The 57,671-nt window shown below is 64.6% G+C and carries 46 protein-coding genes and 1 pseudogene (1 of these 47 running past the window's edge); 25 read left to right on the top strand and 22 right to left on the bottom strand.

The window, feature by feature from the left end; all coding sequences use genetic code 11:
• The 3 genes from FXB38_RS00240 to FXB38_RS00230 form a co-directional block, all read right to left on the bottom strand.
• Positions 1 to 477: the start of an ABC transporter substrate-binding protein gene (locus FXB38_RS00240; RefSeq protein ID WP_148748777.1), read on the bottom strand. It extends 759 nt beyond the left edge of the window; 477 of the gene's 1,236 nt are visible here — the first part of the coding sequence; its start codon is at positions 475 to 477; its stop codon lies off the left edge, out of view.
• A gap of 103 nt (positions 478 to 580) precedes the next feature.
• Complete coding sequence (locus tag FXB38_RS00235; RefSeq protein ID WP_148748776.1) at positions 581 to 1,492, bottom strand: DMT family transporter; 912 nt, start codon at positions 1,490 to 1,492, stop codon at positions 581 to 583.
• A 79-nt stretch (positions 1,493 to 1,571) separates the two neighbouring features.
• On the bottom strand, positions 1,572 to 2,414 hold the full coding sequence (locus tag FXB38_RS00230; RefSeq protein ID WP_246229560.1) for a DMT family transporter: 843 nt from the start codon (positions 2,412 to 2,414) through the stop codon (positions 1,572 to 1,574).
• A gap of 191 nt (positions 2,415 to 2,605) precedes the next feature.
• On the opposite strand from FXB38_RS00230, the gene FXB38_RS00225 reads away from it, so the two are divergent.
• Positions 2,606 to 3,013 carry a hypothetical protein gene (locus FXB38_RS00225; RefSeq protein WP_148748774.1) on the top strand — a complete coding sequence of 136 codons (408 nt, stop codon included), beginning with the start codon at positions 2,606 to 2,608 and terminating at the stop codon, positions 3,011 to 3,013.
• Between the two features lie 65 nt (positions 3,014 to 3,078).
• On the opposite strand, the gene FXB38_RS00220 is transcribed toward FXB38_RS00225, so the two are convergent.
• The 5 genes from FXB38_RS00220 to FXB38_RS44555 form a co-directional block, all read right to left on the bottom strand.
• Positions 3,079 to 3,960 (bottom strand): NAD(P)-dependent oxidoreductase, encoded by an 882-nt coding sequence (locus FXB38_RS00220; protein WP_148748773.1) that lies wholly within the window; start codon positions 3,958 to 3,960, stop codon positions 3,079 to 3,081.
• Between the two features lie 2 nt (positions 3,961 to 3,962).
• Positions 3,963 to 5,094, bottom strand: a protein-coding gene (gene prfB, locus FXB38_RS00215; protein ID WP_148748772.1) for a peptide chain release factor 2 whose coding sequence is annotated in 2 segments (ribosomal slippage) — positions 3,963 to 5,024 and positions 5,026 to 5,094 — 1,131 coding nt in all. Because the reading frame shifts where the segments join, the coding sequence is not laid out codon by codon here.
• 105 nt (positions 5,095 to 5,199) lie between these two features.
• The gene (locus tag FXB38_RS00210) at positions 5,200 to 7,707 is read right to left on the bottom strand and encodes a penicillin-binding protein 1A (RefSeq protein WP_148748771.1); all 2,508 of its coding nucleotides are present in this window, start codon (positions 7,705 to 7,707) and stop codon (positions 5,200 to 5,202) included.
• 243 nt (positions 7,708 to 7,950) lie between these two features.
• On the bottom strand, positions 7,951 to 9,249 hold the full coding sequence (locus FXB38_RS00205) for an N-acetylmuramoyl-L-alanine amidase (RefSeq protein ID WP_148748770.1): 1,299 nt from the start codon (positions 9,247 to 9,249) through the stop codon (positions 7,951 to 7,953).
• 613 nt (positions 9,250 to 9,862) lie between these two features.
• Positions 9,863 to 10,717: a hypothetical protein gene (locus FXB38_RS44555; RefSeq protein ID WP_283812694.1), complete on the bottom strand. Its 855-nt coding sequence runs from the start codon at positions 10,715 to 10,717 to the stop codon at positions 9,863 to 9,865.
• Positions 10,718 to 10,738: 21 nt separating this feature from the next.
• Between FXB38_RS44555 and FXB38_RS00200 the strand changes: the two genes are divergently transcribed.
• Positions 10,739 to 13,030, top strand: a complete 2,292-nt coding sequence (locus FXB38_RS00200; RefSeq protein ID WP_283812693.1) for an Rne/Rng family ribonuclease — start codon at positions 10,739 to 10,741, stop codon at positions 13,028 to 13,030.
• Between the two features lie 67 nt (positions 13,031 to 13,097).
• On the opposite strand, the gene FXB38_RS00195 is transcribed toward FXB38_RS00200, so the two are convergent.
• Positions 13,098 to 13,781: a helix-turn-helix domain-containing protein gene (locus tag FXB38_RS00195; protein ID WP_148748768.1), complete on the bottom strand. Its 684-nt coding sequence runs from the start codon at positions 13,779 to 13,781 to the stop codon at positions 13,098 to 13,100.
• Positions 13,782 to 13,991: 210 nt separating this feature from the next.
• Here FXB38_RS00195 and FXB38_RS00190 point away from each other — a divergent pair, with 210 nt between their 5' ends.
• Genes FXB38_RS00190 through FXB38_RS00180 form a run of 3 tightly spaced genes read left to right on the top strand, consistent with a single transcriptional unit; the run spans position 13,992 to position 18,014 of the window.
• Positions 13,992 to 15,488 (top strand): amidase, encoded by a 1,497-nt coding sequence (locus FXB38_RS00190; protein ID WP_148748767.1) that lies wholly within the window; start codon positions 13,992 to 13,994, stop codon positions 15,486 to 15,488.
• A gap of 50 nt (positions 15,489 to 15,538) precedes the next feature.
• Positions 15,539 to 16,765, top strand: a complete 1,227-nt coding sequence (locus FXB38_RS00185) for an MFS transporter (RefSeq protein WP_148748766.1) — start codon at positions 15,539 to 15,541, stop codon at positions 16,763 to 16,765.
• 16 nt (positions 16,766 to 16,781) lie between these two features.
• Entirely contained in the window at positions 16,782 to 18,014 is a 1,233-nt protein-coding gene (locus FXB38_RS00180) for an NAD(P)/FAD-dependent oxidoreductase (RefSeq protein ID WP_148748765.1), read from the top strand.
• Positions 18,015 to 18,357: 343 nt separating this feature from the next.
• Here the strand turns inward: FXB38_RS00180 and FXB38_RS00175 are convergent.
• A pseudogene (locus tag FXB38_RS00175) lies at positions 18,358 to 20,406 on the bottom strand (tetratricopeptide repeat protein).
• Between the two features lie 88 nt (positions 20,407 to 20,494).
• Positions 20,495 to 21,328, bottom strand: coding sequence for a helix-turn-helix transcriptional regulator (locus FXB38_RS00170; protein ID WP_148748764.1), 834 nt, complete (start codon positions 21,326 to 21,328; stop codon positions 20,495 to 20,497).
• Positions 21,329 to 21,433: 105 nt separating this feature from the next.
• On the opposite strand from FXB38_RS00170, the gene FXB38_RS00165 reads away from it, so the two are divergent.
• On the top strand, positions 21,434 to 22,312 hold the full coding sequence (locus FXB38_RS00165; RefSeq protein ID WP_148748763.1) for an SDR family oxidoreductase: 879 nt from the start codon (positions 21,434 to 21,436) through the stop codon (positions 22,310 to 22,312).
• Positions 22,313 to 22,343: 31 nt separating this feature from the next.
• Here the strand turns inward: FXB38_RS00165 and FXB38_RS00160 are convergent, their stop codons facing one another.
• From FXB38_RS00160 to FXB38_RS00150, 3 genes are all read right to left on the bottom strand, one after another.
• Positions 22,344 to 23,678, bottom strand: coding sequence for a dicarboxylate/amino acid:cation symporter (locus tag FXB38_RS00160; protein WP_148748762.1), 1,335 nt, complete (start codon positions 23,676 to 23,678; stop codon positions 22,344 to 22,346).
• 84 nt (positions 23,679 to 23,762) lie between these two features.
• Positions 23,763 to 24,320 (bottom strand): biotin transporter BioY, encoded by a 558-nt coding sequence (locus FXB38_RS00155; protein ID WP_148748850.1) that lies wholly within the window; start codon positions 24,318 to 24,320, stop codon positions 23,763 to 23,765.
• Between the two features lie 90 nt (positions 24,321 to 24,410).
• Positions 24,411 to 25,598 carry a pyridoxal phosphate-dependent aminotransferase gene (locus tag FXB38_RS00150; protein ID WP_148748761.1) on the bottom strand — a complete coding sequence of 396 codons (1,188 nt, stop codon included), beginning with the start codon at positions 25,596 to 25,598 and terminating at the stop codon, positions 24,411 to 24,413.
• A gap of 202 nt (positions 25,599 to 25,800) precedes the next feature.
• Here FXB38_RS00150 and FXB38_RS00145 point away from each other — a divergent pair, with 202 nt between their 5' ends.
• From FXB38_RS00145 to aat, 10 genes are all read left to right on the top strand, one after another.
• Positions 25,801 to 27,207 (top strand): M48 family metalloprotease, encoded by a 1,407-nt coding sequence (locus FXB38_RS00145; RefSeq protein ID WP_148748760.1) that lies wholly within the window; start codon positions 25,801 to 25,803, stop codon positions 27,205 to 27,207.
• A 96-nt stretch (positions 27,208 to 27,303) separates the two neighbouring features.
• Complete coding sequence (locus FXB38_RS00140) at positions 27,304 to 28,071, top strand: DsbA family protein (protein ID WP_148748759.1); 768 nt, start codon at positions 27,304 to 27,306, stop codon at positions 28,069 to 28,071.
• A gap of 251 nt (positions 28,072 to 28,322) precedes the next feature.
• The gene (locus tag FXB38_RS00135; RefSeq protein WP_148748758.1) at positions 28,323 to 29,135 is read left to right on the top strand and encodes a DUF1236 domain-containing protein; all 813 of its coding nucleotides are present in this window, start codon (positions 28,323 to 28,325) and stop codon (positions 29,133 to 29,135) included.
• 255 nt (positions 29,136 to 29,390) lie between these two features.
• Positions 29,391 to 29,858: a type II 3-dehydroquinate dehydratase gene (gene aroQ / locus FXB38_RS00130; RefSeq protein WP_148748757.1), complete on the top strand. Its 468-nt coding sequence runs from the start codon at positions 29,391 to 29,393 to the stop codon at positions 29,856 to 29,858.
• Between the two features lie 37 nt (positions 29,859 to 29,895).
• Positions 29,896 to 30,381 carry an acetyl-CoA carboxylase biotin carboxyl carrier protein gene (gene accB, locus FXB38_RS00125; protein ID WP_148748756.1) on the top strand — a complete coding sequence of 162 codons (486 nt, stop codon included), beginning with the start codon at positions 29,896 to 29,898 and terminating at the stop codon, positions 30,379 to 30,381.
• An 82-nt stretch (positions 30,382 to 30,463) separates the two neighbouring features.
• Positions 30,464 to 31,822, top strand: a complete 1,359-nt coding sequence (gene accC / locus FXB38_RS00120; RefSeq protein WP_148748755.1) for an acetyl-CoA carboxylase biotin carboxylase subunit — start codon at positions 30,464 to 30,466, stop codon at positions 31,820 to 31,822.
• Positions 31,823 to 31,924: 102 nt separating this feature from the next.
• The gene (locus tag FXB38_RS00115; protein WP_148748754.1) at positions 31,925 to 33,442 is read left to right on the top strand and encodes a sensor histidine kinase; all 1,518 of its coding nucleotides are present in this window, start codon (positions 31,925 to 31,927) and stop codon (positions 33,440 to 33,442) included.
• Positions 33,439 to 33,879 carry a response regulator gene (locus FXB38_RS00110; protein ID WP_148748753.1) on the top strand — a complete coding sequence of 147 codons (441 nt, stop codon included), beginning with the start codon at positions 33,439 to 33,441 and terminating at the stop codon, positions 33,877 to 33,879. The genes FXB38_RS00115 and FXB38_RS00110 overlap by 4 nt, the downstream gene beginning before the upstream one ends.
• Positions 33,876 to 34,991, top strand: coding sequence for a sensor histidine kinase (locus FXB38_RS00105; RefSeq protein ID WP_148748752.1), 1,116 nt, complete (start codon positions 33,876 to 33,878; stop codon positions 34,989 to 34,991). Before FXB38_RS00110 ends, FXB38_RS00105 begins: the two co-directional genes overlap by 4 nt.
• 61 nt (positions 34,992 to 35,052) lie before the next feature.
• The gene (aat, locus tag FXB38_RS00100; RefSeq protein ID WP_148748751.1) at positions 35,053 to 35,733 is read left to right on the top strand and encodes a leucyl/phenylalanyl-tRNA--protein transferase; all 681 of its coding nucleotides are present in this window, start codon (positions 35,053 to 35,055) and stop codon (positions 35,731 to 35,733) included.
• Between the two features lie 6 nt (positions 35,734 to 35,739).
• On the opposite strand, the gene FXB38_RS00095 is transcribed toward aat, so the two are convergent.
• Positions 35,740 to 36,789, bottom strand: a complete 1,050-nt coding sequence (locus FXB38_RS00095) for a DUF2155 domain-containing protein (RefSeq protein WP_187434574.1) — start codon at positions 36,787 to 36,789, stop codon at positions 35,740 to 35,742.
• A 246-nt stretch (positions 36,790 to 37,035) separates the two neighbouring features.
• Here FXB38_RS00095 and FXB38_RS00090 point away from each other — a divergent pair, with 246 nt between their 5' ends.
• Positions 37,036 to 38,052: a Na+-dependent transporter gene (locus tag FXB38_RS00090; RefSeq protein ID WP_148748749.1), complete on the top strand. Its 1,017-nt coding sequence runs from the start codon at positions 37,036 to 37,038 to the stop codon at positions 38,050 to 38,052.
• A gap of 490 nt (positions 38,053 to 38,542) precedes the next feature.
• On the opposite strand, the gene FXB38_RS00080 is transcribed toward FXB38_RS00090, so the two are convergent.
• The gene (locus tag FXB38_RS00080; RefSeq protein ID WP_148748747.1) at positions 38,543 to 39,481 is read right to left on the bottom strand and encodes a GlxA family transcriptional regulator; all 939 of its coding nucleotides are present in this window, start codon (positions 39,479 to 39,481) and stop codon (positions 38,543 to 38,545) included.
• Between the two features lie 91 nt (positions 39,482 to 39,572).
• Here FXB38_RS00080 and FXB38_RS00075 point away from each other — a divergent pair, with 91 nt between their 5' ends.
• Positions 39,573 to 40,259 (top strand): DJ-1/PfpI family protein, encoded by a 687-nt coding sequence (locus tag FXB38_RS00075; protein WP_148748746.1) that lies wholly within the window; start codon positions 39,573 to 39,575, stop codon positions 40,257 to 40,259.
• A gap of 335 nt (positions 40,260 to 40,594) precedes the next feature.
• Here FXB38_RS00075 and FXB38_RS00070 read toward each other — a convergent pair whose 3' ends face one another.
• Positions 40,595 to 41,002, bottom strand: coding sequence for an NADH:ubiquinone oxidoreductase subunit NDUFA12 (locus tag FXB38_RS00070; RefSeq protein ID WP_148748745.1), 408 nt, complete (start codon positions 41,000 to 41,002; stop codon positions 40,595 to 40,597).
• A gap of 270 nt (positions 41,003 to 41,272) precedes the next feature.
• On the opposite strand from FXB38_RS00070, the gene FXB38_RS00065 reads away from it, so the two are divergent.
• The 3 genes from FXB38_RS00065 to FXB38_RS00055 all read left to right on the top strand — a co-directional run bounded on the left by FXB38_RS00065 (position 41,273) and on the right by FXB38_RS00055 (position 44,878).
• The gene (locus FXB38_RS00065; RefSeq protein ID WP_187434573.1) at positions 41,273 to 41,893 is read left to right on the top strand and encodes a BA14K family protein; all 621 of its coding nucleotides are present in this window, start codon (positions 41,273 to 41,275) and stop codon (positions 41,891 to 41,893) included.
• A 316-nt stretch (positions 41,894 to 42,209) separates the two neighbouring features.
• The gene (locus tag FXB38_RS00060) at positions 42,210 to 42,623 is read left to right on the top strand and encodes a response regulator (RefSeq protein ID WP_148748743.1); all 414 of its coding nucleotides are present in this window, start codon (positions 42,210 to 42,212) and stop codon (positions 42,621 to 42,623) included.
• On the top strand, positions 42,620 to 44,878 hold the full coding sequence (locus tag FXB38_RS00055; RefSeq protein ID WP_148748742.1) for a CHASE3 domain-containing protein: 2,259 nt from the start codon (positions 42,620 to 42,622) through the stop codon (positions 44,876 to 44,878). Before FXB38_RS00060 ends, FXB38_RS00055 begins: the two co-directional genes overlap by 4 nt.
• Before the next feature lie 22 nt (positions 44,879 to 44,900).
• Here FXB38_RS00055 and FXB38_RS00050 read toward each other — a convergent pair whose 3' ends face one another.
• The 4 genes from FXB38_RS00050 to FXB38_RS00035 are packed head-to-tail and all read right to left on the bottom strand — an operon-like array spanning position 44,901 to position 49,948.
• A complete protein-coding gene (locus FXB38_RS00050; protein ID WP_148748741.1) occupies positions 44,901 to 46,901 on the bottom strand; it encodes a 3-hydroxybutyrate oligomer hydrolase family protein in 2,001 nt (666 codons plus the stop codon).
• Positions 46,902 to 46,904: 3 nt separating this feature from the next.
• Positions 46,905 to 47,234: an AtuA-related protein gene (locus tag FXB38_RS00045; RefSeq protein ID WP_148748740.1), complete on the bottom strand. Its 330-nt coding sequence runs from the start codon at positions 47,232 to 47,234 to the stop codon at positions 46,905 to 46,907.
• Between the two features lie 57 nt (positions 47,235 to 47,291).
• Positions 47,292 to 48,626, bottom strand: coding sequence for an acyclic terpene utilization AtuA family protein (locus tag FXB38_RS00040; protein ID WP_148748739.1), 1,335 nt, complete (start codon positions 48,624 to 48,626; stop codon positions 47,292 to 47,294).
• Positions 48,627 to 48,637: 11 nt separating this feature from the next.
• A complete protein-coding gene (locus FXB38_RS00035) occupies positions 48,638 to 49,948 on the bottom strand; it encodes a CitMHS family transporter (protein ID WP_148748849.1) in 1,311 nt (436 codons plus the stop codon).
• Between the two features lie 162 nt (positions 49,949 to 50,110).
• On the opposite strand from FXB38_RS00035, the gene FXB38_RS00030 reads away from it, so the two are divergent.
• Positions 50,111 to 50,974 carry a LysR family transcriptional regulator gene (locus tag FXB38_RS00030; RefSeq protein WP_246229557.1) on the top strand — a complete coding sequence of 288 codons (864 nt, stop codon included), beginning with the start codon at positions 50,111 to 50,113 and terminating at the stop codon, positions 50,972 to 50,974.
• A gap of 49 nt (positions 50,975 to 51,023) precedes the next feature.
• Here the strand turns inward: FXB38_RS00030 and FXB38_RS00025 are convergent, their stop codons facing one another.
• A complete protein-coding gene (locus tag FXB38_RS00025; protein ID WP_148748737.1) occupies positions 51,024 to 51,920 on the bottom strand; it encodes a DMT family transporter in 897 nt (298 codons plus the stop codon).
• Between the two features lie 766 nt (positions 51,921 to 52,686).
• Here FXB38_RS00025 and FXB38_RS00015 point away from each other — a divergent pair.
• The 3 genes from FXB38_RS00015 to FXB38_RS00005 form a co-directional block, all read left to right on the top strand.
• Complete coding sequence (locus FXB38_RS00015; RefSeq protein WP_148748736.1) at positions 52,687 to 56,454, top strand: vitamin B12-dependent ribonucleotide reductase; 3,768 nt, start codon at positions 52,687 to 52,689, stop codon at positions 56,452 to 56,454.
• Between the two features lie 54 nt (positions 56,455 to 56,508).
• Entirely contained in the window at positions 56,509 to 56,835 is a 327-nt protein-coding gene (locus FXB38_RS00010; RefSeq protein WP_148748735.1) for a hypothetical protein, read from the top strand.
• Between the two features lie 182 nt (positions 56,836 to 57,017).
• Positions 57,018 to 57,671: hypothetical protein (locus FXB38_RS00005; RefSeq protein ID WP_148748734.1), on the top strand; the 654-nt coding region annotated here is incomplete at its 3' end.

Here is a 57,671-nt window from a genome sequence, read left to right as displayed (position 1 = left end):
CTGGTAGTTGGGCTGGAAGCCCATGGTCCACGGAAAGTTCTTCGGGTCCCCGAACTTGGTGCCGCCGGAGGCGACGAAGAGCTGCGGCACTCTCTTGGCGTTCATGTATTTCATGATCGCAGAGTTCGAGGGCGTGCCAAGCGCCTGGAAGATCAGCAGCACCTCATCGCTCTCGACCAGCTTGCGCGCCTGCTCGATCGCCTTCGGCGGCGAGTAGGCATCGTCATAGCTGACGAAGTTGATCTTGCGGCCGTTGATGCCACCCTGATCGTTGATCATTTTGAAGAACGCGGCCTCAGTCTTGCCGATCACGCCATAGGACGACGCCGGTCCGCTATAGGGCATGATGTTGCCGATCTTGATTTCGGTGTCGCTGGCGCCGGGATCGTATTTCTTCTCTGCCAAGGCCGGGGTCGTGACGAGCACTCCGGCAGCAAGCATGGCGAGGGCAGCAAGGCTTTTGCGACGACCCGGCATCGTTCTCTCCCCTATATAGTCTTGTTTTGAGAAGAGTGTCGCAAGGTGGCAAGCGACTGGCAAGCGGCAGGATTTTCCGCGGAGTGAAACGCTGGCTCGGAACTTAACCCACGCGCTGCAGCATTCTCACAGCCCGTCCGTCGATCACGATCAATGCGCTGCCGATGACGACCGCACCGGCGATCTCTCGCATGGAGATCGGCTCGCGCAGCACCAGCCATCCCAGAAGAATGGCGGTCACGGGAATGAGCAGCGTCACTAGCATCACATTGCTCGCGCCTGAGCGTCGTATGATCTGAAAGAAGACGATGTAGGCGAGCGCCGTCGAGAGCGCCGCGAGGCCCAGCACGGCAAGCCAGGTCGCCAGACCCGGAACAGGAAGACGCCACGGCTGCTCCACTGCACCGGCGACGATCGCCATCATCACAGTCGACGCCATCAGCTGAAACGTGGCCGTTCCCAGTGGCGGTGAGTCCTTCAGCAGCCGACGCGCGGCGAGCGCCGCAAAACCATAACTGAGCGCGCCGCCAAGGCAGAGTAGGATGCCGAACCCCTGCCCGGCGCGCGACTCGACACCCCACCCACGCAGGATGACCACGCCGGCGAGGCCCAGCGCCACGCCGGCCACCCGCCGCGCCTGCAACGCCTCTTCACCCGCCGCCGCCATCACCAGCACAGTGAACAGCGGCGTGGTCGCGTTCAGGATCGACGCCAGTCCGCTCGGAATGAAAGTCTGGCCGGCCACGATCAGCGAGAACGGAATGACGTTGTTGAGCAGCCCGATCACGACAAAGGCTCGCCAGCCCCTCACGCCCTTGGGAAAGCTGATCCCCTGCACACGCAGCAACGGCAGCAGAATGGCCGCGCCAAGGGCAACGCGCAAAAACACCAAGGTTAGCGGCGGCAGCTCCCGCAGCGCCGCGCCATTGAAGAAGAACGACCCGCCCCAGAGGATCGAGAGCACAGCAAGCAGCGACCAGTCTCGCGCGTCGATCCGGTTTTCATTCAAAGGCATGCGTCTTACCTCGGCGGTCGGGCCTGCCGCCTAGGCCAGCGCGACGCATCTCGCCACCCGATTTCCGACGAGACGAGGCTCATGACGATCGGCGAAAGCGGGCGTCGCCTGCAATATCAGTGATCACTGCCCCGATCACCAGTGCCCCGCCAATGAGCGCATGCACGGCCGGCACCTCGCTAAATCCCACCCAGATCCAGAACGCCATCAGCGGCGTCTCCAGCGTTGCGATCAGGGAGGCTTGGCCCGAAGGCAGCAGGCGCGAGCCGAGCATGTAGAAGGTCAGGCCGAGCGCGACCTGGAGGCAGCCGAACATCGCAAGGATCGCAAGGCTGTTGCCGCCGACATGGGCGATGTCGTGGGCGAACGGCAGGCTGACGAGGCTGCCGATGAAGTTCGACAGTGCTGCCGTCGCAACCATCGAGGTCTCCTTGTGGCGCCGAACGACGACCGTCATGGCCGAGATCGCGAGGACCATCAGGCAGCTCAGGGCCACGCCGCCGATATCGGCGCCGGATCTGATGCCGCCGACGGTGATGGCGACGCCGGCAAAGGCAACGAGGCTCGCGATCAGGGTGCGCCATGTCGCGGCTTCGCCGAGCCACAGCCATGCCAGCGCCGCCGCCACGAACGGCTGGGTCGCGATCAGCACCGCGACATTCATGACATCGGTCATCTGGAGCGCGGGAATGAACGAGATCATGCCGAGCGCAGATAACGACGCCACGAGCAATCCGCCGCGTCCCGGCACCACCAATTGCCACAACGCGCCCGGCCCCTGCATCAGGACGAGAAGCACCGAGATCAGACCGCCGCCGAACAGGCCGCGCCAGAACAGGATGGTCCAGGGATCGAACGGCAAAAGCCGCGTGAAAAACGGCGCCGTGCTCCAGGCAATCGCCGCCGCGGTAACGAGGGCCATGCCGAGACCGCGCTCCGATCGAGGCTGCCCCCATGTCATATGGCTCCGATTAGGAGGTTTTCGTTTTTGGTTGAGAGAGGAACTCGAGCACGCTCTCAGCCAGCGTCACACTCCTGAGTAGCACGAGTTCTCCTTTCTGCCGCAATCTTGGCGTGTAGTTCCACCGCCGATACGGTATGGAGGGCGAAGCGATGAAATTAAGTCTCACAAGCGGCATAATGGGCGCAAGTCTGATGTTGGGGTGTTCTTTGCTGATCGGCCCAATGGCTCACGGAGCACCGCAGACGTGCTCGGTCGAGAAGCTCCAGGGCCGCTACGTATTTACTGGCCAGGGCACGAACTATCATTACGGTGCGTTCGACTTTGACGGGTCGGGAAAGTTTTCAGGCAAACAGACCTCGCTGCGCCATGCGATCGTTCAACGCGAAGCTCTGAATGGTACGTACACGATTGATCAGGACTGCACCGGCGTGATGACCCTCGAAGGTCAACCAGGTGGCACGGCGCACTGGGACGTCTTTTTGACCGACGATGGGAAGAAGGGACGCATGATCCGAACGGATTCCGGTGTGGCGGGCCTGCGCAACTTCGAGCAATAGAGCAGCTCAAATCAACGGACCGTCCCCGGCGGTCGGGCCGCGTTCGTGCTTGGAAGCGTCGGCGATCAGACAGCGCCTTTCGGCCGCGACACCAGCTCGATCATCCTGCCTTCGTCGTCGTCGGGCATCGCGGCCTTGGCCTGCGCGTAGGACTCGACGGCGGCGCGCGAGACCAGCGGCTTGTCGGCCAGCAGGCTCTCGGCGAGCTTGACGGCGTAGGCGGCATCCTTGTGCCGGAGCGCGGCCGTGAACGTGGCACCGCTGAAGTCGCGGGCGACCATGCGCTTGGAATGGCGCTGCACCTGCGGGCTGGCGGCGACGCCCGCCTGGATCGACTCCAGCACCAGCTTCATGTCGAGCCCGGCCTGCTCGGCGATCGCGAGGCCCTCGGCGAGGCCCGCGATCTGGATCGCGCCCAGGAGATTGTTGATGAGCTTGTAGACCGTGCCGGATCCGACCGCGCCGAAATGGCGGATGGTCGAGCCGATCGGTTCGAGGAACGGGCGCGCCCGCTCGAGGTCGGCCGCGTCAGCGCCGGCAAGCAACGTCAGCTTTCCGGCCGCGGCCGCATCCGGCAATCCCGTCACGGGGCAGTCGATGTAGATCAGCCCGCGCGCATTGAGCTCGCGGCCCATCTCGCGCGCATGATCATAGGAAACGGTGGAGCACTCGATCGCAATGGTGCCGGCCTTGGCCGTCTTGGCCGCGCCGTTGAGCCCGAGCCAGACGGCGCGCGAGGCCTCGTCATCGGCGACCATGGTCACGACCGCGTCGGCATCGATCGCGGCATCCTCGGGCGAAGTCGCCCAATGCGCGCCGCGCGCGATCAGGTCTTCTGCTTTTGCCCTGCTGCGATTCCACAGCGTCACCGTAAAACCGGCATCGAGATAGCGGCCGGCCATGCCATGGCCCATCCGCCCCAATCCGATGAAGGCAACGCGGGGCATGATCAGTCCACGTCCTCGATGTCGGCGCCGGTGGTGCCGAAGGCGCGCTGCGCCAGGGTCGCGGCCATGAAGTCGTCGAGCTCGCCGTTGAGCACGCCCGAGGTGTCGGAGGTCTGCACGCCGGTGCGCAGGTCCTTCACCATCTGATAGGGCTGCAGCACGTAGGAGCGGATCTGGTGGCCCCAGCCGATTTCGGTCCTGGCGGCCTGGTCGGCGGCGGCCTTCTCCTCGCGCTTCTTCAGCTCGATCTCGTAAAGCCGCGCGCGCAGCATATCCCAGGCCTGCGCCCGGTTCTTGTGCTGGGAGCGGCCGGCCTGGCAGACCACCGCGACGCCGGTCGGGATATGCGTCAGGCGCACCGCGGATTCGGTCTTGTTGACGTGCTGACCGCCGGCGCCGCCCGACCGCATGGTGTCGACGCGGACGTCGGCTTCCTTGATGTCGATCTTGATGCTGTCGTCAATGACGGGGAATACCTGCACGCTGGAGAAAGACGTATGCCGCCGCGCGTTGGAATCGAACGGCGAGATGCGCACCAACCGGTGCACGCCGGCCTCGGTCTTCAGCCAGCCATAGGCATTGTGGCCGGAGACCTGGATGGTCGCGGACTTGATGCCGGCTTCTTCGCCCTCGGACTCTTCGAGGAATTCGACCTTGAAGCCGTGCGTCTCGGCCCAGCGCGTGTACATGCGCAACAGCATCTGCGCCCAGTCCTGGCTCTCGGTGCCGCCGGCGCCGGCATGGACTTCGAGATAGGAGTCGAAGCGATCGGCCTCGCCCGACAGCAGCGCCTCAAGCTCGCGCCGGGCGACTTCCTTCTTGAGGCTCTTGAGTGCGGCTTCAGCTTCGGCCACGACACCGGCGTCGCCCTCGGCCTCGCCGAGCTCGATCATCCCGATATCGTCCTCGAGCTCCTGCTCGACCTTGCCGATGCCCGAGAGCGAATCCTCCAGCGAGGTTCGCTCCTGCATCAGCTTTTGGGCTTTCTGGGGATCGTTCCAGAGATTGGGATCTTCTGCGAGCTTGTTCAGCTCAGCGAGGCGCGCCGTCGATTTCTCGACGTCAAAGATGCCTCCTCAGCAGCCCGACCGACTGCTTGATCTCTTCTACCAACCGTTCGATTTCGGCGCGCATGTCGTTCTCTGGTCTCGCGGAATCCCGCGTGCAATTGAAAAGGGGATGTAACGGCGGCGGCTGCAAAGCGCAACCGCCGGCCTCGTCTGTCTGCCCCGTTATCCGCTAGTACAGCCCGCCGGTGCCCGGCCGCATGAAGAAGCCGGAATCCGGCTGCTGCTGCGGCGCCCCCGGCGCGCCGCGGCCGTCAGCATCAGCGACGCCAATGACGGAGTAGTTATCCGGCGGCGCCGTACCCGGCTTGAAGGCTTCCAGAATGGTTCCGCCGGTCTCGCCGGGGCCGGCGCGCATGCCGGTCTTGGAGACGACGCGAACCAGCTTAATGCCGGCCGGCACCTTGAACGGGACCGCGGGCTTGTCGGCAAGCGCAAGCTTGAGGAAATCGCGCGCGATCGGGGCAGAGAGATGGCCGCCGGTTGCGGCATTGCCTCTGCCGAGCGAGCGCGGCTTGTCGTAGCCCATGTAGATGGCAACTGCGATGTCCGGCGAGAAGCCGACGAACCACGCGTCCTTGGCCTCGTTGGTGGTGCCGGTCTTGCCGGCGATCGGCTTGCCGACTTCCTTCACGACGGTCGCGGTACCGGCCTGGACCACGCCCTCCAGCAGCTCGGTGATCTGATAGGCGGTCATCGAGTCCAGCACCTGCTCGCGACGATCGATCAGCTGCGGCTCGGCCTGGTTCTTCCAGCCGCCGGGCGCGTCGCAGCCGCGGCATTCGCGCTGGTCATGCTTGAAGATGGTGCGGCCGTAGCGATCCTGGATACGGTCGATCAAGGTCGGCTTCACGCGGCGGCCGCCATTGGCGAGCATCGAATAGGCCGTGACCATGCGCATTGCCGTGGTTTCGCCGGCGCCGAGTGCATAGGAGAGATAGTTCGGCAGCTCATCGTAGACACCGAAGCGGCGCGCATATTCGCCGATCAGGGGCATGCCGATGTCTTGCGCAAGCCGCACCGTCACCGTGTTGCGCGACAGCCGCAGCGCATTGCGCAAGGTCATCGGACCCATATACTTGCCGGCATCAAAGTTTTCCGGCCGCCACACACCGGCGCCCTGGCCCTGATCGATTTCGATCGGCGCGTCGAGCACGACGGTCGAGGGCGTGTAGCCGTTGTCGAGTGCGGCCGAATAGACGATCGGCTTGAACGACGATCCCGGCTGCCGGTAGGCCTGGGTGGCGCGATTGAATTGGCTCTGGTCGAACGAGAAGCCGCCGACCATTGCGAGCACGCGACCGGTCCAGGGGTCCATCACTACCATCGCGCCCGATACTTCGGGTATCTGGCGCAGGCGGTATTGGCCTTCGACCGGTTGTCCTTCCTTGGTGTAGAGCGGATCGGCATAGATCACGTCGCCGGGTTGGAGCACCTGCGACACACCCGTGGCAGCCCTGCCCTTCCCGGCTCCCGAAGCCGCCTTCGCCCATTTGACGCCGTCAAGCGTGATCAGGCCGGTCTCGCGCTGCTTGCTGACGGCGCCGCCTAGCTCGCGGTTCGGCTGGAAGCCGATCCGCGCCGACTGGTCGCTGGTTTCCAGCACCACCGCCATGCGCCACGGCGAGATGTCGGAGAGCGACTTGATCTCGGCGAGCTTCACGCCCCAGTCGCCCGAAATATCGAGCTTGCTCATGGCGCCGCGATAACCCTGCTGCTCATCATAGTTGACGAGGCCGGCAACCATGGTCTTGCGCGCCATGACCTGGATCTTCGGATCGAGCGTGGTGCGCACCGAGAGGCCACCCTCATACAGCTTCTTCTCGCCATAGCGCTCGAAGATGTCGCGGCGGACCTCTTCGGCGAAATATTCGCCGGCGAATGTGTGGGCACCGTTGGAGCGGTTGGTGACGGCCAGCGGCTCCTTGCGCGCCTTGTCGGCGTCGGCCTGCTTGATCCAGCCGTTCTCCTGGAGGCGGTCGATCACGTAATTGCGGCGCTCGATGGCGCGGTCGCGGTTACGCACCGGATGCAGCGTCGCCGGCATCTTCGGCAGCGCCGCGAGGTATGAGGCTTCCGCCACGGTGAGCTCGTTCACCGACTTGTCGAAATAGACCAGCGAGGCGGCTGCGATGCCGTAGGCGCCGAGGCCGAGATAAATTTCGTTGAGATACAGCTCGAGAATCTTGTCCTTCGAATAGGTCTTCTCGATCCGCATCGCGAGCAAGGCTTCCTTGATCTTGCGCGCGAACGAGACCTCGTTGGTCAGAAGGAAGTTCTTGGCGACCTGCTGGGTGATCGTGGAAGCGCCCTGCGGACGGCGGTTTGAGCCGTAGTTCTGCAGATAGACCAGGCCGGCGCGGGCCATGCCGGTGTAGTCGATGCCGCCATGCTCGTAGAAATTCTTGTCTTCGGCGGCGAGGAACGCGTTGATCACGAGTTTCGGCACCGCCTGGATCGGGAGGTACAGCCGCCGCTCCTTGGCGTATTCGCCGAGCAGCGAGCCGTCGACCGCGTGCACGCGGGTCATCACCGGCGGCTCGTAATCCTGAAGCTGAGAGTAGTCGGGCAAATCCTTGGAGAAATGCCAGATCAGGCCTGCCACGGCACCGACACCGACAAGGAACACCACCGTTCCCGCGGCGAACAGGAAGCCCATGAACCGCACAAGCAAGCGCATTATGTGTTTATCCGTTTAATCCCTGGATCGGCCCAAGAGCAGACCAAGATCAGCCTCAAGGCGCCCCAAACGGACGCCATCCTCACGTCGCGAACTCCCCGGCCTACTCAATACCATCGATGCCGGACCGAAAGACGCTTGCCGAAACGGGATTCTCGTCGATTCCGGAACCCCCTGCGCCGGTTTTATAAAGCGTCCGCTGTGGCCAAACTAGGGCTTAACATCGGAACCGGCGTTTCCTGTTTAATTGCTGGCCCCCGCCGTCGCCATCCGCTTGGCCAGGAACGTGTCGATCGCCTGGGCCATCGAACCCACCGCGCGCGACCGCCAGCCCTCGGACACGAGGTGCTCGAGGTCGCCCTTGTTGGAGACGTAGCCGATCTCGACCAGCACCGAGGGCACGTCGGGGGCTTTCAGCACCCGGAAACCGGCCGACTTCAGTGGATGCTTGTGCATCCGCACGGTCGACTTCATTTCGCCCATCAGCAAATGCGCAAAACGGTTTGAAAAGGTGCGGGTTTCCCGCTGCGTTAGATCGATCAGGATGTCGGCGACGTCGGTCGGCTCTTCCGCGAGATTGAAGCCGGCAATCGCGTCCGCGCGATTTTCGGCATCGGCCAGGCGCTGGGCCTCGGCGTCGGAGGCCTTGTCCGAGAGCGTGTAGATGGTGGCGCCCTGCGCGTCGCCCTCGGCTTTCGGCAGCGCATCGGCGTGGATCGAGACGAACAGCGCGGCGTTCAGATTGCGGGCGACTTTGGACCGGTCATTGAGCGGAATGAAGGTGTCGTCGTCCCGCGTCATCACCACCCGGTATTTGCCGGCCTTTTCCAGCCGGTCGCGCAGCGCCAGGCCAAAGGCGAGCACCAGATTCTTCTCGCTCTCGCCGTTCGACTGGGTGCCGTTGTCGATGCCGCCATGGCCGGGGTCAATCACAACGACCGGACGGCCGTCGGACGGTGCCCCTGGCTTTTGCGGCGCCGATTCGGGCGCGACAGCAATCGTTGCCGGAGGCGCGGCGGCAATCGCTGGCCGCAGTTCGGGCCGATTCTCCGGGGCGGGCGTCTGCACGAAAGCCGCGCGGTCGACCTCCTCCAGCTCGAGCACGAGCCGGGCCGGCTGGCCGTTGGCCGCCTCGAGCACATAGGAATTGGCGATCTTGGCGGGCCCGGTCAGGTCGAACACGATTCGGGAGCCACCGGGCATCACGAGCCCGTAGCGGAAGGCCTTGACCAGCCCTCGCCCGGACCCAGTGCCCGGGCCCAGCTGAAAATTGACCTGGGGAACGTCGACCACGACCCGGTAGGGATCGGCGAGCGTCGTGGCGCGGAAGCTGACGGTCTGGTCGAGGTCGAGAATGAAGCGGGTCTGCTTGCCGTCACCGGCCAGGCGCGCAGCGGTGGCAATCGGAAAATTCGTCGTCGCAACAGAGGGTTGCGATGGGGTTTCGGCCGCGTTCAGACGCGAGGAATCGGCGCACGGCGACGCCGCGGCACACAGCAGCGCAACCCCCAGCAAAACCCTTTGATTTGTGCGGCTCGCCACCGAATCCGTGCCTCCGAGCGGCCCTCTTTAACGCAATAGAACCACAGGGTTAAACGATCCTTAATGACGGAAACACGAAACTGTCCGACTGTGACCGGCGTGCGACGCTCCCTTGCACGGATGGCCCATTCCTCGTATGTACGGATTGCTGACGGCCAATAATTTCCGGTTGTGTCGCATTCAGCCTCCCGGTGCAGCGCCGGAACTCCCAAGGTTTGGGAATTCCAGCGTTTTTCTGTTCCCCTCTAAGACCAGCGCGGTGCGCGGCAGCGAGGTGGAGCGGGGCAAGCCCCGGCGGCGGACGGTTTCCGGTTACCAACTGTTTCCGGAGCAGTTTTGACAGCGACGCGGCCAGTTACCCGATCCCTTAATCCCAAGGGGGCGGTTCTTGATCCAAGGCGAGCGCGCACGCGCCATGCCCGGCCAGCAGCAACTGATTAGGGGCGGCCCCGCCGCCCGATGTTTCATACGGGCCGACGCTTGATGCGCCAGACTGTGCCGACGAATTCTGAAGGACCTTTCGCGACGCTGCGGAGTGACGCTCCCGCGCGCCGTTTCGGTCCTGAAGCTTCCGGTTCGGCAAGGCGCGAGAGACGGCGTTTCGGCCTTCCCCTCACCCCCGAATCAGGTGGACCGTCGCGTCACCCGGCAGCGCTCTTCGCGCCCACGGTCGATCGCGCCCGCCGCCGCCAAGAGTTAAGACATGCCCAACAAGATGTTGATCGATGCCACCCACCCGGAAGAGACCCGGGTCGTCGTGGTCCGCGGCAATCGCGTCGAAGAGTTTGACTTCGAGACCGCGCAACGCAAGCAACTGCGCGGGAATATCTACCTCGCCAAGGTCACAAGGGTCGAACCCTCGCTCCAGGCCGCTTTCGTTGAATATGGCGGCAACCGCCACGGCTTCCTCGCCTTCAGCGAAATCCATCCCGACTACTACCAGATCCCGGTCGCCGACCGGCAGGCGCTGATCGAGGCCGAAGAGCAGGCCCATCGCGAAGCCGAGGAAGAGAGCGAGAACCGCTCCCACGGCCGCCGCCGCTCGCGCCACCGCAACGCCCGCCGCCGCGGTCAAGGCGAACGTGTCCGCAGCGAGATCGTCGAGGGTCTCGCCGATCCGGCCGGCCAGCCGGTCGAGGGCAAGGCCCTGCCGGAGCACGCCGAGGGCGCTCTGCATGAGGGCGAGCACCTGCACGCCGATGCCGAGCAACGCGGCGAGCATGAAGGTCACGACCACGATCATCATGACCATGATCACGATGATCACGGGCATGACGATCATGAGCACGATGATCACCATCACGCTCACGATCATGACGACCATGGCCATGACGACGCGCACGATCATCACGACCATGATCATGCCGACGAGACGCCCGCGCCTGTCGCGGCGATCGGCGCCGAGCCCGCCGTCGTTGCCGAGCCTCAGGAAGCTCCCGCCTTCGAAACGCATGACGAGGAAACGCATGGCGAGGCTTTTGCCGAAGCCGTGACCTCCGTCACCGAGCCGGCCGATGCCGTCTACTCCGCCGGCGAGAGCACTGAAGCGCCGCATCAGGACGCCGAAGCGAGGGCCGACGAAGACGACGAGGACGATGACGATGGTGAGGAAGCCGAGGAGGAGCACGTCGAATCCGTCGGCGGTGACGACGTGCTCGAGGAAGTGCCGGAGCGCACGTTCCGCCCGCGCCGCCAGTACAAGATCCAGGAAGTCATCAAGCGCCGCCAGGTGATGCTGGTGCAGGTGGTCAAGGAAGAGCGCGGCAACAAGGGCGCGGCGCTGACGACCTACCTCTCGCTCGCCGGCCGCTATGCCGTTCTGATGCCGAACACCGCCCGTGGTGGCGGCATCAGCCGCAAGATCACCTCGGCCCAGGACCGTTCGCGCCTGAAGGAAGTGGTGCAGGATCTCGACGTGCCCGAGGGCATGGGCATCATCCTGCGCACCGCGGGTGCCGCCCGCACCAAGCCCGAGATCAAGCGCGACTTCGAGTACCTGATCCGGATGTGGGAGACGGTACGCGACCTGACGCTGAAGTCGCAGGCCCCGACGCTGGTCTACGAGGAAGGCTCGCTGATCAAGCGCTCGCTGCGCGACCTCTACAACAAGGAGATCGACGAGATCTCGGTGGCCGGTGAATCCGGCTACCGCGAAGCCCGCGACTTCATGAAGATGCTGATGCCCGCCAATGTCAGCGCGGTGAAGCAGTATCGCGACGGCCAGCCGCTGTTCTCGCGCATGGGCGTCGAGAGCCAGCTCGATGCGATGTTCTCGCCGACCGTACAGTTGCGCTCTGGCGGTTACATCGTCATCAACCAGACCGAGGCGCTGGTCTCGATCGACGTCAACTCCGGACGATCGACGCGCGAGCACCATATCGAGGACACCGCGCTCAAGACCAATCTGGAGGCGTCCGAAGAGGTCGCCCGCCAGCTCCGCCTGCGCGATCTCGCCGGCCTGATCGTCATCGACTTCATCGATATGGACGAGAAGCGCAACAACCGTGCGGTCGAGCGCAAGCTGTCCGACTGCCTGCGGCAGGATCGTGCACGCATCCAGGTCGGGCGCATCTCGCATTTCGGCCTGCTCGAGATGTCGCGCCAGCGCATCCGCGCCAGCGTGCTGGAATCCTCGACCGATCCCTGCCCGCATTGCGGCGGCACCGGCCATGTCCGCTCGGTGTCCTCGGTGGCGCTGCAGCTGCTGCGCGGCCTCGAAGAGATCCTGATGAAGGGCGCGACCCACAACCTCGTGGTCCGCACCCGCACCGACGTCGCGCTCTATGTGCTGAACCACAAGCGTGGTCATCTGCGCGATCTCGAAAACGGCTTCAAGGTCTCGCTGTCTGTCATCGCCGACCCCAGCGTCAGCGGACCGCAGGCCTATGTCATCGACCGCGGCGAGCAGGTGCATACGCTCGAAGCCGCCAAGGCGCTGCTGGCGGCACAGGCGGCCGCAAGCCCGCCGCCGCTGGCCGAAGAGGCCTATGACGACGAGGAGCTCGATACGGAGCTGGAATCCGAGGTCGAGACCGAGGAAACCGAAGGTCTCTCCGAAGAGCAGGCCGCAGGCGATGCTTCGCCCGAGCAGGACGGCCAGCGCCGCAAGCGCCGCCGCCGCCGGCGTGGCCGCGGCGGTCAGCGCGACGGCGAGGCGCGCGAGGATGGTGCTCCCGCTTCTCCTGAAGGGGCCGTAGCGGTCGCAGGCGAAGGTGAAGAGGACGCCGAGGCCGAACAGGACGGCGAGGAAGGCGAAGAACAGGCCGCCCGTGGCGAGCAGCAGGGTAGCGGCGACCGCCGTCGCCGGCGTGGTCGCAGGGGTGGACGTCGTCGGCGCGGTACCGGCGAGGAGGGTCTCGCCGGCTCCATCGGCGACGAGCTCACGGGCAATCCGCCGTCGGAAGCAACCGAAGCGGTCGCTGATTTCGATAGCTCCGGCAGCGAGACAGCTCCCTCGATTGCGCATTCGGAGCATATCGCGCCGGTCGAAACGTCCCAGCCCGAGTTTCAGTTGCAGGCCCCGGTTGAAACGCCGGTGCAGCCCGCGCCCTCTGAGGAAGAGCCCGCATCGGACGACAAGGCGGCACGACGCCGCTCCACCGTCCGGGAGAAGGTGAGCTTCCTGTCGAGCAACTCGAGCGAGCCGGCAACCCCGGTTGCAGCAGCGCCGGAGCCGGCTGCTCCGCCCGCGCCTGAGCCTGCGCCGGAAGCCGCAAGCGAGACGCCGGCCGCACCGCGTCGCGCCGGCTGGTGGTCACGCCGTTTCGGCGGCGGCGAATAGAGCCAGCGTCCGAATAAAAAACGCCCGGCCTGGCCGGGCGTTTTTCATTTCACGCCTCGCCTGAAGGTTACGGCGGCGGCAGTTCGTCGTCACCGAGCGGCGCCACCTCGCGCGAAGCGATCTGGCGAAGCTGGTCGTAGAGATCAGGCGCCTCGCTGGTGCAGAGACAGACGCCCTTGGCGGACGGTGCCTCGCCGGCGTTGAGATAGGCGTGGCCCATGGTGCTATCGAGATAGATGCCGTCGCCCTCGCCAAGGATCTCCGGCGCGTAGAACTCGGTGTGAACCGCGACGCGTCCGCTCGTCACCAGAAAATACTCTTCGCCGGCATGGCGCAGCAGCGGACCGAATTCGTCCAGCGAGCGCGCGCGGACCTCGGCCACGATCGGCACCATGCGCTTGCCGATCAGGTCGGTGCATTGATAGGTGTAGGTGTAGAATTTCGTGGCGATCAGCTGCCCCTGCCCGGCCCGGCTGATGCTCCGCCGCGCGGTGACCGGCCTGCCTTGCGTAGGCGCTGCGACCGCCGGATTGAACAGCTCCGCGATCTCCATCTTCAAGCCGGAGGTAAGCTGGAGCAGCTTGTCGTAGGTCAGCGACATCAGGCCATTCTCGACCTTCGACAGGGTCGACAGCGCCATGCCCGTTCGCTCCGCCACCTGCTTGAGCGTCAGGCCGCGCGCCTGGCGCGCCGCCTTGAGGCATTGGCCGAGCTGGGAGTTGGCACCTTCGGGCGTCGTGATCTCGCTCATGCGGTATGTCTATCACGCTGCCGGGAAAAAATATTGGCCGATCGGCCTAATCTTTTCGGCGTGATCCGCCGCACAATACCTCTCCAGGGTGGCCTCCCGGGCACACAAGCCAGGATTTGTGCATGAATTGCCCCGATTTGGCGAATATTGGTGCGTTGAACGCGGTTTCCGATATGCTAAATCGTTTTCACAATTTGAAAGGGCCTGGCGTTGTCCGAACTTTGCGACACGAGTGCCGTCGAGCTGCGCCGTCTGCTGACCGCACGGGCGATCTCGCCTGTCGAGCTGCTCGACGCCTGCCTGTCCCGCATCGGCGCCATCAATGCCGCCGTCAATGCGGTCGTGACGCTCGACGAGCCGGGTGCACGTGCCGCCGCGAAGAAGGCTGAGGCCGCGATCCTGCGCGGCGAGGATCATGGCGCGCTGCACGGGCTCCCCGTCCTGATCAAGGATACGCAAGACACCGCCGGAATGCGCTCGACCTACGGCAGTCCCCTGTTGCGCGACAATGTCCCTGCCGCCGACCAGGGCTCGATCGCGCGGCTGCGTGCGGCGGGCGCCATCATCTTCGGCAAGACCAATACGCCGGAATGGGCGGCGGGCGGCAACACCCGCAATCCCGTCTTCGGTGCGACCGGCAATCCCTTCGATCCCATGCGCTCGGCGGCCGGCTCCTCCGGCGGATCGGCGGTCGCGCTCGCCTGCGGCATGGCACCGCTCGCCTCGGGCTCCGACACCGGGGGATCCCTGCGCAATCCCGCGGGCTATGCCGGTATCGTCGGCATGCGTCCCTCCTACGGCCTCGTGGCGAGCGAAAAGCGCGCCTTCGGCTGGTCCAATCTGTCGACCGACGGACCGATGGCCCGCAGCGTCGCCGATACCGCGCTAATGCTGTCGGTGATGGCGAGCGATGATGCCCGCGATCCGCTCGCCTACACGCTTTCCGGCGAGCCCCTGCGCGGGCGCGCCGAGCGCTGGTCCGCGCCGCGCCCCGCGGAGCTTGGCAAGCTGCGCCTTGCCTTCACCGAAGACTTCGGCTTCGCACCGACCGAGCAAGCCATCCGCCGCGTGTTCCGCGATCGCGTGAAGAGGCTTGCGCCGCTGTTCGCCGAAAGCCGAGAGGCGACGCCGGACTGCACCGGCGCAGACGACGCCTTCGCCGTGCTGCGCGCCGGCCTGTTCCTGGCGATGCACGGCAAGAACTACAAAGAGCGGCCCGAGATGCTCGGCCCCAATGTCCGCGCCAATGTCGAGGAAGGCCTGAGCTACACGCTCGAAGATCACGGTCGTGCCGCGACGACGCAAACGCGGATCTATCGTGCCTATCAAAGCTTCTTCGAGACCTGCGACGTACTGATCAGCCCGACGATCACGCTCAGTCCGCGGCCGTGGTCGGAGCTTTATCCCGCCGAGATCGACGGGGCGCCTACGAAATCCTACTTCCACTGGCTCGCGCTCGCCTATGCCGTCACGCTTCCCGGCCATCCCGCGATCAGCATTCCGCTCGGCGTCGATGAAGCCGGCTTGCCCTTCGGCCTGCAGATCGTTGGCCCGCGCGGTGGCGATGCCATCGTGCTCGCCATTGCCGCAAGCCTGGAGGCCGCGTTCGCGGGCGATGCGCAATTGTGCCGGCCGGTGCCTGACCTGGCGCGACTTGCGACGGCGCCGCCGCTGGCGTCCGCGCCCGGCTTCCTCACCTGGGAATAGACCAAGCAAACAGGCAAGCCCGCCGGGTCGCCGGCAAAGCGGAGATCAGCATGGCCGAATTGTCGAACCGCAAGACCGGCATCGTCGCCTTCGTCCTGCTCTATGTGGCCTACTGCATCTCCTACATCGACCGCGCCGCGATCTCGCTGGCGCTGGCGCAGATCGGCAAGGACTTCAATCTCCAGGCTGCCGATCTCGGCATCGTCATCAGCGCGTTCTTCTTAGGCTACGCCGCGATGCAGGTGCCGGGCGGATGGCTCTCCGACCGCTTCGGCTCGAAATATGTGGTGATCGTCACCATCGTGATGTGGTCGCTGTTCACGGCCTTCACCCGTCTCGCCTGGTCGCTGACCTCGCTGATCGCGATCCGCTTCGTCTTCGGCATCGCCGAGGGCGGCTTTCCGCCGGCAAGCATTCGCGCCATCGCCGAGGTATTCAAGAGGGACAGCCGGCCCAAAATGTCGGCGCTGCTGCTGTCGTCGAACTATGCCGGCAGCATGGTCGCACCGCTGATCATGGCGCCGTTGATCGTCTGGCTCGGCTGGCGCCACGCCTTCAACGCGATCGGCATCGCCGGCATCGTCTTCGCGGTGATCTATTTCGTCTTCGTCCCGTATCTCGGACGCCCGGACAAAGCGGCTACGGGCCCATCGGCAAAGGCCGAACAGCGCGCGCCGATGCGCGAGCTCATGAGGAATCCGCTGCTGTGGCAGCTGATGGTCGTGTGGTTCGGCCTCAGTTGCGTCAACAAGGGCCTGGATTCCTGGATGCCGCTCTATCTGCTGCAGCAACGCGGGCTCGACCTCAAGACCGTCGGCGTGGTGGCGCCGATCCCGTTCGTGATGGCGACATTCGCGACGGCGATCGGCGGCTGGGTCATGACCACGTTCTTTGCCGAGCGGGAAAAATATCTGCTGATCGGCAGCTCCGCGTTGACCGGCATCTTCCTCTACGCCATGTACAAGGCGGAGACGATCACGGTGCTGATCGCCTATCAGTCGCTGGTCTACTTCTTCAAATCCTTCGTGCTGGCCGCTGTGATTGCGCTCCCGACCAAACTGCTCCGCGACGACCAGATCGGATCGGGCGTCGGCATGGTCAATCTCGGCGGCCAGAGTGCAGGCTTCGTCGCACCGGCGGCGATAGGCTTCATCGTGACCGGAACCGGATCGTTCGATGCCGCCTTCGGCTTCCTGGTGGCGATGACGGCGCTGTCGGTCGTCGTCGCCACGACCATCAACACGGCGCAGCCCAAGCTTGCGCCGAAGCCAGCCTGACAGGAGAGTTCTGCCGATGCAAAGCGCAATCATTCTCGGCGGCGGCATGGTGGGCGTCGGCGCCGCCTTGCATCTGAGGCAACGCGGCTGGACCGTCACGCTGGTCGACCGCAGGGAGCCCGGCCGCGAGACCAGCTACGGCAATGCCGGGATGATCCAGGCGGAAGCGGTACGGCCCTATCCGATGCCGCGCGATCTCGCCTCGCTCGTGAAGATCGCGACCGGCCGCACCAACGACGTGCGCTACAGCTTGTCCTCGCTGCATCGCCACGTCGAGCCCCTGCTCCGCTATTGGTGGCATTCGGCGCCGAAGCGGCATCGCGAGGCGATCGCCGCCTGGGCGCAGCTGATCGCCTATGCGACGCCCGAGCACGACATCCTCATCCGCGAGGCCCATGCCGACAATCTGATCCGCCGCGCCGGCTATCGCGCGCTGTTTCGCGACGCCGCCGCGCTCGACGATTCAATCAAGGCCGCGGAAGCAGATCGCCGCGAGTTCGGCGTGAATTTTCGCGTGCTCTCGGGCAGCGAGCTGACCAAGGCCGAGCCGATTCTGCGCGACGATCTCCCCGGCGCGATCCATTGGCTCGATACCTGGACCGTGTCCGACCCCGGCGCCCTGGTCACGGCCTATGCCGATCTGTTCGAGCGGCTCGGCGGCACCATCGTGCTCGGCGATGCGCAGTCGCTGCAGCAGACCGCGACCGGATGGTCGGTCGACACCGACAATGGCCGCATCGATGCCGCCAACGCCGTCGTGACGCTCGGGCCGTGGTCGCCGGATCTCCTGCACAAGTTCGGCTACCGGATTCCGCTGGTGCGCAAGCGCGGCTACCACATGCATTACAGCGGCGGCGCCTCGCTCGATCTGCCGCTGGTCGACAAGGGCAGCGGCTATGCCATGGGGCCGATGGCCAAGGGCATCCGCATCACCACCGGTGCGGAGTTGACCGGCCCGGATGCACTGGCAACGCCGGTGCAGCTCGCCAGCGCCGAAGCCTCGGCGCGCGAGCTGATCGATCTCGGCAAGCGCGCCGAACCGGAGCCGTGGTTCGGCACCCGCCCCTGCACACCGGACATGGTGCCGGTGCTCGGTCGCGCCCCGCGCCACCCCGGCCTCTGGATGAATTTCGGCCACGGCCACCAGGGCTTTACGCTCGGCCCCGCCACCGGACGCCTGCTCGCGGAGATGATGAACGGCGAGACGCCCTCGATCGATCCGACGCCGTACCGGCCGGAGCGGTTCTAGGGACGAACAGACCCGACTTTATCGAGCAGGTTAAAGCTACAACCGCGCCCTGGCCGTAAGATAGACGTTGAGCCGACCTCCTCTCAGTCAATACGAGAATAGGCAGCTTTCAATTGCACTTGACGAGGGGATGAGCACATCCCATGATTGCACATAAACTAAATTGCGTATTTTCATGAAGCCCTCGCAAGATCCGGCCACGAGCCCGTAAGTTTGCCGGACAAGAGTCCAATGCATGTTGGGGCTGCGCGGGATTGAGGTCGTTCAATGTCTGTTGGGCGTAACGCTAGAGTCGCAAAATGGATAGATTACACAGACAACCGAGCTCCATCTGTGACATAAATCACGCAACAGCTAACACCGCCAGCGCGGCCGTCAGACGCATTAGCGGATCATCCCATTCGCGCGGCTTGCGCTGGCGGACAGCCGCATGGTCGGATACCACGGGCTGTCCTCGCGATCGCGCAGCCAGCGCCAGTCGAGCGCGTATGGCGTGAGCATCCAGACCGGGCGGCCGAGCGCGCCGGCCAGATGCGCAACCGAGGTGTCGACGGCGATGACGAGATCGAGCGCTGCCACCGCCGCCGCCGTGTCGGCAAAATCCCCGAGCGCAGGCGCGAGATCGATCACGTCGTCGCCGAGCGCCGCCAGCACCGCACCGTCTTCCGCGCGCGGCTCCTTTTGCAGGCTGTAGAGCTGCAAGCCCGGCATCACGAGCCGCGGCAACACCGCCGCGGCCGACAGCGAGCGCTGCCCGTCGCCCTTGTGCCCGGGATTGCCGGCCCAGACCACGCCGACCTTCAGTCGCCTCTCGCGACCAAGGACGGCTCGCCAGCGCGATAGCTTCCCGGGGTCGGGGTGCAGATACGGAACGTCCGCGGGCAGATTGTCGAGCGTGGTGCCGAACAGGCGCGGCAGGCTCATCAGCGGCAATTGCAGATCGAATGGCGGCAGCGCCTCGCCGCGCGGAATCACGGTGACATCAGGCAATTGCCGCAGCAGCGAGGCGAGTGCGGGCTGCACCTGCAGGATGATCTTGCCGCCCTTCCCCGTCACCATCGACAGATAGCGCACGAAATGCACGGCATCGCCGAGGCCGTATTCGGCGAATACCAGCAAGGTACGGCCTGCGAGCGGCTCGCCCCGCCATTCCGGCTCATTGAAAGTCGGATCGCCGTCCGACAGCGTCTTGCATTTGCGGCGCCACCGATAGGCGTCGAACCCCTCGGCGAAATGGCCGTTCATCAGCAGGAAATGCGCGCGGTTGTATTGCGCGAGCGGCTGCTCCGGATCGAGCGCGACCGCGCGGGCCGAGACCGTGAGCGCCTCGTCGATCTCGCCGGCGTTGCGCAGCGCGACCGCGAGGTTGGCGTGGCCCTTGGCATAGGAGGGATCGGCCGCAACCGCGCAGCGATGCGCGGCGACAGCATCGGTGACGCGCTGCTGCTTCTCGAAGATGATGCCGAGATTGGTGTAGGCCGGCGCGTGATCGGACTTGAGCAGCAGCGCGTGTTCACAGGCCGCAATGGCGTCGTCGAGCGCGCCGAGATCGGAGAGGCAGGCGCCGAGATTGGTGGCGATGATGTGATCGGCGGGATCGCGCGCGAATGTTTGCCGGTAGATCTCGGCGGCCTCCTGCAAATGGCGGGCTTCATGCAGGACAAGGCCAAGCAGGCGCAGCGCCGCGACATCGTCGGGCGCGAGCGCGATGGCACGGCGATACTGGACGATGGCCTCTTCGAGCAATCCTTGCCGATAGAGCGCCGCGCCAAGATTGCAGATCAGGCCGACATCGTCGGGATCGAGCTGGAGCGCGCGGCGATAGGCGGCCACTGGCATCGCCCGACCTGTTCTGGTCCGCAAGGACGTTGCCGACATTGAGCCAGACGCCGCGAAAAGCAGGCTCGCGCGCGATCACGGCGCGATAGGCCTCCTCAGCCTCGATCAGCCGTCCCTGCTCGGCGAGCGCGACGGCGAGATTGAAGCACGCGCGCGTCAGATGCGCATCGAGCGCGATTGCGCGGCGATAGGAGGTCTCGGCTTCGCCGAAGCGCGAGAGTTCGCCAAGCGCCACGCCGAGCTTGTTGTGGAGACCGGCATCGTCCGGCTTCCGGCGCAGCGCGCGCTGGAACGCGGCCACGGCGCCGGCGTGCTCGCCTTTCACCGCGAGCGCATCGCCGAGCGTGGCCAGCGCCGGCGCATGGTCGGGATCGATATTGAAGACCCGGTTGAGCAGCGCGGCGCCGTCGGCGGCGCGGTCGGTGACGAAGGCGGCAACGGCGGCCAGGTGCAGCGCCGGCACATGATCCGGCTCAACCTTGAGCACCTCCGCGCAGAGCACGTCCGCCTGATCCGGCCGCCCGGCCGCAAAATGCTCTGCCGCCTCCAGCATAATCCGATTCACAGCCACGTTGCCCACGATACCGCCCACCCCTTCGGCGTCAGAGATGCCAGTTAAACGGGCGAGATCGCGAAATCCGTCAGTCGGATTGCTTGGCGAGAACAGCCCTGATGCGCGCGGCATCGTCCGGCGTTGCTGGGTTGTAGACGACCATGCCGAGATCGGGCCGGCCGTCGACGGCGAAGGCCGAATATTCGAACGAGATCGGGCCGAGCACGGGATGGCGCAGATGCTTGACGCCCTCGCCATAGCTGCGGACGTCGTTGTCGCGCCACAGCCTCGCGAAGTCGGGGCTGAGACCGCACATTTCGTCGACGAAGTCGGCGACATGCGAGACCGCGCCGGCGCGCGCCGCGTCCGCCCGGAACGCTGCGACCACGAAACGGGCCACGCTCTCCCAGTCGTACTGCGCGGCGCGCACGCGAGGCACGGAGAAGATCAGCCGCAGGATGTTGCGTTGCTCCGGCGGAAGCTTGGCGTAATCGGTCAGCACCAATGTTGCCGCGCGATTCCAGGCAACGACGTCCCAGATCAAGGTCCTGATAATCGCCGGGCTGGTCTCGAGCGCATCGAGCACCCGTTGAAGCCGCGGCGAGACGCCTTCAGATGCCTGGTAGCGGACCTCGGGCGGGCGGCCGAGCCCGATCAGGAACAGATGCTCGCGCTCGACGTCGGTGAGCATCAGGGCACGGGCGATCCGGTCGAGCACATCGGCCGACGGCGCGCCGCCGCGGCCCTGCTCCAACCAGGTGTACCAGGTCGGGCTGATATTGGCCCGCTGCGCCACCTCCTCGCGCCGCAGCCCCGGCGTGCGCCTGCGGCCGCCGCCAAACCCGAAGGCGGCCGCGTCGAGCCGGGTGCGACGGTCTTTCAAATAGGTCCCGAGCAGGTTCTCGCTGGAGGTCTCGCTCATCCTGTTAGCTATTATACCCTGATAATGTCCCTACTTTACCCGGATAATCCTAGCGCAGATGCTGCCTCCTACCAATCTTTTTTGCCGATCTTTGGAGAACTGCTCATGCGTGTATTCGTCACTGGCGCCACCGGCTTCGTCGGCTCCGCCGTCGTTGCCGACCTGATCGCCGCCGGCCATAGCGTCACCGGCCTCGCCCGCTCCGATGCGGGGACCGCATCGCTCGCCGCGATGGGAGCAAAGGTCCACCGCGGCTCGCTGGAGGACCATGCCTCCTTACGCAGCGGCGCGGCCGCGTCAGACGGCGTGCTGCACCTCGGCTTCAATCATGACTTCTCGAAATTTTTGGACAATTGCGAGCTCGACCGCCGCGCTATCCTTGCGCTCGGCGAGGAGCTCAAGGGCTCTGACCGTCCGCTCATCGTCACTTCCGGCGTGGCGCTGCTGGCGCCCGGACGGCTTGCGACCGAGGACGATGAGACGGCACACCGCTTTCCACGCGTGTCGGAATCAACGGCGCTGTCGCTGGCCGGCGTCCGCACCGCCGTGGTCCGGCTGCCGCCGACCACCCATGGCGCAGGCGACCACGGTTTCGTGCCGATCCTGATCAACCTCGCACGCGAGAGGGGCCTGGCGGCCTATATCGGCGACGGGATGAATCGCTGGCCTGCCGGCCATCGCTTCGACGCCGCGCGCGTCTATCGGCTTGCACTCGAGCAAGGCGCAACTGCACCACGCTATCACGCTATCGCCGAGGAAGGCATCCCGTTCAAGGCAATTGCGGACGTGATCGGCAAAAGGCTTGGCGTGCCCGTGGTCTCGAAATCGCCGGACGAAGCGGCCGAGCATTTCGGATGGTTCGCGCAATTCGCAGGCGTCGACGTGCCGACATCGAGCGCGAAGACCCGCGCGCTGCTCGGCTGGGCGTCGAAAGAAATAGGGCTGATCGAGGATCTCGACCAGCCCTACTACTTCAAGGTCTGACGGCGCGCCGCCGCCGGATGCAGCTTGCAGATCAGTCCGTCGTGACTGCGGTTTCCATGTCCGTCGGATCGATCTGCTGGTTCAGCCGCGCGTTGAGCTTGTCGCGATCGAGCTCGCCCTCCCACCAGGCGACGATCACGCAGGCGACGCCGTTGCCGCAGAGATTGGTCAGCGCGCGGCACTCGCTCATGAACTTGTCGATGCCGAGCACGATCGCCATGCCCGGCACGAGCCGCGGATCGACCACCGCGAGCGTCGCGGCCAGCGTAATGAAGCCCGCACCGGTGATGCCGGAGGCGCCCTTCGAGGTCAGCATCGCCACCACCAGGATCGTGAGCTGCTGGCCGAAGGTGAGATCGAAGCCGAGCGCCTGCGCGATGAACAGGGTCGCCAGCGTCATGTAGATGTTGGTGCCGTCGAGATTGAACGAATAACCGGTGGGCACCACCAGGCCGACCACCGACTTCGAGCAGCCGAGCCGTTCCAGCTTCTCCATCAAGGACGGCAACGCGCTTTCCGACGAAGAAGTGCCGAGCACGATCAGCAGCTCGTCCTTGATGTAGGCCAGGAACTTGAAGATCGAGAAGCCCGCAAAGCGCGCGATGGTGCCGAGCACCACGATCACGAACAGCGCCGCGGTCAAATAGAACGTCGCGATCAGGCCCATCAGATTGAGGATCGCGCCGGTGCCGAACTTGCCGATGGTGTAGGCCATCGCACCGAACGCACCGAGCGGCGCCGCGCGCATCACGATGGAGATGACGCCGAACACCGCATGCGCGGCATCGTCGATGAAGCTGCGGATGGTGTGGCCGCGCTCGCCGAGCCCCATGATGGCGAAGCCGAATAGCACCGAGAACAACAGGACCTGGAGGATCTCGCCTTGCGCGAAGGCGCCGACCACCGTGTCGGGAATGATGTGCAGGATGAAGTCGACCGACCTCTGGCCCTCGGCCTGCTTGGCGTAATTTGCGACGGCCTGCGCGTTGGCGGCCGCGTTGCCGAAGCCTGCGCCCGGCTTCACGATGTTGCCGATGATGAGGCCGATGACGAGCGCGAAGGTGGAGACGATCTCGAAATAGACCAGCGCCTTGACGCCGATGCGTCCGACCTTCTTGGCATCCTGGATGTGGGCGATGCCGGAGACCACGGTGCAGAAGATGATCGGGGCGATCACCATCTTGATCAGCTTGATGAAGCCGTCGCCGAGCGCCTTGATCCAGTCGTTGGTGGCAATCGTCGGCCAGAGCCAGCCGACGATTGCGCCGAGCACGATCGCGATCAGCACCTGGACATAGAGAATTTTATACCACGGCTTGGCCGCGCTCGGTGCGGCCGGCGCGCCGGCCATCGTTGTCGTTGTCATTGTTCGCTCCCCCCTCAAAATTGAGAGCCAGCCAAGATCAACTTGGCCGGCTCTGTCAATTGGAACCATTCCGTATGGTGAGTTCTAGACGCGGCGGTCGACGATCCGGCGTACCGCCGGCATCAGCGCGGCGCCCAGCGCGTTCTTGACCACCGAGGCCGCAATGAACGGAACGACGCCGACCGCCCAGGCCTTGGTTGCACCAAGGCCGATGCCGTAGGCCAGCCAGCCGAAACCGGCGATGAAAATGACGACATGGCCGACCGCCATTGCCGCAAACAGCAGCACGACGTTGCGATCCCAGCCCCGTTCGGCGAACCAGCCGATGACGAAGGCAGCCAGCACGAAGCCGTAGAGATAACCGGCAGTCGGGCCGAGCAGCGGTGCAATTCCACCGACCGGACCTGCGAACACCGGCAGCCCCATCGCGCCTTCGGCGAGGTAGGCGATCATGGTTGCGCTGCCAAGGCGCCAGCCATAGGCCGCGCCAATCATCAGCACGACCAGGGTCTGCAACGTCATCGGCACATAAGGCAGCGGCAGGTTCACCTTGGCCGACAACGCCATCAGTGCGGAGCCGAGCGCGACCAAGACGACGGCGCGCAAGGCGCCGACGGTCTCACCCGGTCGGGTCGGCCACATCACTGCGGCAAGAGGAGAATGCGACGTGGCGGCGGACTGTACGGTTCGGTCAGACAAGATGCACTCCGGAAGGCTGTTTGAAACTGGCGGCTATTTAAGCCAGTGAGCGATCCGGTCAACTGCCTCCCGCATCTCCGCGGCCGAACGTGCATAAGAGAATCGGATGAACGAGCGGCCATGGATCGGATCGAAATCGACGCCCGGCGTTGCGGCAACCTGGGCCTTCTCCAGCATCTGCTTGGCGAAGTCGAGACTGTCGGAGGTGAAATCCGAGACGTCGGCATAAAGGTAGAACGCGCCGTCCGCAGGCAGGAATTTGCTGAGGCCCGCCTTGGGCAATCCCTCGATCAGGATGCGCCGGTTTTCCTGATAGCCGTGCTTGATCTCCTCCATCTCGGCCGCGCCGTCGAAGGCGGCCTCTGCCGCAATCTGCGACAGCGACGGCACCGAGATCGAGAGGTTCTGCTGCAGCCGTTCGATCGGGCGCACCAGGATCTCGGGCACGACCATCCAGCCGACGCGCCAGCCCGTCATGCAAAAATACTTCGAGAACGAGTTGATCACGAGTGCGTGCGGCGACAGCTCTGCCGCCGTCACTGCCGGAAAGGCATAGTCAAGCCCGTGATAGATCTCGTCGGAGATGAAGCGGATGCCGGCATCCTCGGACGCCGCGATCAGGCTGGCGAGCGCCTCGCGGGGCATCATCGTTCCCGTCGGATTTGCGGGGCTGCCGACCAGCACGCCTTTCAGCGGCGCCTTGCGATGAGCGGCGAGCAGCGCCTCGCCGGTCAGCGCGTGACGCGTCTCATTGGTGGTCTCGATCAGCACCGGCTCGCAGCCCAGCGCAGTGAGGATGTGCCGGTACGGCGGATAGCCGGGCACTGTCACCGCGACGCGATCGCCGGGCTCGAACATCGACAGGAAGGCCAGGATGAACCCGCCGGAGGAGCCCGTGGTCACCACGATTCGCTCCGGGCTGATGTTGCAGCCATAGGCATCGCGGTAATGCCGCGAGATACGCTCGCGCAACGAGGGGATGCCGAGTGCTGACGTATAGTCGATCCGCCCCGCCGCAAGCGCGGCCTGTGCGGCCGCGATCGCGGTCTTCGGCGCGCCGGCCGCGGGCTGGCCGACCTCCATGTGAATGACATGGCCGCCAGCCGCCTCGATCCTGGCCGCCGCGGCCATCACGTCCATCACCATGAACGGGGGAACATCACTGCGGCGGGAGGGCTCGAGCCACTGCGCCACCCGGTTCCTCAATGTCGCATCGTGCATCGATTTCTGCTATTTCGCTGGCGGAACGGTCCGTTCGGTCCGGAAAACAGGGCGCTTGCGCCCCAGACTAGCCGCATTATACGGCTCATAAGGGCATATCGCGTATCCGGTCCGCCGCCAATCGCCAAAACCAATCACAAAAACTGCAGTCCAAGTCCCTTGCCAGGTCCGCTTGCAAAGCCCGTTTGACCCAGATCGTTTGATGTTGCTCCAGATCGCATTGCGCAAGAAGGCCTCCGCCCTCACCGCCCTCGTCACGGCTGCTGCGATCGCGCTGCTGCCGGTCCCGGCGACGCGGGCGCAGGAAGGCCGCGGACCGCCGGTCCTGCGCGACACCGAAACCGAGCAGCTGGTGCGCGAATATACCCGCCCGATCCTGCGGGTTGCCGGTCTGGAGAAGCAGAACATCCAGATGGTGATCATCAACGACAACTCGTTCAACGCGTTCGTCGCCGATGGTCGCCGCATCTTCGTCAATTTCGGCGCGATCCTGCAGTCGGAGACGCCGAACCAGCTGATCGGCGTGCTCGCGCACGAGACCGGGCATCTGGCCGGCGGCCATCTATCGAAGCTGCGCGAGCAGCTCGCCAATGCCCAGACCCAGATGATCATCGCCATGCTGCTCGGCGCGGGCGCGCTGGTCGCGGGCGCCAGCCGCGGCTCGGGCAGCTCCGGCAATAACGGGCTCGCCAATGCCGGCGCGGCTGCGATCGCCGGACCGCAGGAGATGATCCGCCGCTCGCTGCTGTCCTACCAGCGCCAGCAGGAAGAGAACGCCGACCGCGCCGGCGTGAAATTCCTGACCGCGACCCAGCAGTCGCCGAAGGGCATGTACGAGACGTTCAAGCGCTTCACCAGCGAGAGCCTGTTCGCGGCACGCGGCGCCGACCCCTATCTGCAGTCGCATCCGATGCCCGCCGAGCGCGTCGCGGCGCTCCAGGAATTCGCGAGCACCAGCCCTTATTGGGACAAGAAGGACGATCCCGCGCTCCAGCTCCGCCATGACATGGTGCGCGCCAAAATCTCCGCCTTCATGGAGCGGCCGGAACTGGTGTACCGCCGCTATCCCCTGACCAATGACAGCATGCCGGCGCGCTATGCCCGCGCCATCAGCACCTATCTGCACGGCGATTTGCGCAGCGCGCTGACCCAGATCGACGCGCTGATCGCGGTGCAGCCAAACAACCCGTACTTCTACGAGGTCCGCGGCCAGGCCCTGCTGGAAAGCGGCAAGCCGGCCGACGCGATCGCCCCCCTGCGCAAGGCTGTCGCACTCTCGAACAATGCGCCCCTCATCGAGATGTTACTTGGGCAGGCTCTGGTTGGAACCGATAATAAGGCCTACACGGACGATGCCGTTCGGATTCTCCGTGCCGCGGTGGCGCGGGAGCCCGAGGCCCCTCTCGGCTACATGCAGCTCGCGATGGCCTATGGCCGGAAGGGAGACTATGCCGAGGCGGATCTCGCCTCCGCCCAGGCCGCCTACCTGCGCGGCGACAACAAGACCGCTCGCGAGCTCGCCACGCGCGCGAAAACCCGTTTCGCCGTCGGCACCCCGGGATGGGTCAAGGCCGACGACATCGTGGCGTCGAAACCGCCGCGCAACTAGCCTGCTCACAACGACCGCTCTTTGACGTCACGACACTCCGATTAAAGGCCGCCGGGACGTTTATTCGAAACCTGCTCTGGATAAGAGGATTTGCCAATGCCTTCGTTGCGCCTGCTTGCTTCCGCGCTGTTTGCGCTCGCCATCTTCGGCGCAACGGGACCGGCTTCGGCCGAAAGCTTCTCGGATTCCCAGCGCACCGACATCGAGGCGATCATCAAGAGCTACCTCGTCAGCCATCCCGAGGTGCTCGAGGAGGCCATGACCGAGCTCAGCAAGCGCCAGGCTGATGCCGAAACGAAGAAGCACGAAGCCAGCATCGCGCAGAACTCGAATGCGATCTTCAATTCGCCGCGCCAGGTCGTGCTCGGCAACAAGGACGGCGACGTCACCTTCGTCGAGTTCTTCGATTACAATTGCGGCTACTGCAAGCGCGCGATGAGCGACATGCTCGACCTGATGAAGGCCGATCCCAAGCTGAAGGTGGTGCTGAAGGAGTTTCCGGTGCTGAGCCAGGGCTCGGTCGAGGCGGCGCAGGTTGCGGTCGCCGTGCGCATGCAGGATCCCTCCGGCAAGAAATATCTCGACTTCCACCAGAAGCTGCTCGGCGGCCGCGGCGCCGCCGACAAGGCGCGCGCGCTCCAGGCGGCCAAGGAAGCCGGCCTCGACACCGCGAAGATCGAGAAGGACATCGCGAGCCCCGAGGTGCGCGCCACCATCGAGGAGAACTTCAAGCTCGCCGAAGCGATGGGCATGAACGGCACGCCGAGCTACGTGATCGGCAAGCAGATCGTGGTCGGCGCCGTTGGTCTCGACGGCCTCAAGGAAAAGATCGGCGTCGCCCGCTGCGGCAAGGCGACCTGCTGACAAGGCGACTTGCTGGTCAAGCGTCTCTGGTCAAGCGTCTTACAACTTCACGCATGTAACCAGGCCGGCTGAAAAGCCGGCCTTTTTCGTTGGCCAAAGCCCTACACAAATCCTGGCGTGGATCCGGCACGGACGTTCATCCCGTGTTTAGGAAACAAATGCCGCGGAACAGCAGATGTTCCGGAACAACTCAAATCTCCTTTCGTTGGTGGCGCGGGCAATGACGCAAGGAAACACGTGAGGAGAATACGATGTTGAACCGCTTTATGATCTCGGTTGCCGCACTCGCGCTCATCGCAGGCACCGGTCTGGCGAACGCACAGGGCACGATGAAGAACGACAGCGGCGGCGCCGGCGCACAGCCGATGCAGCACTCGCAGTCTTCGGGCGGCGCAGCCGAACATGGCGCGACTGGCAAGGAATCCGCGAGTCCGCAGAAGGGCACCGTGGGTCAGGCCGGCGGCTCCATGAAGCCGGGCGAAGAGAAGTCCTCTGGCGCGATGGAGAAATCCGGCGGAGCGGAGAAGTCCGGCGGGATGGAAAAGTCCGGCGCGATGAACAAGAACGCGGCTGACGAGAAGGCCGGCGCGGCGAAGGGTGAGCACGCCCAGAGTGCGCAGGACAAGGGCGCCCAGGACAAGTCGAAGAGCATGAGCACGGATTCGACGACCAAGTCCGGCGGCAAGGACATGAAGGCCGAGGACAACAAGTCCGGCGGCGCCGCCAAGAGCAATAATGCCGAGAACCGTCCGGCTGCGACCGACAGCAAGTCGCAGACCACGACCGGCAATGCCGCGACCTCGGCGACCGCTGCTCCGCCGCCGGAGAAGCGGACCCAGATCGTGTCGGCGATCAAGTCCGAGAAGATCGAGGAAACGACCAACGTCAACTTCAACGTTTCGGTTGGCGCGGCCGTCCCGGCAAATGTCCGTTTCCATCCGCTCCCGGCACGGATTGTCGAAATCTACCCGGAATGGCGCGGCTATGACGTGATCTTCGTGCACGGCCAGTACATCATCGTCCGTCCCCAGACGCGCGAGATTGTCTACATCATCGAAGGCTAAGTCGCTTCGCTGATGCCCGAATGAGCCCTTGCCGAGCGATCGGCAGGGGCTTTTGGCCTATTGGGCGGCCTCCCCGCCGGTCCGGGCCGGCAGCCATGCTTCGGACTGGTTAACAAGCAATTTCCGTAGTTTCCGCACAGGTTTTTGCACACCGGATGAGGTGCCTGAAGCGGTCCCGGAGGCCCTTCAAGGCTTCCCCTGGCTCACTTTGTTACCTATAACCCCCGCCACGCCAAAACACGCGCCGGGACAGGAATGGCCGAACCAGCAACCGACACGATCCTCGTTCTCAACGGGCCGAACCTCAACATGCTGGGGACGCGTGAGCCTGAGAAGTATGGTCATGCGACGCTGGCCGACGTCGAGGCGCTGTGCCGGGAGACTGCGGCGACGTTCGGCCTCAAGGCCGACTGCCGGCAGTCCAATCGCGAAGGCGAGCTGATCGACTTCATCCACGAGGCGCATGCCCGCGGGATGAAGGGCATCATCATCAACGCCGGCGGCTATTCGCACACCTCGATCGCGCTGCACGACGCGCTGCTTGCGGTGCAGATTCCGACGGTCGAAGTGCACGTGACCAACATCCACGCCCGCGAGAGCTTCCGTCACCACTCCTACACCGCGCGCGCAGCCTTCGCCTCGCTCTGCGGCTTCGGCATCGAGGGCTACCGCCTCGCCATCCAAGGCCTTGCCGCCAAGGTCGGCATCAAGCCCAAAGCCTGACGCTCCCTCATCACTCAGAACATTCGGATCAAACGACATGGCGCGCCAGCCAGACGACAAAGCAGCCGCAAAGTTTTCCAGCGAGGATTCCGCACTCGTCCGCGAGCTCGCTCTGCTGCTCGATGAGACCAGCCTCACCGAGATCGAGATCGAGCGCGCGGGCCTGCGCCTGCGCGTCGCCCGCAACATCAGCGTCGCCGCGACCATGCCCGTTCCGGTGGCGCATACGGCCCCCCTGCCGGTTGCGGCTGCCGCACCCGCGGCCGCTGCGGCCGACATGTCGAAGCATCCGGGCGCCGTGTCCTCGCCGATGGTCGGCACCGCCTATTGGGCGCCCGAGCCCGGCGCCAAGCCGTTCGTCGAGGTCGGCTCGAAAGTCTCGGTCGGCCAGACCCTGCTGATCATCGAAGCGATGAAGACCATGAACCAGATCCCCTCGACGCGCGCCGGTACGGTGACCCAGATCCTCGTCGAGGACGGCCAGCCGGTCGAGTTCGGCGAACCGCTGGTGATCATTGAATGAGCGAGTGGCGAATGGCGAATAGCGAATGGTCGCCGCATCGCCATTCGCTATTCGCTACTCCCTATTCGCCAGTTGAGGCACCATGTTCGACAAGATCCTCATAGCCAATCGCGGCGAGATCGCCCTTCGCATCCTGCGGGCCTGCAAGGAGCTCGGGATTGCGACCGTCGCCGTGCACTCCACCGCCGACGCCGACGCCATGCATGTGCGCCTGTCGGACGAAAGCGTCTGCATCGGGCCGCCGCCGTCGAAGGACAGCTACCTCAACGTGCCAGCGCTGCTCGCGGCCTGCGAGATCACCGGCGCCGACGCCGTGCATCCCGGCTACGGCTTCCTCTCGGAGAATGCGCGCTTCGCCGAGATCCTCGGCGAGCACAATCTGCAATTCATCGGCCCCAAGGCCGAGCACATCCGCCTGATGGGCGACAAGATCGAGGCCAAGAAAACCGCCAAGAAGCTCGGCATCCCCGTGGTGCCCGGCTCCGACGGTGCGGTTGGTCCCAACGACGATGCGATAGCGATCGCCAGGAAGATCGGTTTTCCCGTGCTGGTGAAGGCGGCTGCCGGCGGCGGTGGCCGCGGCATGAAGGTCGCGCAGACCGAGGCGGATCTCCAGGTGGCGCTGTCGACGGCGGCCAACGAGGCCAAGTCCGCCTTCGGCGACGCCTCCGTCTATCTGGAGAAATATCTCCAGAAGCCGCGCCACATCGAGATCCAGATTCTCGGCGACGGCCGTGGCGGCGCGATCCATCTCGGCGAGCGCGACTGCTCGCTGCAGCGCCGCCACCAGAAGGTCTGGGAAGAAGGCCCCTCGCCCGTGCTGGCCGCGGCTGCGCGCGCCAAAATCGGCGAGACCTGCGCGAAGGCGATGCGCGAGATGAAATATCTCGGCGTCGGCACCATCGAATTCCTGTTCGAGGACGGCGAGTTCTACTTCATCGAGATGAACACGCGCATCCAGGTCGAGCATCCCGTCACTGAAAGCATCACCGACATCGATCTCGTGCTGGAGCAGATCCGCATCGCTGCCGGCGGCGAGCTGCCGGCCAAGCAAAGCGAGATTCAGATCATCGGCCATGCGATCGAGTGCCGCATCAACGCCGAGAACCCGCAGACTTTCCGCCCCTCGCCGGGCCGCATCACGCAATATCATCCGCCTGGCGGGCTCGGCGTCCGCATCGATTCCGCGGTCTATCAGGGCTACACGATCCCGCCCTATTACGATTCCCTCGTCGGCAAGCTGATCGTTCACGGCAAGACCCGCGCCGAATGCCTGATGCGGCTGCGCCGGGCACTGGATGAGATGGTGGTGGAAGGCATCGAGACCACCCTGCCGCTGTTCCGTGACCTCGTGCGCCAGGACGACATCATTAACGGCGATTACCACATCCACTGGCTCGAGCAGTACCTCGCCGGCAAGCCGGAACCGGCCGCGCAGTAATCCGTCCGTGGAACCCTTTGGCCCCAATCGCATTATGGACGGTTGGGGGCAGTTCCAAGGGGGCGTTTTGAACTCCGCTACACCTAACAAGGCGAGACCGTCGTGACAGCTGGGGAACAGCGGCGGCGTGCATTCTGGCAGATCCTGCTGTTCGCTGCAGGACTTCTGGTGCTGACCGTGATCAGCGCCGGCTCCGTCTATCTCGTCAATCAGGCCCGAGACGACAGCAAATGGTTGGTTCATACCCTCGAGGCAGAGAACCAGATCAATGCTCTGCTGCTCGAAGTCCGGCGTGCGGAGAGCGCCCTGCGCGGCTATATCCTGACGTTGGGACCGGAATTCCAGGACGACCACGAGAAGGCCGTCGCCGCAATCATTCCTGCGCTTGACCGGGTCACACGCCTCACGGGCGACAATCCCGCGCAGCGCGACAGCATCGAGAAACTGAGCGCGGCGATCGAGACCCGCCTCGGCCAATTCGCGCGCGAGATCAAACTGATCGGGCAGGGCCAGCAAGCCCAGGCCGCAGCGCTGGCTCGCGAGGCGGCCGCCGGCAACACCACCGCCACGATCGGCAGTGTCGCGGGCGCAATGATGGCCGAGGAGGAGCGACTGTACCGGCTCCGCTCGGCGAATGCCGACCGCAGCCAGACGCTCGCTGCCTCGATGACCGGCATCGGCTCGGGCCTCGTTGTGCTGCTGGCCCTGATCTCGGTCTGGCTGGTGCGGCGGTCTGCCCGTGCCCGTGACGACGCCGAGACACGCCTGCGCGACGCCAACCTCAATCTGGAGGCAATCGTCGATGAGCGCACGGCAGACCTGCGCGAAGCCAACGACGAGATCCAGCGCTTTGCCTATATCGTCAGCCATGACCTGCGCTCGCCGCTGGTCAACATCATGGGCTTCACCAGCGAGCTCGACGAATTGGGCAAGGACATCTTTCGACGGATCGGAGTGCTCACAGGCGTGCCGGCAGGCGGCCCGCCCGTCGATGTCGCGGACATCCCGCTCGACGGCCCCGACAAGCAGCTTTCGGCGGATTTTTCCGAAGCGCTCGGTTTCATCAAATCTTCAATCGCCCGGATGGACCGGCTGATCTCGGCGATCCTCAATCTCACCCGCGAGGGCCGGCGCGAGTTCCAGCCTGAAAGGATCGATACGCGCGAGTTTATCGAGGCCATCGTCTCGTCGCTGGCGCATCAGGCGGCCGAGGCGCAGGCCGAGTTCCACGTCGAGCCGCTGCCGAATATCGTTAGCGACCGCCTTGCGCTGGAGCAGATCTTCTCCAATCTGATCGACAACGCGATCAAGTATCTGAAGAGCGGGGTGCCCGGCGAGATCAGAATTCGCGGGCGCACCAAGCTTGGCTACGCTATCTTCGAAATCAGCGATAACGGCCGCGGTATCGATCCGAAGGATCACCAGCGGATTTTCGACCTGTTCCGCCGGGCGGGAACCCAAGACAAGCCCGGCCAGGGCATCGGTCTCGCCCATGTGCGTGCACTTGTGCGCCGCCTCGGCGGCACGATGTCGGTATCGTCGGAACTGAACGCGGGCAGCACTTTCACAATCACGCTGCCCATCTCGTGGAAGGCCAGCAACCGGAACGCTGACAAATGACATTGCCCGTCACCATCATCATGATCGAGGACGACGAGGGCCACGCCCGGCTGATCGAGCGCAACATCCGCCGCTCCGGGGTCAACAACGAGATCGTGTCGTTCGCCAACGGCACTGCGGCGATGAAGCATCTGTTCGGCGCCGACGGCACCGGGCTGAACCAGAAGGGCAACGCGCTTCTGATCCTGCTCGACCTCAACCTGCCCGACATGAGCGGGATCGATATCCTGAAGCAGATCAAGGAAAACAAATATCTCAAGGCTTCGCCCGTGGTGGTGCTGACCACAACCGACGACAGCCAGGAGATCAAGCGCTGCTACGAGCTCGGCTGCAACGTCTACATCACAAAACCCGTCAATTACGAGAATTTCGCCAATGCCATCCGGCAGCTCGGCCTGTTCTTCTCGGTCATCCAGGTCCCGCCCGCCGCCTCATGACCCAGCGCATGCCAACCCTGCTTTACATCGATGACGACGGCGCGCTGGCGCGCCTGGTCGAACGCGGCCTGACGCGCCGCAGCTACAAGGTCATCCACGCCGCGAGCGGCGAGGAAGGCCTCGAACGCATCCGCCGTGCGGGAGCCCAGGAAAGCATCGAGGACTGCATCGATGTCGTGGCGCTCGACCAGTACATGCCGGGTCTCGACGGGCTTGAGACGCTCGAGCAGATCATGGCGATCCCGGGCGCCCCGCCGGTGGTGTTCGTCACGGCCTCGCAGGATTCCAGCATCGCCGTCACCGCGCTGAAGGCGGGCGCGGCTGATTATCTGGTCAAGGACGTCAAAGGCGACTTCATCCCGTTGCTGCATGTCGCGGCCGAAGGCGCGCTGCGCCAGGCCGAGTTGCAGCGGGCGCGCGAGGAAGCCGAGGCCGAGATCCATGCCTCGCGCGACCGCTACGCAGCGCTTGCCGCCGAGCGCGAGCTGTTGCTGCGCGAGGTCAATCACCGCGTCGGCAATTCGCTCCAGATCATCGCCTCGCTGCTGCATCTGCAGGCGAGCTCAGCAGCACAGGAGGAGGTCAAGGCCGCGCTGACCAACGCGATGGGCCGCGTCGCCGCCGTCGCCCAGGTGCACCGCCGCCTCTACACCTCGCAGGATTTGAAGAGCGTCGTGCTCAATCAGTACCTGGATTCCCTGCTCGAGGATCTCCGCCGCTCCGCCGAAGGCGACCGGATGTCGCGTCTGACGCTGAAGGCCGAACCGATCGAGATCGACCCGGACCGCGCGGTCGCCGTCGGCATCATCGTCAACGAGCTGGTGATGAACGCGGTGAAATACGCCTATCCCGACGGCGCCGGCCCGATTCACGTCGAGCTGACTTCACAGGGCGACGATCTCCTGCTGTCGATCAGCGACGACGGCGTCGGCGACAACGTCAAGGCCGATCCGCGCTCCACCGGCATGGGCCAGCGCATTGTCGCGGCGATGGCGACCAAGCTCGATGCCACCGTCGAGCGCGATCCCGCACATTCCGGAACCCGCATCATCCTCAGGTTCCGCCGCACCCCCGCGGCACCCGGCAACGCGAACAGCGCTGCGACAGGTTGATCCTCGCATCCGGTATCGCCCCCATCGCACGCGCAGCGCGATCCTGCTATGATCAGGTGCTATGACTTCGCGCGACTCCGCCTCGTCTGAAATCACGCCGGCCGTGCTGCTGCGCGCCTATGCCTGCGGCATCTTTCCGATGGCCGAGAGCGCCGACGACCCGACCCTGTTCTGGGTCGAGCCGGAAATGCGCGGCGTGATCCCGCTCGGCGGCTTTCGCGTTGCCTCGCGCCTTGCGCGCACCGTGCGCTCGGATGCGTTTCGCGTCACCGTCAACACCGCCTTCAAGGCGACCATCGCCGGCTGCGCCGCACCGCAGGCCGGACGCGAGGACACCTGGATCAACAAGCGCATCCGCGACCTCTATGGCGGCCTCCACGAGCTCGGCCATTGCCACAGCGTGGAGGCCTGGCAGGGCGACGACCTCGTCGGCGGCCTGTACGGCGTGAGCCTGGGGCGCGCCTTCTTCGGCGAGAGCATGTTTCACGCCGCGCGCGACGCATCGAAGGTTGCGCTGGTGCATCTGGTCGCGCGGCTGATCCATGGCGGCTTCGAGCTGCTCGACACCCAATATGTCACCGAGCATCTCAAGAGCTTTGGCGCGGCCGAGATCTCGCGGCGGCGCTACACCGCGCTGCTCGACAAGGCGCTCGCCGGCGAGCCCGGTGATTTCCTGCGATTGTCTTCGGGGGATGCGATCCCGGGCAGCCGCGCGCTCGAGATCATCGCCTCGCGGCAATAAATCAGATTACCGGCCGAAGCCGGGGATACCGAACAGGCCCGGCCGCTGCTCCGGCGGCGGAGGTGGTGGCGCAGGCTGCTGCTGCTGGATCGGCGGCAGAGGCTGCGGCGGACGCTGCTGCACCTGCTTGGGTGCGGCCTTCTTCTGCGCGGCAGGCGGCGGTGGCGGCGCAGGCTTGGTCGCGGGATCGGGCGCGGCGGTCGCAATGGTCTGCTGCGGCTCTTTGCAGTCGGTGAGCCAGATGTCGTAGATCGGGTGCTCGACGCCGTGCAAGCCGGGGCTTGCGGCATACATCCAGCCGGAGAAGATCCGCTTCACCTCGCCCTGCAAGGTGATCTCGTCGACCTCGACGAAGGCGTCGGTGTTGGTCGCTTCCGTGGCGGGCCGCGTGTAGCAGGCGTCGGTCTTCACCCGCAGCGCGCCGAACTGCACGGTCTCGCCGATATCCTCGTCGAAATTGATGATGCGCCCGGTGATCTTGTCGAGGCCGGAGAAGGTCGCCTTCTTGTTCACGATCTTCTGGGCCGGCGGCTCGGTGACGACCTCGTCGCCCGGCTGGAGGGTCGCAGGCGCCTGCGGCACGGCGCCCTGCTGGGTTCCGCCCTTCTGCGGCGGCTGACGCTGGCCGGGAGTTCCGCCCGGCTGAGCAGGCGCGCCCGGCGGCGCCACGGCGACGGGGGGCGGCTGGTTCGGCGGCGCGATGCTGGTGCCCGGCGGGGGCGCCAGCGGCTGGCTCTCGACCGGGCCGGGCATGGCATTGCCCTGTCGGCTCGACGGCGGCATCGGGCGCGACGGCAGCACGCGACCCTGCGGCGGCAGCTCGGGCACCTCTTCGTCGTCCTCGGGGGTCGGCTGCGGTTGCGGCTGCCCGCCACGGGGAATGCTCCCCGGCGGCCGCAACGGCGGCGGATCGGAGAAGATCGTGCCGATCTGCGCCTGCGCGGGCGTCGCCACCGTCAAAGCGGTAGCGGCCAAAAGCGCCGCAAGACCTGTCAGGGTAAGGGTTCGAAACATAATCTCGCGCGGCTTCAACAGCGAATCGGGCTTGCTGGACATTCTACAGGGGATACCGCCGCTCGCAGGCCATCCGGTTAACACGCCGAATACGGCGGGGAAAGGGCGGCATCCCTGCCCGCCCCGCCTCCGGCGTGACAGGCCGGCGCCCGGATGGGATAGTTGGAGGCCCCGTACCGGGGCCGAAGCGGGCATCGCCTCCCGAAAATGACGTCCAACGATAACCAGGACCTCTGGGGTACCTGCTCATGCCCGTGAAGGCACTGGACTGAGAACGCCATCATCCGAATGTCGTCTGCGCTCAAACCTGTCTTCGCGCTTCCCATCCGCGGCCTGACCTGGCTTGGCGGCCAGGGTACGCGTGCGGTGGCCGCCGTGGTGTTCATCGCCGCCGCAGTGCCGCCGCTCGGCGCGCTCCTGCGTCCCTACGTCACCGAAGCGATCCTCGTTCTGCTCTGCATCTCCTTCATGCGGGTGGACCTGGCGGCGCTGTACGGACATCTGCGCCGGCCGGCGCTGGTGGCGACCGCCACGGCCTGGACCACGATCGGCGTGCCGCTGATTGTCGGACTGATCGCGCATGCGACCGGGCTCACCGACCGCGCGCCTGGCCTGGCGCTGGCGCTGATGCTCCAGAGCGTGGCCTCGCCGATGATGGCTTCTCCGGCGTTGGCCGCGCTGATGGGCCTCGATGCCACGCTGGTGCTGATCACGCTGGTGACCGCGACCGCGATCGTGCCGTTCACCGCGTCGCTGTTTGCGAGCCTCTTCCTCGGCGGCATGCTGAGCATTTCGCCGCTCACGCTCGGCCTGAAGCTGCTCGGCATCCTCGCAGCGTCGCTGCTGGCGGCAACCGCCATCCGCTGGATTTTCGGCGCCGATGCGATCCGGCGCCACAAGCAGCCGATCGACGGCTTCAACATCATCATCCTCGTGATCTTCGCGTCCGCGGTCATGGGCGATGTCGTGAGCGATCTGGTGGCGCAGCCGGTCTTCACGATCAGCCTCGCAGCTCTGTCCTTCGCGATCTATTTCACGCTGCTCGCCGTCACGACCTTGCTGTTCCGCCGCATCGGCTATGAGCGCGCGCTGGCGCTCGGGCTGATGGTCTCACAACGCAATCTCGGCCTGATGCTGGCCGCCACCGCCGGCGCGCTGCCGCCAACGACCTGGCTCTATTTCGCGATGACGCAGTTTCCGATCCACCTCGCGCCCTACATGCTGATGCCGATCGCGCGGCGGTTGGCGGCAAGGGCGGATACATCCAGCACGGCGGCTGCAGGCGAGACGGCCGCATCGAGCTGACAGGCCCCCGCAAGGCCCGAGAACGTCAACAAGGGTAGCTCAACTCAGATGGCAGCTCCGGCCAGCAAGGACGCAGCGCCAAGCGCCACCAGTGAAAGTCCAGGCCAATTCGATTTGATCCCAAAGCCCGTAGCCGGTCTTTCAGGTTCAAGGCTGTCACTGGGTCGCCCGGAGCGAAGCCGCCTTCCGCCACTTAGGCGGCCTCGCCAGATCGGCTGATAGGCCATCTGGAGCACGCCGCCGAAAACGAGGAGCACACCGAGCCAAATAAGTGTCATGTTCGTCTCCCGCACCAACGAATGCCCGAGAAGTTGTCTTCCACGGAAGACCCTCGTCCATTTCGATTGACTGTTTTTCAACGTCTGACCCGTGCTTTCGGTCCATTCGTGTCATCTGCTTGGATCCCACTTGGCCTGGCGGGCAGGCCTTTTGGGCGGAGGATGATCGGCTGGTCGTCAAAGCGAACCCTCCCCAGATTGATGAGTCCGCTTTAACCGGCCCGTGCGGCGCGGCGCAGCGCCTGCGGCGGCTGGCCGAAGGCGCGGATGAAGGCGCGGCGCATGCGCTCGGGATCGCGGAAGCCGGTCGCCTCTGCCACGAGCTCGATGGCCTCGCGCGAGGACTGCACACGCTCGCGGGCGACCTCGATCCGCAACCGCTCGATCGCTTTCGATGGCGTCGTGCCGGTCTCGGCGGCAAAGGCGCGGGCGAAATGCCGCGCGCTCATGCCGGCGCGATCGGCGAGGTTCTCCACCGTCAGCGGCGCGTCGAGATTTTCCCGCGCCCATGACAACAGCGCGCCGAAGCGTCCGTTCGGTGTCTTCAATTCCAGCAGCGATGAGAACTGCGACTGGCCGCCGCTGCGGCGATGGTAGAGCACGAGCTGGCGCGCGGTCGCCTGCGCGATCTCCTCGCCATGGTCCTCGGTGACCATCGCGAGCGCGAGGTCGATCCCGGCGCTGATGCCCGCCGACGTCCAGACATTGCCATCCCGGGTAAAGATCTGGTCCGGCTCGAACTTCACCTGCGGATAACGCGCGACGAAATCGCGGGTGCGGCCCCAATGCGTGGTGGCGCGGCGGCCGTCGAGCAGGCCGGCCTCCGCGAGCACATAGGCGCCCGAGCAGACGCTGGCGACACGCACGCCGCGTTTGGCCAGCCGCTGCACGAAGGCGAGCGTCGCCGGACAGCGCGCCGCCGCCGAGACGCCCGCACCACCCGCAACGACCAGCGTCGTGATCGCGTTCGCCGATTTGAGATCGCGCGCCATCATCTCGACGCCGGAGGACGAGCGCACCGCGCCGGCGTTCACCGCCAGCACGCGGAGCGCGAGCGGCTTGCCGCTGGCGCGTGCCGCGATCTCGAACACCGAGATCGGGCCGGCCGCATCGAGCAGCTGAAAATCCGGGAAGATCAGGATGCCGATCATGCTCATGTCCGAAAGTGAGGGAAATATGCCATTTTGGACAGGATGGCATCATGCCAATCTGCGGGCGTCAAGCACTTCATTGGAGGTTCTCATGTCGGCACCGCTCCAGATCGGACTTCTGGTGTTCCCGCGCGTCACGCAGCTCGACTTCACCGGTCCGTTGCAGGTGTTTTCATCTGTGCCCGGCGCGAAGCTGCACCTGGTCTGGAAGCGCATCGAGCCGGTGCCGAGCGATTCCGTTCTCACGCTGACGCCGACCACGACGTTTGCCGACTGCCCGCAGCTCGACGTGATCTGCGTGCCCGGCGGCGGCGGCACCGACGACCTGCTCAACGACGAGGAGGTGCTCGATTTCCTGCGCCGTCAGGCCGAGGGCGCAAAGTACGTCACCTCAGTCTGCACGGGATCGCTGGCGCTCGGCGCCGCGGGCCTGTTGAAGGGCTATCGGGCCGCGACCCATTGGAGTGCGATGGAGATGCTCGGCCAGTTCGGGGCGACGCCGACCAGGACACGCGTCTGCGTCGACCGCAACCGCATCACCGGCGGCGGCGTCACCGCAGGCATCGATTTCGCGCTGACGCTGGTCTCGATCCTGGTCGACCGCACCACGGCGGAAGCAATCCAGCTTCAGCTCGAATACAATCCGGCGCCGCCGTTCAATTCAGGCTCGCCCGACACGGCATCCGCGGAGGTGCTCGCCTTGCTCCGGGAGCGCGGCGCGCCAAGGCAGGCCCGCCGCCTCGAAGCGGTCGCGCGTGCGTCAGCGCGGGTGATGTAGCGCGCCCCACAACAGAAAAAGGCCGCCCGGTTTCCCAAGCGGCCTTTCCTGTCTTACGACGGCGCACATTCTCATCGGGCGATTTCGGAACTTGCAGACCGGGGGCCTATCTCCCGATCGAGTCCTGGTCGGCGGCCGCTGCATTTCGGGACAGTCGCGAACTGTTGCCCGAACCGAACGCGATGGTTTCCCATCTCCGTAAGATGGGTTGATTGAGCCGCATCGCACGCGCAGGCGCAATGGCCACGCAGCCAACATCCCCGCTGTTCCCATTGTCCACAGCGATGTGAGGCGGATGCGTGTGCATCCAATCCAGTGATGGAAGAGCGCGCGGCCTAGCCGGGCGTCCAGGGCTGGTAGTCGCCGGTCGCCTTGGGGCGCTTGCCGCTGGCCAAGGTCGAGCCCGAGGGCCGATAGGCCTTCGCCGTGCCGGTGAGATTCGGCAAATGCGGCTTCTCCCACTCGCGCGGCTGGTAGTTCTCCTCGGTCGGCGGCACGTCAACGGTGTGATGCATCCAGCCATGCCAGGACGGCGGAATACGGCTCGCTTCGGCATAGCCGTTATAGATCACCCAACGCCGCTCGAAGCCGAGCGTGGGGTCGATCTTGCCGCCGTTCGTGCGGTAGTAGCGGTTGCCCTGCTCGTCCTGGCCGACCAGCTCCCCGAACCGACGGGTCCAGAGTTGGGTGCCAAAGGTCTGGCCGTTCCACCAGGTGAAGAGCTTCAGGAAGAATTGTTTCATGCGGCAAGGGCCCTGCTTCGTGGAGTCCTGATGCCATCCGGACGGCCAAATGTCCAGTTCGCCCCGTGCGGCCCTGCCCCACGCCAAGGGGACGCCAAGGGGACGCCAAGCGCGGCGCCTCGGCCCGAGCGCCGCCGCAAAGCGAGCACGGTCCGTTCATGCCGGGTACAGCGGCCGCGTGGAAATCTAGCCCTTCACGCGCACACCGGCGTGAACCCAGGAACAACGGCCGTTTCGGTGGGTTTGATCCCGGGAAAAAGGAGTTTGACCATGAACAGTCTGAGAGTTTTGAGTGCCGCCGCGGCGCTGGCACTGGTGCTTCCGATGGCCACCCCAAGCTTCGCCCAGGGCCCTGGCGGTCGCGGCGGTGGCGGGGGCGGCCATTTCGGCGGCGGTGGCGGTGCTCACATCGGTGGGGGCGGCGGTGGTGCTCACTTCGGCGGCGGCGGCTTTAGTGGCGGCGCCCGGATGGGTGGTGGCGGCGGCAATTTCGCGGCCGGCGCGGCGGCGCGCCCGAGCGCCGGACCTGCCGCCGGACCTGCCTTTAACGGCGGTGGTCGCAACTTCGCAGCGGCCGGAGGCCACTGGAATGGTGGCGGAGGGAACTGGCACGGCGGCGGCTGGCATCGCCGCGGTGGCGGCTTCTGGCCCGGCGTTGCAGCCGGTGCCGCAATCGGCGCGATAGGCTCGTCCTACGCCTATTACGGCGGCGGCCCGTATTACGGCGATTCCTATTACGACGACAGCTATTATGACGACGGCGCATCCGTCGCCGTGGTGCCCGACACAGGCGGCGACTCGTCTGGCTATTGCGCTCAGCGCTATCGGTCCTACGACCCGGCGTCCGGCACCTATCTCGGCTATGACGGGCTGCGCCATCCCTGCCCGTAATACGGCCTGAAGGGAATCATCTGTGAGCGGCGCCGCGCAACGGCGCCGCTCATTTATGTGGGCCGCCGCGCTGAGCTCTTGCACGCCTCGTCGCGAACGCAGTCCATGACGCGCGGCGCAGCAGCTTTCGTTGGACCGCACGGATTTGTCTCAACCTGTCACAGAAATCCGAGGGAATTCACCTGCCACCGGAACCTGCAGAGGCGCTATGCATTCCGCCGTGCATATGTAGTTCGGTCCGATCCAAAATTGACCCGGCGCACGATTCGCCTATATCACCAATCACTGTGGGGACTTCGATCTACTAGGGAAGGTCATGCCGCGTATTCTCGTGGTCGATGACGATCCGATGGTCGGCGCGACCATCGAGGTCCTCCTCCTGCGCCAGGGCTTCGACGTCACGCTCACCGACGGCGGCGAAACGGGGTTGGCTGCGCTGGAGGCGCAGACGTTTGATGTCATGCTGGTTGATATCTTCATGCCGCATATGCGCGGCTTCGAATCCATCCGCATCTTTCACGAGCGTGCGCCGGCGATTCCGTTGATCGCCATGTCGGGCTATGCCTTCGCCTCATCCGCCTCGCCCTCCCCGGACTTCCTTCGCATGGCGCTCGAGCTCGGCGCCTCGCGCTGCCTGCGCAAGCCGTTCACGCCCGAGACGCTGTTGGTGACAATCCGGGAATGCCTCGGCGAGAGCGCGCCGCCGAAGGACCAGAAAGAGGCCCCTTGATTCCCTCGCAGCGCGTCATTCTCGGTGCTGGACTCGCCATCCTCCTGCTCATCACAGCCGCCTCGATCGGGCTCGACGTCAAGTCGCGCTCGGACGCGGCCTGGGTCAATCACACCGTCCAGGTCCTGAAGAAGATCTCCGATCTGCAGGTTCTGATCCGGCGCGCCGAGAGCGCCGCGCGCGGTTACGAGATCTACCGAAATTCCAGCTTCAGCGACGAGTTCCAGGAGGTGCACGCCCGGATCGCGCCGGCCCTTGCCGACCTCAAGCGCAGCGTGAACGACAATCCCGACCAGATCGCGCTGCTCGAGGGCATGGAGCCGCTGGCGCTCCGCCGGCTCGATATTGCCGCCGAGGCGATGCGCCTGCGCGCCACCAACGACGGGGCCGGCATTGCCGCGCTCCAGGGCAAGGGCGAGGGTCGCGGCCTGATGGACACGGTGATGGGCAATCTCGACCATCTGAGCGCAGAAGAGGAACGGTTGCTCACCGCGCGCTCCCAGGATTCGCGCCGCACCGGCATCGTGCTGCTCGGTATCGACGTCGCCGGCGCGCTGGTGATCCTGCTGCTGGTCGTGATGGTGATGCGCGAGAGCCAGCGCACCACGGTCGCGCTGAAGAGCACGCTGCTGGAGACCACGGCAGCCAACCAGCAACTCGAGGCGGCCGTGGCCGAGCGCACCGAGCATCTCGTCAACGCCCATGACGAGCTTCGCGTGTCGATCAACGTGCTCCAGAGCACGTTCCACAGCATGGCGGAGGCCGTGCTGGTCATCGACGCCGAGGGCAATGTCCTTTTGTCCAATCCGGCCGCGGAGCGCATGCTCCTGCATCGCGCCGGCATGAACCTACGCAATCTGCGCGCCCTGTCCGACGTCTTCCACGGCGACGGCGTCACGCCGCTCAAGTCCGACGAGCTGCCGTCCGTGCGCGTGCTGCGTGGCGACGAGTTCGAAGATCTGGAGATGATCGTCCGCCCGCACAGCGGCAACAGCGCGCGCCATCTGATGATCAGCGGCCGGCCGATGCGCGACGGGCAAGGCAACATCTCGGGCGGCGTGCTGGTCTATCACGACGCTACATCGTCGCGCGAAACCGAGCGGCAGTTGCACCAGTCGCAGAAGCTCGACGCCATCGGCAAGCTGACCGGCGGCGTCGCGCACGATTTCAACAACATGCTGACCGTGATCTCGGGCAACACCGAAACGCTGGTGGCGAGCCTGAAGGAGCAGCCCGAGCTGCAACGCGCCGCGCGCCTGATCGACGATGCTGCCGGGCGCTGCGCCGAGCTGATCCAGCACCTTCTCTCGTTTGCGCGCAGGCAGCCGCTGCAGCCGCGCAATGTCGACATCAACGCAGCGATCGCCGATATCGCAAAACTGTTGCGCCCCACCCTCGGCGAGCAGATCCAGATCGAGACCGTGCTGGAACAGGAACCGATGACGGCGCATATCGACCCGTCCCGCCTCACCAATGCCGTGCTCAACATGGCCATCAACGCCCGCGACGCCATGGCCAACGGCGGCAAGCTGCTGCTCGAGACCCACCGTGTCGTGCTGGACGAGGCCTATGCGAAGGCCAATGCCGACGTGCGGCCCGGCCCTTACGTAATGCTCGCGGTCAGCGACACCGGCACCGGCATGCCGCTAGATGTCCAGGAGAAGGCGTTCGAGCCCTTCTTCACCACCAAGGAGGTCGGCAAAGGCTCAGGTCTCGGCCTCTCCATGGTCTACGGCTTCGTCAAGCAGTCCGGCGGCCACATCAAGATCTACAGCGAGCAAGGCCACGGCACCACGATCAAGCTCTATCTGCCGCCGGGCGAAGGCGCGGCGGAAGCCACGGCCGCGATCGCACCACAGGCCGAAGGCGGCGCCGAGACCATTTTCGTGGTCGAGGACGACACGCTGGTGCGCAACTTCGTCACGGCGCAGCTGCAGAGCCTCGGCTACAAGACGATCGCCGCCGGCGACAGCCGCGCCGCGCTGCAATTGATAGAGGCGGGCCAGGCCTTCGACCTGCTCTTCACCGACGTCGTCATCCCCGGCGGCATGAGCGGCCGCGAGCTCGCCGACGAGGTGGCGAAGCGCCGGCCGGGGCTCAAAGTGCTCTACACCTCCGGCTACACCGACAACGCCATCGTCCACCACGGCAAGCTCGACGACGGCGTGATGCTGCTGACCAAGCCCTATCGAAGAAACCAGCTCGCCGAGATGATCCGGAAGGCGCTCAACGGCGGGGGGATGGCGGCGTCTTAAACAGGAGTGTGCCCGTGCGGACTCAATCCGGCACGAGAACCCGGCCGTGATCGACGAGGATCCTGTCGCCCTCGGACGGGGCAGCGGATATTGAGGGCACGTTGACGGACTGAAGCATGAGAGCCTTCCCAGGCTCGCCTCCGCGCGGCGTTGTCCGAACGACCTGGCTCGGAGGCAGCGGCGTCTTTCGGGTCAAGTGGGCCCACATCAGGTCGAGGGCACGCAGATGATAGAGGACGAGCGGAATCATTCTCGTGTCGAAGCCTGGCAGGTCGGTACCGAAATGCTCCGCATTCGTGACCTCGATATAGCGCAGGTTCGCACTTTCCCCATCAACGATATTGTTCAAGCCCAGATACGGGCGCGACGAGAAGCTGACGGGAACACGGTCGTCATTGCGGCCATGCACGATGATCGTCGGCAACCCGTGCAATTGACCTGATGCCAAAAATTCGTCGATACCGGTCTTCACGCGCTCCGATCCGGAGGAATTTCCGGTCACGAGCTCACGAATACAGACGGCTCCATCCAGGTTGAAATCCTGCCGCCCCGTGCTGGGCGATACCGAGAGCCAACTTCGCCGTGCCCCCGTCGGATCGTTGTCGTTGATCACATCGATCGTTCCGGCCGGAGCACCTCCAGGCGCAACGGAGAAGATCGTCGCAGCCAGATCGGGAGGAACCGCAACCGGCCTTCCATCAGCATCCGTTGCAGCGTAGCTGTAACCGCAAACACGGTCGCGAACGTCGAATCGGCCGTGATCATTGACGTACTTGGTTGCGGTTGCGTCCGGTGCGACGAAATATCCGAATGCGTGACCGACGTCGGTCTCGTCGTCCCAACCGTAAGCATGCATGCGATCGAGCGCTTCGCGCGCCTGGGCGTCCAGGGTCGCAGACGTCAACAAGCCCTTGTCGTGAAGGGACTGGCATCGGTTCGCCGCGAATGGCACACGGTCCCGCAATGGAATATCGGTCACCGCGAGCACCGCGCATGGCTGATAAAGGTTCCCGAAGCTGAAATAATCGAGCAAGCTACGGCCTGTGCCTCGCCGCTCAACAGTCCCCCGCTTCACGACCACCCTGTCGTCGGGCTTGAGCTGGACTTGCGGCTCGCGCGCGACGACACCGTCCAACAGGTGCGCTGCGTCCTTTTCCGCGCCGTAGAGGACGGCCCCTCCGCCATTCGAGCTTCCCGTTGCAATAACGATCGTATTCTCACGGGTGAAGCCCGGGTCCCGCTTCGCCAACTCGACGAATGCGAATTGCACCGACCGGAGCAGATCGGTGCCCCAATCCTTCTCGGGGTTCTGCTTCGAATGTGCAGCCTTGAATGCAACGCGATGAGGCCATGCAGCGACGAACGAGGTCCGCGCCGCATCGTCAAGATCGGCGCGGAAGTGAGCTTTCGATCCCGCCGTTTGTGCCGGCACTTGTGGGCCGTCGATCAGATTGACCGTATCGTTATCGAGAAGATGGAAGCCGTTGCCATGTCCCTTATCGTTGTAGACGACGGCGCAACGACGACGCAGTCCCCAATAGCCGAAATCGACGATGTCGCGAAACAAGCTCGCTGAGCCCGCGACCGGAATTGCGATGAGGCATCGCCGCTCCGTCGAGAGGTCTGACGGAATCTGCAAGAGCATCGCGATGTTCTGCCTGCCGTCCCCATCGTCCGCATAGGCAAGAATTTCGTCGCCGGCAATCCTGCCCGCATCGTCGAATGATTGACCCGTCTCCTGATCGACATGGGGGCCAAATAGCCGGCCATAACCCTGCCCTTTGCTCGCGCGGTAGAATACCGAAGCGCGGCGCAGCTCTTGTGCTGTGGGATGCAAGGAATCCGCGAAACGCGGAGCGGCTCCGGTCATTGCCTCGGCACCCATTCCCGCGGTGACAAGGTCGTCTGACGTGCCGTCATAATGTGTTACTTTTTCTTCGTGCAGCCAAACCGGAAGCTCGCCCGCGCGAGCCACTCCGATCGACATCAGCACGATAGAAATGGCGCAGAAGGTTTTCATCATGGCTTACTCGTACGAACCGGAGCGGAGGTCATCGGGAAGGTCCATGTTCAGCAGCGCCGAGCTGAGTGACTTTCCATGCGCATCGATGGCCAGGGATCGCGTCACGCCGCCGCCAAGCGCCTCGGTCATGACGAAGTTCAGGGCTCCGATACCGGGCAATTCGTATCGCGTCACCTCGCCATTGACGATGCCATCGAACAATTGCTTGACTCGATCGGTTGTCACGTACGCGCAGAGCAATTCGTAATCGCTCGGGTCGTACGCGATCACGGAGACGTTTGACGTATTGCCCTTGTCCCCTGTGCGCGAGTGCGCGATGTCCCGTAGTTTCATGGAGTCATTCTCCCCTGTGGCAGGCGTGCGGCGTTCCCGGGCGTCTTCTGCTTTGGCTCACGCTTCGAAGTATTGGACGGCCGTCCTCACGTCAGCCTCTGGAATCAGCGTGGATGCCACTGCGACGACCTCGCGGGCCGACTTCCAGGCTCCGCCGCCTCCGGCTGGGCCATTGGTGTAGAGGGTCTCCACCTCCTCACCGATGCGTCTGGCTTCGGCCAGCGTTTCGGTGCGTCCAATCACACGAACCCGCACTTCATAGGGTTGACATCCTAGCGATAGATTTTCGCCGTGGAGCGCGTTCGATCCGATGAGATCGCTCCTTAACTCGCTCGTCTCCACGCCTGAGAGCGCAAGCCGTTCCCGAACGATCTCGATCGCCAGCCGTCCACGCTCATGGGCGCCCGGCCCGGCATAGGAAATTTGGCCTTCGCCAACATAGCTGTCGATGTAGCCGACCGAGACTTTCAGTTCGCCTGTCTTCGGCGTGCCGCTCGCGCCGATGACGTGGACGCGATCCTCACCGATTTCTTCCACCTGGACACGAGAGAAGTCAGCGACCACATCCGGTTGGAAATAGCGGGCGGGATCGTGGATCTCATAGAGCAATTGCTCCTTGACCGTAGCGGCCGTCACCCGCCCCCCGGAGCCCGCCACCTTGGTGACGATCAAATCCCCGTCTTCCCGAACTTCGCCGATCGGAAAGCCGAGACGGGCAAGGTCTTTGACGTCCTTGTATCCGGGATCGGCGAAATATCCGCCGGTGACCTGACCCGCGCACTCCAGAAGATGGCCGACCAGAATGCCTCTTCCCAGCAACGGCCAATCGTCCATCGCCCAGTCGAACTCGTGGATCAACGGACCGAGGAAAAGCGAGGGATCGGCGGCCCGCCCGGTGATGACGACATCGGCCCCATCGCGCAAGGCTTGGGCGATCGAAGCGCCACCGAGATACGCGTTGGCGGAAGCTATTCGATTGCCGAGACCCTCGACGGTACAGCCGATATCGAGGTGGCGATCGGAGTTTTTCAGATCGCCGAGGACATCATCGCCCGTGACGGCAGCGATTTTGAGCCCACGAAGTCCCAACTGCCGCGCAATCGCCGTAGTAGCCCGCGCGGCGGATACCGGATTGGCGGCTCCCATATTCGTGACGATGCGGACACCGTTCGCACGACAGGCCGGCAGCACAGCCTTCATCCGGGCTTCCAGCAACGGATCGAACCCCGCGCTCGGATCCTTCAGCCTTGCGGCTTGCGCAAGCGCGATCGTGCGCTCGGCAAGACATTCGAACACCAGGTAGTCGAGCTTGCCTTTTTCCGCGAGCTCGACGGCCGGTTCGATCCGGTCACCCGAATATCCGGCGCCTGCTCCTATTCTGATCGTGCGCATTCGTCACCTCGCTACAGCGGGAAAATGCCGAGACAAACGCAGGCTATGGTCATCACCACCGAGGCAGCAAAGAGGAACGGTATCGTGAACCTCTGATGATCGGCCAGATCGATGCCGGTCAAGCCGACGACGAGAAACGTCGCAGGCGTCAATGGGCTCACGGGAAAACCGGTGGTCATCTGTCCCAGCAAGGCGGCCTGCGCGAGCTGAACTTTGGGAACGCCAAGCTGCCCCCCAACTTCGGCCAGGACCGGAAGAACCCCGAAATAGAACGAGTCCGGATCGAACAAAAGGCTTAGTGGCATTGCAACGATACCAAGCGCGATCGGCATGAATTTCGCCGCGCCCGGCGGCACGAATCCGACGGCATCCTGCGCCATCGCCTTCAACATCCCCGACCCCTGCATGATGCCGGTGAACACGCCCGCCGCGAGCAGGATCGAGGCCATCAACAGTGCGGCCCTCGCGTGCGCGTCCACACGCTTCCGTTGATCGTCGACATTGGGATAGTTGATGAGCAGCGCCAGACAAGTGCCGATCATGAACACGATGGCAGGCGTCAGCCTGTCGCCCAGAGCGACCATGGTCCCGAGCACGATCACTGTCAGAACGATGTTGATCCAGAAGTTCCGCGGCCGCCGCAGCTTGAGCTCGGCTTCGCTCAAGGTTCGCTGAGCCTCGACATCGACGGATGCCCCGGCTTCCAGGCCGAGCCGTTTCTCTTCCCTGCGACCCAGCCAATAGGAGACGGCAAAGATGAAGACGATGCCGGCCAACTGAACCGGCACCAGCGGGTTGAATATCTCCGGAATCGGCAGCTTGAGCGAAGCGGCGGCCCGTATCATGGGGCCGGTCCAGGGCAGGAAATTCACACCGGCAGCCAGGGACGCCGCGCAGGCGAGAATGCGGCGATCGATGCCGAGGCGATCGTACAAGGGAAGCATCGCCGGAATCGTGATGAGAAAGGTGACAGCGCCCGATCCATCGAGGTGGATGAGCAGAGCCAATAGGGTGGTGCCCATGACGATCCGCGTAGGCCGTGTACCGACGGTGCGCAGGATGCGGTCGATGATCGGGTCCAGCATGCCCGCATCCGTCACCACGCCAAAGAAGAGGATCGCGAACACGAACATGCCGACGACGGGTGCGAGGCTCTGGAGCCCGCTGACGATGAACTTGCTCGTATCCCAGCCGAAACCGCCGATCAGACAGGCGATCAGCGGTATAAGAATGAGAGCGATCAGCGGCGACATCCGCTTCGTCATGATGACCAGAAGCAGCACCGCAATGGTGGCAACGCCAAGCAACGCCAGATTGTGCATTTCCCCGCCTGATTGTTCTTTTCGGGGATCTCTCCCGAACACTTGTCGCAAATTGAACGCGGCCCGCGCCATTAGGCAATTGAAATGATTCAATGGCAGCGATAGAGAAACTCTATGGATATAAACGTGAGGCAACCCCGCTCCTTCGTCGCGGTCGCGAAGTTGGGCAGCTTCACCCAGGCGGCGGCGGCGCTGCATGTGTCGCAGCCGACCCTTTCGGTCCAGATCCGACGGCTGGAGGAATCGCTCGGGCTTTGGCTGTTCGATCGCAACCCGCGTTCGGTCGCGTTGACCCGCATGGGACGTGAGCTGCTACCCGCGCTCGAACGGACCTTGCAGGATCTCGAATCCCTTCTCAGCGATGCCCGGGATGTCGCGAGTGAGCGACGAGGCGTCGTCCGCATCGCGGCCCTGCCCTCCTTTGCTGCTGGAATACTCCCCGACGTGATCGGCGGATTCCGGGGGCAAAACCCCGGAGCTTCCTTCGCATTGAAGGACGTCATTGCCAGTCGCGTGCTGGCGCTTATTCGCTCGGAAGAGGTGGATCTCGGTCTGACGGGCGGAGACGTGTCGTTCCCCGATATCGAGACCATCTTCGCGGCGCGCGACGAGATGAGCGTGGTCTACCCCGAATCCCATCCGATCGGAACTCAGCGTCGCATCACGGCGTGCGTGCTGGCCAAGTATCCGCTGGTCATGATGGACCAGGGCACCAGCGTGAGGGCAGTCACCGATCTCGCCTTCAACCGCGCGGGGCTGCTGCCGGCGCCGGCGTCGGAAGCCACCTATATGATGACGGCGATCGGCATGGTGCGCGCCGGCATCGGCCTCACCATCCTGCCGACGTCAGCGCGGGAAATCTTTGCCGAACCTTCGCTGCGAAGCCGCAAAATCAGCGACAACAACTTCGCGCGGCCCGTCGCGCTGATCAAGAAGGCGCATCGAACCCTTCCGCCACTCAGTCGATTGTTCGCGGAGTTCCTGCAAGCCAACAGGCGCGGCCTTTTCGCGGGAAACCGACCCTGACGCCATGGCGGGAATTCAATGCGGGCCGAACGCTTGATCCGCGCCCTAACTAACGAGTCGCCAGCACCACCGCCGCCAGCGTAAAGATCAGCCCTGCGATCTGCCCCGGCCCGAGCGGCTCTCCCAGCGCAAGTGCGGATGCGACGACGCCGATCACCGGCACCGCCATCGTCCCGATCGCGGCGACCGAGGCCGGCAGGCGCGAAAGCGCCGCGAACCAGCTGACATAGGCGATGCAGAACTGCACCACGGTCGAATAGAGCAGCAGCCACCAGCCGACCGGCGTCACCTTGTCCAGATGCGAGGTCTCGATCAGCAGGCCTACGATCGAGACCGGCAGGCAGCCGATCCCGATCTGCCAGGCGGCGGCCGTGATCGGCGGCAGATGGATCGGGTACTTCTTCGAGAACACCGTGCCGACGGCAAAGCCGATCGCGCCGCACAGCGCCATGATGATGCCCGGCAGCTTCTCCGCGCTGGCGGCAATGCCGTTGCCGCCCATGATCGAGGCGAGGCCGGCAAAGGCCATCACCAGCCCGAGCGTGCGCAGCACGGTTGGCCGCTCCCCGAGCACGGGCCAAGCGATCAGCGAGGCCCAGACCGGCATGGTGTAGGCGATCAGCGCCGCCTCGCTCGCCGGCAGCCAGAGCAGCGCCAGCCCCATCAGCACCATCCAGCCGGTGACGTTGAGGACGGCGGCGGTCGCCAGCCGCGGCCAGATCCCGGGCGCGACCTTCAGACTGTCGCCACGGACCAGCGCGAGCGCGGCCAGCAGCACCGCGCCGAGCACGCCGGTCACCCCGCGCAGCGTCAGCGGCGGCAGCTCACCGAGCAGGAATTTCGTGACCGGCCAATTGAAGCCCCAGCCGATCGACGTGATCGCGAGGAACATCAGGCCGGCCGGGGCGATGCGCGGTCGCGCATCCCGGCGGGTCGAATCAAGCATGTGGGCAATCCGGCAAGATCGAGCCTCAGCTTGGCGCGGATTCGCGCACCTTTCCACCACCCCGGCGGGCATGCCTGCCCTCAGCTTCCGTACCGCTACGTGAGTCCCAACGGTGCAACCCCGGACCTCAAAAATATACCTGCCCTGTGAACAGCGGGATGAAGGGTCCGTATCGGCACCGAATGCAAATTTTTTCGGTTGGGAATCCCTGAGGACTCACTGATACTTGGCTCAACAACAGGTGAGGCCTCGCCCCCTGTTATCCCCGGCAATCCACCATATTTAGTATTTGATTCAGGAACTCGCACTAGTTCTTGACGGGCGCAACGGAGAGTCCTAGCTTTCGGTCCGTTCGGCGCGAGTGTGTTTGCGTCCCGCCGGCACTCCCCCAAAGGGTCCGCAAAACTGCACTCCGCCAGGCCAGACGAAGGCAGCGGGATGAGGGCTTGTCTGCCCGCGGACAGTGGACTTTTCGGGCGCCAGAACGGGCCGGCAACAGGCTCGGATGGCATCGGTAGACGTTGTGACGGTGTGGGGCGTTTGAACGCATGTCGGGCTCATCGCTTTGGGGCGGATGGGCCTGGACATGCCGGCGGATGATCGGTGCGCGCATCGACCAATCGCGTCGGGAGAAACTGGGCCGGATCCACCGGCTGAACTGCGGTGCCCAAGGGCCGATCGGGCCCGGGTGGAAACGCGAAACGTAATGTCGACCCGGATGCCTGAACGGAGGCAGTCCGGTCAAAGAATAGGACGGGGCAAGACCATGCGGATTGAGCGGCGCCACACCACTTCGGGACAGTCACCTTACGCCGGGATCGATTTCCGGCTGACCACGTCGGAAATCAGGAATCCCGACGGCTCGGTCGTGTTTAAAATGGACGGCGTCGAGGTCCCGGCCGAATGGTCGCAGGTCGCCTCCGACGTGCTGGCGCAAAAGTATTTCCGCAAGGCCGGCGTCGCCGCGTGCCTGAAGAAGGTCGAGGAAGAGTCCGTCCCCTCGTTCCTGTGGCGCTCGGTGCCCGACACTGATGCTCTCGCCGCGTTGCCCGAGAAAGAGCGCTATGTCAGCGAGCTCTCGGCAAAGCAGGTGTTCGACCGCCTCGCCGGCTGCTGGACCTATTGGGGCTGGAAGGGCAAGTATTTCTCCTCCGACGAGGACGCCCAGACCTTCTACGACGAGCTCCGCTACATGCTCGCCAAGCAGATGGTCGCGCCGAACTCGCCGCAATGGTTCAACACCGGTTTGCATTGGGCCTATGGCATCGACGGTCCCGGCCAGGGCCACTATTACGTCGACCCCTTCACCGGCAAGCTGACCAAGTCCAAATCGGCCTACGAGCATCCGCAGCCGCACGCCTGCTTCATCCAGGGCGTCGGCGACGACCTCGTCAACGAGGGCGGCATCATGGACCTCTGGGTCCGCGAAGCCCGCCTGTTCAAGTACGGCTCCGGCACCGGCTCCAACTTCTCGCGCCTGCGCGGTGAGGGTGAAAAACTGTCCGGCGGCGGCCGCTCGTCCGGCCTGATGAGCTTCCTCAAGATCGGCGACCGCGCCGCCGGCGCGATCAAGTCGGGCGGCACCACGCGCCGCGCCGCCAAGATGGTCGTCGTCGACGTCGATCACCCCGATATCGAGACCTATATCGACTGGAAGGTGAAGGAGGAGCAGAAGGTCGCCGCTCTCGTCACGGGATCGAAGATCAACCAGAAGCATCTCAAGCTGGTGCTCAAGGCCTGCGTGAACTGCGAAGGCTCGGGCGACGATTGTTTCGACCCGGAGAAGAACCCGGCGCTGCGTCGCGAGATCAAGCTCGCGCGCCGCAGCCTCGTGCCTGACAATTACATCAAGCGCGTCATCCAGTTTGCCAAGCAGGGCTACAAGGACATCCAGTTCGACGTCTACGACACCGACTGGGATTCGGAAGCCTACCTCACCGTCTCCGGCCAGAACTCCAACAACTCGGTCTCGCTGCGGGACGACTTCCTCCGCGCCGTCGAGACCGACGGCGACTGGAATCTGAACGCCCGCACCTCCAAGAAGGTGACCAAGACGCTGAAGGCGCGCGACCTCTGGGAAAAAATCGGCTACGCCGCCTGGGCGTCGGCCGACCCGGGCCTGCACTTCAACACCACCATGAACGACTGGCACACGTGCAAGGCGTCCGGCGACATCCGCGCGTCCAATCCCTGCTCGGAATACATGTTCCTGGACGACACCGCGTGCAATCTCGCCTCGGCGAACCTGCTGACGTTCTACGACACCACGACGAAGCAGTTCGACGTCGCCGGCTACGAGCACCTCTGCCGGCTCTGGACCATCGTGCTCGAAATCTCGGTGATGATGGCGCAGTTCCCGTCGAAGGCGATCGCCGAGCTCTCCTACGAGTTCCGCACGCTCGGCCTCGGCTACGCCAATATCGGCGGCCTGCTGATGACCATGGGTCTGTCCTACGACTCCAAGGAAGGCCGTGCGCTCTGCGGCGCGCTGACCGCTGTGATGACCGGCATCACCTACAAGACCTCGGCGGAGATGGCGGCCGAGCTCGGCACCTTCCCGGGCTACAAGAAGAACGCCGCGCACATGCTGCGCGTCATCCGCAACCACCGCCGCGCCGCCCACGGCCAGTCCAACGGCTATGAGGCGCTCAGCGTCAACCCGGTGCCGCTCGACCTCGTCTCCTGCCCGCAAGGCGACCTGGTCGCGCGTGCGCAGGCGGCCTGGGATGGAGCGCTCGAGCTCGGCGAGAAGCACGGCTATCGCAACGCCCAGACCACTGTCATCGCGCCCACGGGCACGATCGGCCTGGTGATGGACTGCGATACGACGGGCATCGAGCCGGACTTCGCGCTGGTCAAGTTCAAGAAGCTCGCCGGCGGCGGCTACTTCAAGATCATCAACCGCGCGGTCCCCGCAGCGCTGCGCGCGCTCGGCTATCGCGAGAGCGAGATCGCGGAGATCGAGGCCTACGCCGTCGGCCACGGCTCGCTCTCCAACGCCCCCGGCATCAACGCCTCGACGCTGAAGGCCAAGGGCTTCACCGATGAGGCCATCGCCAAGGTCGAAAAGGCGCTGCCGACGGCCTTCGATATCAAGTTCGCCTTCAACAAGTGGACCTTTGGCGAGGACTTCATTCGCGACCAGCTCGGCATCGGCGCGGAAGCCATTGCGGCTCCCGGCTTCGACCTGCTGCAGGCCGTGGGCTTCACCAAGCGCGAGATCGAGGCGGCCAACGTCCACATCTGCGGCGCGATGACGGTGGAAGGTGCGCCGCACCTGAAAGCCGAGCACTATGCGGTGTTCGACTGCGCCAACCCCTGCGGCAAGGTCGGCAAGCGCTATCTCTCGGTCGAGAGCCACATTCGCATGATGGCGGCGGCCCAGCCCTTCATCTCGGGTGCGATCTCCAAGACCATCAACATGCCGAACGACGCCACGGTGGAGGACTGCAAGTCCGCCTACATGCTGTCGTGGAAACTGGCATTGAAAGCCAACGCGCTCTATCGCGACGGCTCCAAGCTCAGCCAGCCGCTCAACTCGCAGCTCATCAGCGATGACGAGGACGAGGACGATGCGGTCGAGAGCCTCTACGAGAAGCCAATGGCGGCGCGCGCCACGCAGGTCTCGGAGAAGATCGTCGAGAAGCTGGTCGAGCGCATCATCGTGATGCGCGAGCGCGAGAAGATGCCGGACCGCCGCAAGGGCTACACCCAGAAGGCGGTCGTCGGCGGCCACAAGGTCTACTTGCGCACCGGCGAATATGACGACGGCCGTCTCGGCGAGATCTTCATCGACATGCACAAGGAAGGCGCAGCGCTCCGCTCCTTCATCAACAATTTTGCGATCGCGGTGTCCCTCGGTCTGCAATACGGCGTGCCGCTCGACGAATATGTCGACGCCTTCACCTTCACCCGCTTCGAGCCGGCGGGGCCCGTGCAGGGCAACGACAGCATCAAGTACGCGACCTCGATCCTCGACTACGTCTTCCGCGAGCTCGCGGTGAGCTACATGTCGCGCTTTGATCTCGCCCATGTCGATCCGACCGAGTCGAATTTTGACGCGCTCGGCAAAGGCGTGGAAGAAGGCAAGGAGCCGGACGCCCACCAAGCGACCAAGCTGGTCTCGCGCGGCCTCACCCGCTCTCGCACCGACAATCTGGTGGTGATGCGCGGCGGCTCCGCCGCGGTCGTCTCCGGCAGCGACAACGCGCCCGCCGGCGGCAGCAAGGTCACCTCGCTCGCCTCCCACGGCGCCACCGCTCGCGGCGCGGGCGATGCCCTGGAAGGCGCGGTCGCGCTGAAGCAGGAAGCCAGCCACGACCTCTCGCCCACCGAGAAGCTCGAAGCCCTCCAGTGGAGCAAGGCCGGCAGCGCCGCAACCGTCGCCGCCCCCAGCAAGGCCGAGCGCCGCGCGGAAGCGAAAGCAAAAGGCTACGAAGGCGAGATGTGCAGCGAGTGCGGCAACTTCACGCTGGTGCGGAATGGCACCTGCATGAAGTGCGATACGTGTGGTTCGACGACGGGGTGTTCGTGAAATCTGAAAGCCCGGGCTTGCCCGGGCTTTTTCTTTCTAAAGCGAGATAACGTTATGAAAGAAGAACTCCGACGCGCAATAGCGGTGAATGCGGCCGCCAAGATCAACAACCGCAAGCCGTCAGGCGTTTACAGCTATGACCGAGAACAGCACTCCAGTATGACTCCCAACTATGACTATGAGACGGGAGCTCACATTAGCGGTTCTGGCTCTGGCTTGTATCACTACGGCGTCGGCAACCACGTTTCGTTAAAGGTAAACGGCAACAGTTTCTCTGGCTATGACTACGATGGCGGGCACCACTTCAGCGGTCGCGTCAACGGCAATTCGGTTCAGATATACGACTACGGCGAAGCAAGTTATTTCAACTATTCTGTCTGACAACTCAGCTCGTAGGGTGGGTTAGCGAAGCGTAACCCACCTCTTTCGTTTGCTCCGAGGCAGGCAGTGGTGGGGTACGCCTTCGGCTAACCCACCCTACGAGTTCTGCGACAGCGGGGGGACTGAATACGATAAAGAATATTCAGCGCATTATCCTCCACCCTGACGGGACGAAAACGGAAATGGCTTCGCGCATCATCCTCGACCCGACAACTGTCGCGCGAGAGATGGCGCTGCGCAAGGTTGAAGTCCAAGGCTGGAAGCGCTTGATCCAGATCGACCTTGATGCAGCGATAATGTTGCTTGCAAACCTTATCTGTGAGGGCAGCCCGCGCACGAGAGGGCTGCTCGAGGTGTTTCACGAACGGGCACAGTCCAAGGCTGCCTTTGAATATCTCTCTACTCAGGAGTTTGACGACAGCGCCCGCCAAGCATTTCTGTTTATCTGGGCCGCGGTCGCTCATGATATTCGCCGTGGAGTCGCTGATGACGATATTCTCTTGGATGCCCTATGGAATCTATTGCCCCGATATTCGGGACCGTCACTTCGACTGTATCGTGGCGAGCCGTGCATCGACTTTGATGCTGGCCGACGTGGTATCTGCTGGTCGAGTGATCGTAAGGCAGCACTAATATTTGCACAGGGCAGGAACGCGATTGCGGGAGGCGGAGTACTTGTGGAAACCGACGCACCGCCTGACGCGATTATCGCCCAAGTCTCCACTGAGAGCACAACCGGGTGGGAGTTCGAGCATATCGTAGACCACCGCAAACTAGGCGAAAATTCGACAACTCGAATCGTTTCCAGAGATTACGTAAGAGTCTGTCCGAGATCA

The sequence above is a fragment of the Bradyrhizobium cytisi genome (genome assembly GCF_008123515.1).
Classification (GTDB): Bacteria; Pseudomonadota; Alphaproteobacteria; order Rhizobiales; family Xanthobacteraceae; genus Bradyrhizobium; species Bradyrhizobium cytisi.
Note: the sequence above shows the minus strand (reverse complement) of the source record. Positions and strands in the feature narration are given on the sequence as shown.

Coding starts and splice junctions, on each gene's coding strand:
- FXB38_RS00050 (WP_148748741.1), bottom strand. CDS start 46,901: ATGATGAAAACCTTCTGCGCCATTTCTATCGTGCTGATGTCGATCGGA.
- FXB38_RS00150 (WP_148748761.1), bottom strand. CDS start 25,598: ATGCACGATGCGACATTGAGGAACCGGGTGGCGCAGTGGCTCGAGCCC.
- FXB38_RS00180 (WP_148748765.1), top strand. CDS start 16,782: ATGCAAAGCGCAATCATTCTCGGCGGCGGCATGGTGGGCGTCGGCGCC.
- FXB38_RS00025 (WP_148748737.1), bottom strand. CDS start 51,920: ATGCTTGATTCGACCCGCCGGGATGCGCGACCGCGCATCGCCCCGGCC.
- FXB38_RS00170 (WP_148748764.1), bottom strand. CDS start 21,328: ATGAGCGAGACCTCCAGCGAGAACCTGCTCGGGACCTATTTGAAAGAC.
- FXB38_RS44555 (WP_283812694.1), bottom strand. CDS start 10,717: ATGCGTTTCCTCGTCATGCGTTTCGAAGGCGGGAGCTTCCTGAGGCTC.
- FXB38_RS00140 (WP_148748759.1), top strand. CDS start 27,304: ATGCCTTCGTTGCGCCTGCTTGCTTCCGCGCTGTTTGCGCTCGCCATC.
- FXB38_RS00160 (WP_148748762.1), bottom strand. CDS start 23,678: ATGACAACGACAACGATGGCCGGCGCGCCGGCCGCACCGAGCGCGGCC.
- aroQ (WP_148748757.1), top strand. CDS start 29,391: ATGGCCGAACCAGCAACCGACACGATCCTCGTTCTCAACGGGCCGAAC.
- FXB38_RS00195 (WP_148748768.1), bottom strand. CDS start 13,781: ATGAGCGAGATCACGACGCCCGAAGGTGCCAACTCCCAGCTCGGCCAA.
- FXB38_RS00015 (WP_148748736.1), top strand. CDS start 52,687: ATGCGGATTGAGCGGCGCCACACCACTTCGGGACAGTCACCTTACGCC.
- FXB38_RS00225 (WP_148748774.1), top strand. CDS start 2,606: ATGAAATTAAGTCTCACAAGCGGCATAATGGGCGCAAGTCTGATGTTG.
- FXB38_RS00010 (WP_148748735.1), top strand. CDS start 56,509: ATGAAAGAAGAACTCCGACGCGCAATAGCGGTGAATGCGGCCGCCAAG.
- FXB38_RS00035 (WP_148748849.1), bottom strand. CDS start 49,948: ATGCACAATCTGGCGTTGCTTGGCGTTGCCACCATTGCGGTGCTGCTT.
- FXB38_RS00165 (WP_148748763.1), top strand. CDS start 21,434: ATGCGTGTATTCGTCACTGGCGCCACCGGCTTCGTCGGCTCCGCCGTC.
- FXB38_RS00045 (WP_148748740.1), bottom strand. CDS start 47,234: ATGAAACTACGGGACATCGCGCACTCGCGCACAGGGGACAAGGGCAAT.
- FXB38_RS00235 (WP_148748776.1), bottom strand. CDS start 1,492: ATGCCTTTGAATGAAAACCGGATCGACGCGCGAGACTGGTCGCTGCTT.
- accC (WP_148748755.1), top strand. CDS start 30,464: ATGTTCGACAAGATCCTCATAGCCAATCGCGGCGAGATCGCCCTTCGC.
- FXB38_RS00135 (WP_148748758.1), top strand. CDS start 28,323: ATGTTGAACCGCTTTATGATCTCGGTTGCCGCACTCGCGCTCATCGCA.
- FXB38_RS00065 (WP_187434573.1), top strand. CDS start 41,273: ATGAACAGTCTGAGAGTTTTGAGTGCCGCCGCGGCGCTGGCACTGGTG.
- FXB38_RS00230 (WP_246229560.1), bottom strand. CDS start 2,414: ATGGCCCTCGTTACCGCGGCGGCGATTGCCTGGAGCACGGCGCCGTTT.
- FXB38_RS00060 (WP_148748743.1), top strand. CDS start 42,210: ATGCCGCGTATTCTCGTGGTCGATGACGATCCGATGGTCGGCGCGACC.
- FXB38_RS00040 (WP_148748739.1), bottom strand. CDS start 48,626: ATGCGCACGATCAGAATAGGAGCAGGCGCCGGATATTCGGGTGACCGG.
- FXB38_RS00185 (WP_148748766.1), top strand. CDS start 15,539: ATGGCCGAATTGTCGAACCGCAAGACCGGCATCGTCGCCTTCGTCCTG.
- FXB38_RS00110 (WP_148748753.1), top strand. CDS start 33,439: ATGACATTGCCCGTCACCATCATCATGATCGAGGACGACGAGGGCCAC.
- FXB38_RS00155 (WP_148748850.1), bottom strand. CDS start 24,320: ATGTGGCCGACCCGACCGGGTGAGACCGTCGGCGCCTTGCGCGCCGTC.
- FXB38_RS00075 (WP_148748746.1), top strand. CDS start 39,573: ATGTCGGCACCGCTCCAGATCGGACTTCTGGTGTTCCCGCGCGTCACG.
- FXB38_RS00210 (WP_148748771.1), bottom strand. CDS start 7,707: ATGCGCTTGCTTGTGCGGTTCATGGGCTTCCTGTTCGCCGCGGGAACG.
- FXB38_RS00070 (WP_148748745.1), bottom strand. CDS start 41,002: ATGAAACAATTCTTCCTGAAGCTCTTCACCTGGTGGAACGGCCAGACC.
- FXB38_RS00145 (WP_148748760.1), top strand. CDS start 25,801: ATGTTGCTCCAGATCGCATTGCGCAAGAAGGCCTCCGCCCTCACCGCC.
- accB (WP_148748756.1), top strand. CDS start 29,896: ATGGCGCGCCAGCCAGACGACAAAGCAGCCGCAAAGTTTTCCAGCGAG.
- FXB38_RS00220 (WP_148748773.1), bottom strand. CDS start 3,960: ATGCCCCGCGTTGCCTTCATCGGATTGGGGCGGATGGGCCATGGCATG.
- FXB38_RS00095 (WP_187434574.1), bottom strand. CDS start 36,789: ATGTCCAGCAAGCCCGATTCGCTGTTGAAGCCGCGCGAGATTATGTTT.
- FXB38_RS00090 (WP_148748749.1), top strand. CDS start 37,036: ATGTCGTCTGCGCTCAAACCTGTCTTCGCGCTTCCCATCCGCGGCCTG.
- aat (WP_148748751.1), top strand. CDS start 35,053: ATGACTTCGCGCGACTCCGCCTCGTCTGAAATCACGCCGGCCGTGCTG.
- FXB38_RS00080 (WP_148748747.1), bottom strand. CDS start 39,481: ATGATCGGCATCCTGATCTTCCCGGATTTTCAGCTGCTCGATGCGGCC.
- FXB38_RS00105 (WP_148748752.1), top strand. CDS start 33,876: ATGACCCAGCGCATGCCAACCCTGCTTTACATCGATGACGACGGCGCG.